This window comes from Intestinimonas butyriciproducens (assembly GCF_004154955.1).
Taxonomy (GTDB): Bacteria; Bacillota; Clostridia; order Oscillospirales; family Oscillospiraceae; genus Intestinimonas; species Intestinimonas butyriciproducens.
The window spans coordinates 56,722-113,064 of sequence record NZ_CP011524.1 but is presented as its reverse complement, the minus strand read 5'-3'; the positions used below and the strand labels follow the sequence as shown (position 1 = coordinate 113,064).

55 protein-coding genes and 1 other annotated feature (2 of these 56 cut by a window edge) are annotated in these 56,343 nt (G+C 63.5%); of the genes, 23 read left to right on the top strand and 32 right to left on the bottom strand.

The annotated features are described in order from the left end of the window. Positions 1-927, bottom strand: partial view of an ABC-F family ATP-binding cassette domain-containing protein gene (locus tag SRB521_RS00525; RefSeq protein WP_116721580.1) — the 5' portion only. Its footprint begins 678 nt before the window's first position; the window shows 927 of its 1,605 coding nt (coding positions 1-927); it begins with the start codon at positions 925-927; its stop codon lies off the left edge, out of view. A gap of 214 nt (positions 928-1,141) precedes the next feature. Between SRB521_RS00525 and SRB521_RS00520 the strand changes: the two genes are divergently transcribed. The 4 genes from SRB521_RS00520 to SRB521_RS00505 all read left to right on the top strand — a co-directional run bounded on the left by SRB521_RS00520 (position 1,142) and on the right by SRB521_RS00505 (position 5,316). After that, entirely contained in the window at positions 1,142-1,504 is a 363-nt protein-coding gene (locus tag SRB521_RS00520) for an ArsR/SmtB family transcription factor (protein ID WP_033118783.1), read from the top strand. 69 nt (positions 1,505-1,573) lie between these two features. Continuing rightward, complete coding sequence (locus tag SRB521_RS00515; RefSeq protein ID WP_033118782.1) at positions 1,574-1,792, top strand: cation transporter; 219 nt, start codon at positions 1,574-1,576, stop codon at positions 1,790-1,792. 53 nt (positions 1,793-1,845) lie between these two features. Next, on the top strand, positions 1,846-3,696 hold the full coding sequence (locus SRB521_RS00510) for a heavy metal translocating P-type ATPase (RefSeq protein ID WP_033118781.1): 1,851 nt from the start codon (positions 1,846-1,848) through the stop codon (positions 3,694-3,696). Between the two features lie 192 nt (positions 3,697-3,888). After that, positions 3,889-5,316, top strand: coding sequence for an aspartate ammonia-lyase (locus tag SRB521_RS00505; protein WP_033118780.1), 1,428 nt, complete (start codon positions 3,889-3,891; stop codon positions 5,314-5,316). A gap of 114 nt (positions 5,317-5,430) precedes the next feature. Here SRB521_RS00505 and ileS read toward each other — a convergent pair whose 3' ends face one another. From ileS to SRB521_RS00465, 8 genes are all read right to left on the bottom strand, one after another. After that, entirely contained in the window at positions 5,431-8,235 is a 2,805-nt protein-coding gene (gene ileS, locus SRB521_RS00500) for an isoleucine--tRNA ligase (RefSeq protein WP_116721581.1), read from the bottom strand. A 77-nt stretch (positions 8,236-8,312) separates the two neighbouring features. Beyond that, positions 8,313-8,537 (bottom strand) — a binding site (T-box leader). A gap of 49 nt (positions 8,538-8,586) precedes the next feature. After that, positions 8,587-9,384, bottom strand: a complete 798-nt coding sequence (locus SRB521_RS00495) for a DivIVA domain-containing protein (RefSeq protein WP_033118778.1) — start codon at positions 9,382-9,384, stop codon at positions 8,587-8,589. 362 nt (positions 9,385-9,746) lie between these two features. Next, positions 9,747-10,226 (bottom strand): cell division protein SepF, encoded by a 480-nt coding sequence (locus tag SRB521_RS00490; RefSeq protein WP_058116819.1) that lies wholly within the window; start codon positions 10,224-10,226, stop codon positions 9,747-9,749. Positions 10,227-10,256: 30 nt separating this feature from the next. After that, on the bottom strand, positions 10,257-10,970 hold the full coding sequence (locus SRB521_RS00485) for a YggS family pyridoxal phosphate-dependent enzyme (protein WP_033118776.1): 714 nt from the start codon (positions 10,968-10,970) through the stop codon (positions 10,257-10,259). A gap of 17 nt (positions 10,971-10,987) precedes the next feature. Next, positions 10,988-12,283, bottom strand: a complete 1,296-nt coding sequence (locus SRB521_RS00480) for a biotin/lipoyl attachment domain-containing protein (RefSeq protein ID WP_116721582.1) — start codon at positions 12,281-12,283, stop codon at positions 10,988-10,990. Between the two features lie 35 nt (positions 12,284-12,318). Next, a complete protein-coding gene (gene hfq, locus SRB521_RS00475; protein WP_033118774.1) occupies positions 12,319-12,549 on the bottom strand; it encodes an RNA chaperone Hfq in 231 nt (76 codons plus the stop codon). Between the two features lie 35 nt (positions 12,550-12,584). Further along, positions 12,585-13,529, bottom strand: coding sequence for a tRNA (adenosine(37)-N6)-dimethylallyltransferase MiaA (miaA, locus tag SRB521_RS00470; protein WP_075704956.1), 945 nt, complete (start codon positions 13,527-13,529; stop codon positions 12,585-12,587). Between the two features lie 6 nt (positions 13,530-13,535). After that, on the bottom strand, positions 13,536-13,763 hold the full coding sequence (locus SRB521_RS00465; protein ID WP_075704955.1) for a helix-turn-helix domain-containing protein: 228 nt from the start codon (positions 13,761-13,763) through the stop codon (positions 13,536-13,538). A gap of 12 nt (positions 13,764-13,775) precedes the next feature. Between SRB521_RS00465 and SRB521_RS16595 the strand changes: the two genes are divergently transcribed. Continuing rightward, positions 13,776-13,907, top strand: a complete 132-nt coding sequence (locus SRB521_RS16595) for a hypothetical protein (protein WP_272052127.1) — start codon at positions 13,776-13,778, stop codon at positions 13,905-13,907. Here SRB521_RS16595 and mutL read toward each other — a convergent pair. From mutL to miaB, 4 genes are all read right to left on the bottom strand, one after another. After that, complete coding sequence (gene mutL / locus SRB521_RS00460) at positions 13,894-15,843, bottom strand: DNA mismatch repair endonuclease MutL (RefSeq protein ID WP_116721583.1); 1,950 nt, start codon at positions 15,841-15,843, stop codon at positions 13,894-13,896. The genes SRB521_RS16595 and mutL overlap by 14 nt on opposite strands. 70 nt (positions 15,844-15,913) lie before the next feature. Continuing rightward, complete coding sequence (locus tag SRB521_RS00455) at positions 15,914-16,621, bottom strand: CPBP family intramembrane glutamic endopeptidase (protein WP_075704953.1); 708 nt, start codon at positions 16,619-16,621, stop codon at positions 15,914-15,916. A 27-nt stretch (positions 16,622-16,648) separates the two neighbouring features. Further along, positions 16,649-19,246 (bottom strand): DNA mismatch repair protein MutS, encoded by a 2,598-nt coding sequence (gene mutS / locus SRB521_RS00450; RefSeq protein ID WP_116721584.1) that lies wholly within the window; start codon positions 19,244-19,246, stop codon positions 16,649-16,651. 50 nt (positions 19,247-19,296) lie between these two features. Continuing rightward, positions 19,297-20,712 carry a tRNA (N6-isopentenyl adenosine(37)-C2)-methylthiotransferase MiaB gene (gene miaB / locus SRB521_RS00445; RefSeq protein WP_075704951.1) on the bottom strand — a complete coding sequence of 472 codons (1,416 nt, stop codon included), beginning with the start codon at positions 20,710-20,712 and terminating at the stop codon, positions 19,297-19,299. 202 nt (positions 20,713-20,914) lie between these two features. On the opposite strand from miaB, the gene SRB521_RS00440 reads away from it, so the two are divergent. From SRB521_RS00440 to SRB521_RS00430, 3 genes are all read left to right on the top strand, one after another. After that, complete coding sequence (locus SRB521_RS00440) at positions 20,915-21,757, top strand: carbon-nitrogen hydrolase family protein (protein WP_207215985.1); 843 nt, start codon at positions 20,915-20,917, stop codon at positions 21,755-21,757. Between the two features lie 160 nt (positions 21,758-21,917). Further along, positions 21,918-22,331, top strand: a complete 414-nt coding sequence (locus SRB521_RS00435; protein WP_058116810.1) for a DUF3795 domain-containing protein — start codon at positions 21,918-21,920, stop codon at positions 22,329-22,331. A gap of 145 nt (positions 22,332-22,476) precedes the next feature. Next, positions 22,477-23,094 carry a hypothetical protein gene (locus SRB521_RS00430; RefSeq protein WP_116721585.1) on the top strand — a complete coding sequence of 206 codons (618 nt, stop codon included), beginning with the start codon at positions 22,477-22,479 and terminating at the stop codon, positions 23,092-23,094. A gap of 75 nt (positions 23,095-23,169) precedes the next feature. Here the strand turns inward: SRB521_RS00430 and SRB521_RS00425 are convergent, their stop codons facing one another. Genes SRB521_RS00425 through SRB521_RS00415 form a run of 3 tightly spaced genes read right to left on the bottom strand, consistent with a single transcriptional unit; the run spans position 23,170 to position 24,499 of the window. Then, positions 23,170-23,685: a EutP/PduV family microcompartment system protein gene (locus SRB521_RS00425; protein ID WP_058116808.1), complete on the bottom strand. Its 516-nt coding sequence runs from the start codon at positions 23,683-23,685 to the stop codon at positions 23,170-23,172. An 8-nt stretch (positions 23,686-23,693) separates the two neighbouring features. Next, positions 23,694-24,125, bottom strand: a complete 432-nt coding sequence (locus tag SRB521_RS00420; protein ID WP_075704947.1) for a BMC domain-containing protein — start codon at positions 24,123-24,125, stop codon at positions 23,694-23,696. An 11-nt stretch (positions 24,126-24,136) separates the two neighbouring features. Further along, a complete protein-coding gene (locus tag SRB521_RS00415; protein ID WP_033119177.1) occupies positions 24,137-24,499 on the bottom strand; it encodes a BMC domain-containing protein in 363 nt (120 codons plus the stop codon). Between the two features lie 201 nt (positions 24,500-24,700). Between SRB521_RS00415 and SRB521_RS00410 the strand changes: the two genes are divergently transcribed. The 6 genes from SRB521_RS00410 to SRB521_RS00385 all read left to right on the top strand — a co-directional run bounded on the left by SRB521_RS00410 (position 24,701) and on the right by SRB521_RS00385 (position 30,407). Then, positions 24,701-25,768 carry an alanine racemase gene (locus SRB521_RS00410; RefSeq protein ID WP_116721586.1) on the top strand — a complete coding sequence of 356 codons (1,068 nt, stop codon included), beginning with the start codon at positions 24,701-24,703 and terminating at the stop codon, positions 25,766-25,768. 45 nt (positions 25,769-25,813) lie between these two features. Then, positions 25,814-26,257, top strand: coding sequence for a D-aminoacyl-tRNA deacylase (gene dtd, locus SRB521_RS00405; RefSeq protein WP_116721587.1), 444 nt, complete (start codon positions 25,814-25,816; stop codon positions 26,255-26,257). A 13-nt stretch (positions 26,258-26,270) separates the two neighbouring features. Beyond that, positions 26,271-26,888 (top strand): MBL fold metallo-hydrolase, encoded by a 618-nt coding sequence (locus SRB521_RS00400; RefSeq protein ID WP_058116804.1) that lies wholly within the window; start codon positions 26,271-26,273, stop codon positions 26,886-26,888. A 207-nt stretch (positions 26,889-27,095) separates the two neighbouring features. Further along, complete coding sequence (gene hemZ, locus SRB521_RS00395; RefSeq protein ID WP_075704945.1) at positions 27,096-28,571, top strand: coproporphyrinogen dehydrogenase HemZ; 1,476 nt, start codon at positions 27,096-27,098, stop codon at positions 28,569-28,571. Then, positions 28,556-29,500 (top strand): uridine kinase family protein, encoded by a 945-nt coding sequence (locus SRB521_RS00390; RefSeq protein ID WP_116721588.1) that lies wholly within the window; start codon positions 28,556-28,558, stop codon positions 29,498-29,500. Before hemZ ends, SRB521_RS00390 begins: the two co-directional genes overlap by 16 nt. Positions 29,501-29,582: 82 nt before the next feature. Next, on the top strand, positions 29,583-30,407 hold the full coding sequence (locus tag SRB521_RS00385) for an Mrp/NBP35 family ATP-binding protein (RefSeq protein WP_075704943.1): 825 nt from the start codon (positions 29,583-29,585) through the stop codon (positions 30,405-30,407). 56 nt (positions 30,408-30,463) lie between these two features. Here SRB521_RS00385 and SRB521_RS00380 read toward each other — a convergent pair whose 3' ends face one another. The 3 genes from SRB521_RS00380 to SRB521_RS00370 form a co-directional block, all read right to left on the bottom strand. Further along, positions 30,464-31,723, bottom strand: coding sequence for a M16 family metallopeptidase (locus SRB521_RS00380; protein WP_075704942.1), 1,260 nt, complete (start codon positions 31,721-31,723; stop codon positions 30,464-30,466). A gap of 110 nt (positions 31,724-31,833) precedes the next feature. After that, positions 31,834-34,224, bottom strand: coding sequence for an acetylglutamate kinase (gene argB / locus SRB521_RS00375; RefSeq protein ID WP_083631006.1), 2,391 nt, complete (start codon positions 34,222-34,224; stop codon positions 31,834-31,836). 595 nt (positions 34,225-34,819) lie between these two features. Then, the gene (locus SRB521_RS00370; RefSeq protein ID WP_257534808.1) at positions 34,820-35,011 is read right to left on the bottom strand and encodes a helix-turn-helix domain-containing protein; all 192 of its coding nucleotides are present in this window, start codon (positions 35,009-35,011) and stop codon (positions 34,820-34,822) included. 84 nt (positions 35,012-35,095) lie between these two features. Here SRB521_RS00370 and SRB521_RS00365 point away from each other — a divergent pair, with 84 nt between their 5' ends. Continuing rightward, on the top strand, positions 35,096-35,299 hold the full coding sequence (locus tag SRB521_RS00365) for a hypothetical protein (protein ID WP_075704939.1): 204 nt from the start codon (positions 35,096-35,098) through the stop codon (positions 35,297-35,299). Here the strand turns inward: SRB521_RS00365 and cuyB are convergent. The 10 genes from cuyB to SRB521_RS00320 all read right to left on the bottom strand — a co-directional run bounded on the left by cuyB (position 35,285) and on the right by SRB521_RS00320 (position 47,384). Then, positions 35,285-35,992, bottom strand: coding sequence for a cysteate racemase (cuyB, locus tag SRB521_RS00360; protein WP_075704938.1), 708 nt, complete (start codon positions 35,990-35,992; stop codon positions 35,285-35,287). The genes SRB521_RS00365 and cuyB overlap by 15 nt on opposite strands. 34 nt (positions 35,993-36,026) lie before the next feature. Further along, positions 36,027-37,235: a carboxylate--amine ligase gene (locus tag SRB521_RS00355; protein ID WP_075704937.1), complete on the bottom strand. Its 1,209-nt coding sequence runs from the start codon at positions 37,233-37,235 to the stop codon at positions 36,027-36,029. After that, positions 37,235-37,426 carry a hypothetical protein gene (locus tag SRB521_RS00350; protein WP_033119185.1) on the bottom strand — a complete coding sequence of 64 codons (192 nt, stop codon included), beginning with the start codon at positions 37,424-37,426 and terminating at the stop codon, positions 37,235-37,237. Before SRB521_RS00350 ends, SRB521_RS00355 begins: the two co-directional genes overlap by 1 nt. A 404-nt stretch (positions 37,427-37,830) precedes the next feature. Next, complete coding sequence (locus tag SRB521_RS00345; RefSeq protein ID WP_033119184.1) at positions 37,831-40,053, bottom strand: RelA/SpoT family protein; 2,223 nt, start codon at positions 40,051-40,053, stop codon at positions 37,831-37,833. A gap of 13 nt (positions 40,054-40,066) precedes the next feature. Next, the gene (gene recJ, locus SRB521_RS00340) at positions 40,067-42,184 is read right to left on the bottom strand and encodes a single-stranded-DNA-specific exonuclease RecJ (protein ID WP_116721590.1); all 2,118 of its coding nucleotides are present in this window, start codon (positions 42,182-42,184) and stop codon (positions 40,067-40,069) included. 324 nt (positions 42,185-42,508) lie between these two features. Continuing rightward, entirely contained in the window at positions 42,509-42,673 is a 165-nt protein-coding gene (locus tag SRB521_RS15900; protein WP_165366516.1) for a M42 family metallopeptidase, read from the bottom strand. Positions 42,674-42,715: 42 nt separating this feature from the next. Next, entirely contained in the window at positions 42,716-43,756 is a 1,041-nt protein-coding gene (locus SRB521_RS00335; protein WP_116721592.1) for a M42 family metallopeptidase, read from the bottom strand. A gap of 190 nt (positions 43,757-43,946) precedes the next feature. Then, positions 43,947-44,831 (bottom strand): RluA family pseudouridine synthase, encoded by an 885-nt coding sequence (locus SRB521_RS00330; protein WP_058116790.1) that lies wholly within the window; start codon positions 44,829-44,831, stop codon positions 43,947-43,949. Between the two features lie 14 nt (positions 44,832-44,845). After that, positions 44,846-45,370 carry a manganese efflux pump MntP gene (locus SRB521_RS00325; protein ID WP_075705632.1) on the bottom strand — a complete coding sequence of 175 codons (525 nt, stop codon included), beginning with the start codon at positions 45,368-45,370 and terminating at the stop codon, positions 44,846-44,848. 259 nt (positions 45,371-45,629) lie between these two features. Further along, the gene (locus tag SRB521_RS00320; protein ID WP_075704931.1) at positions 45,630-47,384 is read right to left on the bottom strand and encodes an ABC transporter ATP-binding protein; all 1,755 of its coding nucleotides are present in this window, start codon (positions 47,382-47,384) and stop codon (positions 45,630-45,632) included. A 178-nt stretch (positions 47,385-47,562) separates the two neighbouring features. On the opposite strand from SRB521_RS00320, the gene SRB521_RS00315 reads away from it, so the two are divergent. From SRB521_RS00315 to SRB521_RS00305, 3 genes are read left to right on the top strand one after another with little or no spacing between them, the layout of a single operon-like run. Beyond that, entirely contained in the window at positions 47,563-48,495 is a 933-nt protein-coding gene (locus SRB521_RS00315; protein ID WP_075704930.1) for an AEC family transporter, read from the top strand. Positions 48,496-48,521: 26 nt separating this feature from the next. Beyond that, on the top strand, positions 48,522-49,127 hold the full coding sequence (locus tag SRB521_RS00310; RefSeq protein ID WP_075704929.1) for an HD domain-containing protein: 606 nt from the start codon (positions 48,522-48,524) through the stop codon (positions 49,125-49,127). Between the two features lie 24 nt (positions 49,128-49,151). Then, on the top strand, positions 49,152-50,537 hold the full coding sequence (locus SRB521_RS00305) for an MATE family efflux transporter (RefSeq protein WP_075704928.1): 1,386 nt from the start codon (positions 49,152-49,154) through the stop codon (positions 50,535-50,537). 104 nt (positions 50,538-50,641) lie between these two features. Here SRB521_RS00305 and SRB521_RS00300 read toward each other — a convergent pair whose 3' ends face one another. Then, positions 50,642-50,884: a cupin domain-containing protein gene (locus SRB521_RS00300; protein ID WP_075704927.1), complete on the bottom strand. Its 243-nt coding sequence runs from the start codon at positions 50,882-50,884 to the stop codon at positions 50,642-50,644. Positions 50,885-50,944: 60 nt separating this feature from the next. Continuing rightward, entirely contained in the window at positions 50,945-52,282 is a 1,338-nt protein-coding gene (locus SRB521_RS00295) for an MATE family efflux transporter (RefSeq protein WP_278904245.1), read from the bottom strand. A 97-nt stretch (positions 52,283-52,379) separates the two neighbouring features. Between SRB521_RS00295 and SRB521_RS00290 the strand changes: the two genes are divergently transcribed. Continuing rightward, positions 52,380-53,216 (top strand): MerR family transcriptional regulator, encoded by an 837-nt coding sequence (locus SRB521_RS00290; protein ID WP_058116783.1) that lies wholly within the window; start codon positions 52,380-52,382, stop codon positions 53,214-53,216. Here SRB521_RS00290 and SRB521_RS15895 read toward each other — a convergent pair. Continuing rightward, positions 53,159-53,320 (bottom strand): hypothetical protein, encoded by a 162-nt coding sequence (locus tag SRB521_RS15895; protein WP_165366515.1) that lies wholly within the window; start codon positions 53,318-53,320, stop codon positions 53,159-53,161. The two genes, SRB521_RS00290 and SRB521_RS15895, sit on opposite strands and share 58 nt — an antisense overlap. 101 nt (positions 53,321-53,421) lie before the next feature. Between SRB521_RS15895 and SRB521_RS00285 the strand changes: the two genes are divergently transcribed. From SRB521_RS00285 to SRB521_RS00270, 4 genes are all read left to right on the top strand, one after another. Then, on the top strand, positions 53,422-53,658 hold the full coding sequence (locus SRB521_RS00285; protein WP_058116782.1) for a helix-turn-helix domain-containing protein: 237 nt from the start codon (positions 53,422-53,424) through the stop codon (positions 53,656-53,658). 87 nt (positions 53,659-53,745) lie between these two features. Continuing rightward, positions 53,746-54,519: a putative ABC transporter permease gene (locus SRB521_RS00280; protein WP_075704926.1), complete on the top strand. Its 774-nt coding sequence runs from the start codon at positions 53,746-53,748 to the stop codon at positions 54,517-54,519. Positions 54,520-54,715: 196 nt separating this feature from the next. Further along, positions 54,716-55,210 (top strand): shikimate kinase, encoded by a 495-nt coding sequence (locus tag SRB521_RS00275; protein ID WP_058116781.1) that lies wholly within the window; start codon positions 54,716-54,718, stop codon positions 55,208-55,210. Between the two features lie 94 nt (positions 55,211-55,304). After that, a protein-coding gene (locus SRB521_RS00270) for a DEAD/DEAH box helicase (protein WP_116721595.1) crosses the window boundary here: on the top strand, positions 55,305-56,343 show its 5' portion. It continues 767 nt past the right edge of the window; 1,039 of the gene's 1,806 nt are visible here — the first part of the coding sequence; it begins with the start codon at positions 55,305-55,307; the stop codon falls past the right edge of the window.

Genomic DNA, 56,343 nt, shown 5'->3' with positions numbered 1-56,343 from the left:
GAAGGCCACCCAAGGATAGCGGCGGGAGGAGGCGGGGATCTCCTCCAGCGTGATCTTCTCCAGCAGCTTCCGGCGGGCGGTGGCCTGCTTGCTCTTGGACTTGTTGGCGGAGAAGCGGGAGATGAACTCCTTGAGCTCCTGGGCCTTCTCCTCGTTCTTTTTGTTCTGGTTCTTCATCAGATTCTGCATGAGCTGGGAGGCGTCGTACCAGAAGTCGTAGTTGCCCACATACATCTTGATCTTGTTGTAGTCGATGTCCACGATATGGGTGCAGATGGTATTGAGGAAGTGCCGGTCATGGCTCACCACGATAACGGTGCCCTCAAAGTCCAGCAGGAAGTCCTCCAGCCAGTTGATGGCGTTGATGTCCAGGTTGTTGGTGGGCTCGTCCAGCAGGAGGATGTCGGGGTTCCCGAACAGGGCCTGGGCCAGCAGGACCTTCACCTTCAGGCGGCCGTCCACGTTCTCCATGACATCGTAGTGCATGGACACGGGCAGCCCCAGGCCCTGGAGGATGCGTGAGGCGTCGGACTCAGACTCCCAGCCGCCCAGCTCGGCGTACTCCTCCTCCAGCTCGCAGGCGCGGATGCCATCCTCCTCCGTCATCTCCTCCTTGGCGTAGAGGGCCTCCTTCTCCCTGCCGATGTCATAAAGGCGCTGGTTGCCCATGATGACCGTATCCATGACGGTATAGGCGTTGTAGGCGTTCTGATCCTGCCGAAGGACGGACATACGGGTCTTGGGCAGGATGGTCACCTCGCCGGAGGAAGGCTCCAGCTCACCGGAGAGGATCTTCAAAAAGGTGGACTTGCCTGCGCCGTTGGCGCCGATGATGCCGTAGCAGTTCCCCTTGATGAACTGCAGATCCACGTGGGAGAAAAGGGGCTGACCGCTGTACTGAAGGCTCAGGTCGGAAACTGTGATCATGTCGTGCTCCTTTATATCAAAGTAATCATGTATGACAAACAAATGCCCAAATAGTATATCACAAAATTTGGACAAAACAAGGCTTAATGTATGCCGCACACGGCTTTTGGGGCAAAGAAAAAATTTTTTCTCCGCCCCTATTGACATTTGACGCGGCCTGTATATAATAATACATATGAACAATAACTCATATGTTTGTTTTTGAGGTGAGCTTATGGCGGAACAGAAGGAGCTGGAGCAGTGCGCGGACTTCCACATCCATGAGGAGATCGTGGAAAAGGTGGACGCGGATATGCCCGACGAGGAGATCCTCTACGATCTGGCGGAGCTCTTCAAGATCTTTGGAGATTCCACCCGCATCAAGATCCTGTACGTCCTCTTTGAGTCCGAGATGTGCGTGTGCGACATCGCCCAGCTCCTGGGCATGACGCAGTCGGCCATCTCCCATCAGCTCCGGGCGCTGAAGCAGTCGAAACTGGTGAAGTACCGCCGGGAGGGCAAGCAGGTCTATTACGCCCTGGCCGACGGCCACGTGCGGACCATTCTGGACCAGGGTATCGAGCACATCAGCGAGTAAGACACATGAAGCGTCCCCTAAGGATACTACCCCATGTAATTGGTTATTGATAAGGAGGAGAAGTTTGTCATGAAAAAGAAATTCAAGCTGGTCGATCTGGACTGTGCCAACTGTGCCGCCAAGATGGAGGGCGCCATCAAGAAGATCGACGGCGTCAACGACGCCACTGTGAGTTTTTTGACGCAGAAGCTCACGCTGGATGCGGAGGACGCACGGTTCGAGGCCGTGCTGGATGAAGTGGTCCGGGTGTGCAAAAAGGTGGAGCCCGACTGTCAGATCGTCCGGTAAACCCGCAGGACCTGGACACGGACGCCCAGGTCCCGCTTTTGGAGGCTGTTATCATGAGCAAGAAGCAGAAGCAAACCCTCTGGCGCATTCTGGCCAGCGCCGTGCTGCTGGCAGCGGCGGTCCTCCTTCCGTTGGAGGGCTGGTTCCGGCTGTGCGCCTTTTTGGTCCCCTATGCCGTCATCGGCTGGGACGTCTTGTGGCGGGCGGCGCGGAACATCTCCCATGGTCAGGTCTTTGATGAAAACTTTCTGATGGCGCTGGCCACTCTGGGTGCGTTCTGCATCGGCGAGTACCCCGAGGCCGTGTTCGTCATGCTCTTCTATCAGGTGGGCGAGCTCTTCCAGTCCTACGCCGTGGGCAAGTCCCGGCAGTCCATCACCGCCCTGATGGATATCCGGCCCGACTATGCCAATATAGAGCGGGGCGGCGAGCTGGTGCAGGTGGACCCTGACGAGGTGTCGGTGGGGGACACCATCGTCATCAAGGCAGGGGAGCGGGTGCCCCTGGACGGCGTGGTGCTGGAGGGCAAGTCCACACTGGACACCGCCGCCCTCACCGGTGAATCCCTCCCCCGGGAGGCCGAGCCGGGGGACGACGTGATCTCCGGCTGCGTCAATCTCTCCGGCCTCCTGAAGGTCCGTGTGACCAAAGCCTTTGAGGAGTCCACCGTGGCCAAGATCCTGGACCTAGTGGAAAACTCCAGCAGCAAAAAAGCCCGGGCCGAGAACTTCATCACCAAGTTCGCCCGCTACTATACCCCTGTGGTGGTCATTGCCGCCGTCCTGCTGGCCGTGGTCCCGCCCCTTCTGGGACTGATGCACTGGACGGAGAGCCTCAACCGAGCCCTTATCTTCCTGGTCATCTCCTGCCCCTGCGCCCTGGTCATCTCGGTGCCGCTCTCCTTCTTCGGCGGCATCGGCGGCGCCTCCCGGGCGGGCATTCTGGTCAAGGGCGGCAACTATCTGGAGGTGCTCGCCGACACGGAGATCGTGGTCTTTGACAAGACGGGCACGCTTACCAAGGGCGTATTCAATGTCACCGCCATCCACCCCGGTGAATGCTCGGAGGAACGGCTGCTGGAGCTGGCCGCCCTAGCGGAGAGCTATTCCGACCACCCCATCTCCAGATCCCTGCGGGAGGCCTACGGCAGGGAAATCGACGCGGGCCGGGTCACGGACGTGGAGGAGATCGCGGGCCATGGCGTGAGGGCCGAGGTGGACGGGATCCCGGTGGCCGTGGGCAATGACAAGCTCATGGAGCGCGTGGGCGTGGAATGGCACCCCTGCCACCGGGTCGGCACCACGGTCCACGTGGCGTCGGAGGGCCGGTATCTGGGACACATCGTCATCTCCGACGAGGTGAAGGAAGACGCCGTCCAGGCCATCTCCGCCCTCAAGGCCATGGGTGTCCGCAAGACTGTCATGCTCACCGGAGACACCAGGGCGGTGGGCGAGGATGTGGCCGCCCGGCTGGGCCTGGATGAGGTCCACACCCAGCTTCTGCCCGCCGGCAAGGTAGAGCGTGTGGAGGCCCTGCTGAAGGAAAAGACCGGCAGGGGAAAGCTGGCCTTCGTAGGCGACGGCATTAACGACGCTCCCGTGCTCAGCAGGGCGGACCTGGGCATCGCCATGGGCGGCCTGGGCTCCGACGCCGCCATCGAGGCCGCCGATATCGTGCTCATGGACGACAAGCCCTCCAAAATCGCCGCCGCCATCCGCATCTCCAAGCAGACGCTGCGCATTGTCCGTCAAAACATCGTGTTCGCCCTGGGGGTGAAGCTGCTGGTGCTGGCCCTGGGCGCCCTGGGCATGGCCAACATGTGGGAGGCCGTCTTTGCCGACGTGGGGGTGTCCGTCATCGCCATTCTCAACGCCATGCGCGCCCTTCGGGCAGGCGACCGCTAGGGTCTGTTTACACAGTTCCGTTCCGCCCCGCCCGCCCCTCGTCTTTTGCAGCAGCCCCGCCGGAATCCGGCGGGGCTATTTTTACAAGTTATCCGTCATTTGAAATATTTATTGCAAATATGCTTGCAAATGTTGGAACACATGCTATAATAAATCTCGAAAATGAAACTATAATTTCATGGAGGGATTTTTATGGCGGCGGTCAAGACGGTCTATCGTTCCGAGCACGACTCCATTGGAGAGCGGTCTGTGCCCAAGGACGTGTATTACGGCGTACAGTCCCTGCGGGCGGCGGAAAACTTTCACATCACGGGGCTGACCATGCACCCGGAGATCATCAACTCCATTGCCGAGATCAAAAAGGCATCGGCTATCACCAACTATGAGATCGGCCTGCTGGACAAACGGGTGGCGGACGCCATCGTCCGCGCCTGTGACGAGATTGCGGCGGGCAAGCTCCACGAGGCCTTCATCGTGGATCCCATCCAGGGGGGCGCGGGCACCAGTCTCAACATGAACGCCAACGAGGTCATCGCCAACCGGGCCATCGAGCTGCTGGGAGGGGAAAAGGGGGACTACGCCCTGGTGAATCCCAATGATCATGTGAACTATGGGCAGTCCACCAACGATGTTTTTCCCTCTGCGGGAAAGATGGCAGTGCTCAAGCTCCTCATCCGTGCTCAGATCCAGTTGGAGCGGCTGTATGCCGCCCTCACCCAGAAGGCGGAGGAGTTCGACGGGGTGATCAAGATGGGACGCACCCAGATGCAGGACGCGGTCCCCATCCGTCTGGGGCAGGAATTCCGCGCCTACAGTGAGGCCATCCGCCGGGACATCGTCCGCCTGGAGCGGGCGCAGGATGAGATGCGCTGCCTCAATATGGGCGGCACCGCCATCGGCACCGGCATCAACGCCGACGAACAGTACCTCCGCCGCATCGTGCCCAATCTCTCCAAGGTCACGGGCCTGCGGCTCATCCAGGCCTTTGACCTCATTGACGCCACCCAGAATCTGGACGAATTTGTGGCTGTCTCCGGCGCGGTAAAGACCTGTGCGGTCAATCTCTCCAAGATGTGCAACGACCTCAGGCTGCTCTCCTCGGGCCCCCGCTGCGGCTTCAATGAGATCAACCTGCCGCCCCGCCAGAACGGCTCCTCCATCATGCCGGGCAAGGTAAACCCGGTGATCCCGGAGGTGGTCAATCAGGTGGCCTTCCATATCATTGGCGGAGACATGACCGTGACCATGGCGGCGGAGGCCGGACAGTTGGAGCTCAACGCCTTTGAGCCCATTATCTTTTATCATCTCATCCAGTCGGTGGAGACCCTGACCTACGCGGTACATACACTGGTGGACAACTGCATCGTGGGGATCACGGCCAACGCCGCGCGGTGCAAGGCCATGGTGGACAACAGCGTGGGCATCATCACGGCCCTGTGCCCCCATATCGGCTACGAGGCGGCGGCCGACCTGGCCAAACGGGCCATTGAGACCGGCGGCTCCGTGAAGGATCTCATCCTGGAGGAGGGCGTTCTGGATGAGGAGACCCTTGAAAAAATTTTGGACCCCTACTCCATGACCGAGCCGGGCATTTCCGCCAAAGAGCTGCTGGAGCGGTAGCAGCGATCCCACAGATCGCTCCCCTTGTACGAAGAAGCGGCCCGCCTCTTATCAGGCGGGCCGCTCTTATTCTCTTATTCTCCCCGCGGCGGTTTGGTCTATCCGGCCGGGAACTTACAGGGCTCTCACCACTGCGGCACAGCGGGGGCACAGCTCGGCGTGGTCGTGATCCTCGCCCACATGCCCGTTGTGGTTCCAGCAGCGGACGCACTTGGGGGCGTCGGACAGGGTCACAGCGATGGTGGCGGGCACTAGGCAGTCCTCCGCCGTCTCTCCCTCGCCGTCGCCGGTGAGGACCTCCATCTTCGAGACGATGCACAGCGTGGCCAGATCCACGTCCTTCAGGAAGGCGGCGTCCTCCTCCGAAACCCAGAGCCGGATCTCAGCGTCCTGGTTCTTCTTGAGTACGCCGGCCTTGCGGGCGTTTTCCAGGGCTTTGTTCACGGCGTCGCGGAGAGAGATGAGCTTGTCCCAGCGCCCGGCGGCGGACTCGTCCAGCGCCAGGGCCGGCGAAGCGTCGGGCATGTCGTTGAGCAGGACGCTCTCGCCGTTGTCGGAGGCGGCGTGGGGCATGGCGGCCCAGATCTCGTCGGAGGTAAAGGCCAGGATGGGGGCGATGAGCCGGGTCATGCCGTCCAGAATGACATACAGGGCGGTCTGGGCGGAGCGGCGCTCCGGGGAGGAGGCCCCCTCGCAGTAGAGACGGTCCTTGATGACATCCAGGTACAGGTTGGACAGATCGATGACGCAGAAATTGTAAACCGCGCGGTAGACGGCATGGAACTCATACCGGTCATAGGCGGCGCGGACGGTCTTTACCAGCTCGTTGTAGCGGGAGAGGGCGTACCGGTCCAGCGCCTGCATCTGGGCGTAGGGCACCTGATCCCTGTCCGGATCAAAGCCCGCCAGGTTGCCCAGCATATACCGGGCGGTATTGCGGATCTTGAGGTAGGCCTCGGAGAGCTGCTTCATGATGTCCTTGGAGATGCGCATATCCTGGGTGTAGTCGGCGGAGGCCACCCACAGCCGGAGCATGTCCGCGCCGTAGTCCTTGATGATCTCTTCGGGCGCCACGGCGTTGCCCAGGGACTTGTGCATGGCCCGGCCCTCGCCGTCCACGGTCCAGCCGTGGGTGATGATCTGCCGGTAGGGCGCCACGCCCTTGGCGGCGATGCTGGTGAGCATAGAGGATTGGAACCAGCCGCGGTACTGGTCGCCGCCCTCCAGATAGATGTCGGCGGGGAAGTGGAGATAGGGGCGCTCGTCCAGGACGGCGGCGTGGGTGGAGCCGGAGTCGAACCACACATCCATGATGTCGGTCTCCTTGGTAAAATGGGTGTGGCCGCACTTGGGACATTTGAATCCGTCGGGGAGCAGCTCTTCGGCCTCCCGGTCGAACCAGACGTTGGACCCGTGCGCCCGGAACAGCTCGGAGACGTGGTCGATGGTCTCAGGGGTGACGATATCCGCGCCGCAGGCGTCGCAGTAGAAGATGGGGATGGGCACGCCCCAGACCCGCTGGCGGCTGATGCACCAGTCGTTGCGCTCGGTGATCATGGAGGTCATGCGGTCTTTGCCCCAGTCGGGCTTCCACTGGATGGCGTCGCAGGCCTTCACCGCCGCGTCCTTGATGGCGTCCACGGAGCAGAACCACTGCTCTGTGGCGCGGTAGATGATGGGGTGCTTGCAGCGCCAGCAGTGGGGGTAGGAGTGGGTAATCTTCTCGCTGGCAAGCAGCGCCCCGCAGGCGCCCAGATCCTCCACCACCATGTCGTTGCCCACGGCGTAGAACTGTCCGTTGTACCGCTCGTCGGTCATAACGCCCTTGGCGTTCACCGGCACGGGCACGCCGATGTGGGTGAGGCCCGCCTTGTCGTACTGCTGGCAGATCTGGAAGTCCTCCGCGCCGAAGCCGGGGGCGGTGTGCACGCAGCCGGTGCCGGCGTCCAGGGTGACGTGCTCACCGTTGAGGATCACGGAGTCCCGGTCGAAAAGCGGGTGAGCGGCGGTCATGAGCTCGAACGCGGCGCCCTTGAGGGTGGCCAGCACCTTGCAGGCGCCGAAATCAATGCCCGCAGCCTTGCATACGCCCTCGGCCAGGGTCTGGGCCAGGACATAGACTTCTCCGGAGGGAACCTCCAGCAGCACATAGTCCAGCTCGGCGTTGAGGCAGATGGCCATATTGCCCGGGATGGTCCAGGGCGTGGTGGTCCAGATGACGAAGAAGAGCTTGGAGAGGTCGCAGTATTGGGCCAGCATTCCCTTGTCGTCGCGGACAGGGAACTTCACGAAGATGGTGGTGCAGGGGTCGTCGGCATACTCGATCTCGGCCTCGGCCAGGGCGGTCTGGTCATGGGGGCACCAGTACACCGGCTTCATCCCCTTATAGATAAAGCCCTTTTTGGCCATCTCGCCAAACACCTTCACCTGCTTGGCTTCAAAATGGGGCTTCAGCGTGAGGTAGGGATCGTCCCACTCTCCCAGCACGCCCAGGCGCTTGAACTGCTCCCGCTGCTTGTCCACAAAATCAAGGGCGTACTCCTTGCACTTCTCCCGAAACTCGGAGGTGGTGAGCGCATCCCGCTTCACCTTTTTGTTTTTCAGGATGGCGGATTCGATGGGCAGGCCGTGGGTGTCCCAGCCGGGGACATAGGGGGAGCAGTAGCCCGTCATGTTTTTCTCTTTGACGATGATATCCTTGAGGATCTTGTTCAGCGCGGTACCGATGTGGATGTTTCCGTTGGCGTAGGGAGGCCCGTCGTGGAGGACGAAGAGGGGTTTCCCGTCGTTACGGGCGACCATCTTGTGGTAGAGGTCCTTGTCATACATCGCCTGGAGCATCTCTGGCTCGCGCCTGGGGAGCCCCGCCCGCATGGGGAAATCGGTCTGGGGCAGGTTGACGGTCTTATTATAGTCCATGTCTTGCGTTCTCCTTTTCTCTTCTGTTCTGCTTCTCGGTATGGGGACGCGCACGAAAAAACGCCTTTGTCTCTCCAAAAAGAGACAAAGGCGTTGAAAGCCTCTGCGGTACCACTCTTCTTGCCGCGGACATGCCGCGGCCCCTCGCATGGCCGGTAACGGGGCCAACCGTAGCCGCCTACTCCTCCTTCAGCGGAACGCTCCAAGGTGATCTTCCCACCCCTTCTCCGTCCGCCTCTCACCCAAACGGCGGCTCTCTGTACGGTTACAGGGGCGCTACTCGTCCTTTTCCACGCGTTTTTCCTATTGCCAGTGCATTTTATCCGCTTCCGCCCTCTTTGTCAAGGGGGTTTACTTGATTTCGTAATCTTTCCCGAACTGAAGATGCTCCAAATCGATGTTCAGGCGCTTGGTGGGCTCCTCCGCGGAAGGCGCGCCCTCCGCCCGGTCGGCCGCCCGGCGCTCCGGGTTTACCTTCATCTTCCGCTCGGTCTCGCCATCCCGGTCCAGGAAGGTGGCGGTCAGTTCACCGTACAGACCGCCTGGCTTCTCCTCTGAGATCTCGGCGTCCAGCTCCTCCGTGGGCAACTCCTTGGTGTCCTCCAGGTCCTCCTGTTCTTCCTCCACGATGCGCTGCACCGAGGCCTCGATGTCCTGCACCGCGGTCACCACCGGATCGGGCGCCTTGGGCGCGGACGGCGTAAGCTGAGAGAGGCTGTTCATATAGTCCAACTCATGCTGGTAGAGCTCCTTGAGCTTGGCCACATAGGCCGCGGTGGCGTTCTGGGCGGCGGTGAGGCGGAGCTGCTCCGCCTCCACCTCCTGGCGGAGGCCGCTCACCCGTTTCCGGGCCTCCTCCTCCGCGTGAGACACCAGGGAGGCCCGCTTTTCCTCGGCCTCCTTCACCATGTCGTCCGCCATCTTCTGGGCGGTGAGCAGTGTCTTACGCATGGCGTCCTCGGTGGAGCGGTATTCCTCCACCTTGTCCACCAGCACCTTCATCTTGCTCTTAAGCGCCGCATTTTCCTTATACAGGGTGGTATAGTCCTCGGTCAACTGATCCAAGAACTCGTCCACCATGGCCATATTGTAGCCGCCGAAACCGGCTTTTGCAAAGGCGTGCTCAGAGACCTCCTGAGGCGTCAGCATGGTAATCCCTCATTTCTCTATCTGTAAAAGGTGATCGGACAAGTGTGGCGGAGCGCAAACCGCTCTTTGCGCCTCCGCGCTTCGTCGTCGGAAGAAACTCCGCTCTGCTCCGCCGGTCTTGCGTCCGGCATCCGCTGCGCTCCGTTCTTCCTCCTCTCCCCACAAAGCCTTGCGGCTTTACGGGGCCCCCTTGGGCGGCCCTCTGTGTGCCTGTTCCCGTGCGCTCCGCGCTTCTCTCACGCTGCGGCTCGCTCGCATTCGGGCAAATAAGCCTGCCGCTTCGCAAAAATGCCGTACGCTCCGCGCACCTGTTTTTTGCCTCCGCTCGGTCTTATTTGCCCTGCTCGCGGCCTCCGCCCTTCTCAGAAATACAATCCGTTGTTCTCCAGCTCGTCGATCAGGTCGCCCAGGATATCCACATTATAGGGCGTGATGATATAGGTGGAAATGGCAACCTTTTTGATCTTCCCCTCGTTGGCATAGGCCACGCCGGAGAGAAAGTCCAGCAGACGGCGGGCAATATCCTTGTTGGTCTGCTCCAGATTGAGCACCACCGTGCGCTTCTCCCGCAGGTGGTCGGCGATCTCCGCCGCGTTCTCAAAGCGGTCGGGCTTTACCAGCACCACCTGAAGCTGGGTGGTGGTGTGGATGTTGACCACCTTGTTGCTGCGGCGGGGCTCAGGGTCCGCGGAATAGAGCGTGCCGGTGGACTCCCGGGCATCCCGGGCCTTCTCCTTGCGCTCCACACGGGAGACGGGGGGCTCGAAGTCGTCGAACTCCTCCTCGTCTTCCTCATCCTCATAGGGGCGGGCCAGCCGCTTGATCTCGTCAATGAATCCCATATGATGTACATCCTTTCGTGTCGTAAGGGCTCACTCGGGACGGTGCAGAGGCGGGCGGGGCCCGAACAAGGCGGTGCCCACCCGCACCAGGGTGGCCCCCTCCCGGACCGCGTCCTCGTAGTCGCCGCTCATACCCATGGACAGGCAATTGATATCGGACTTATTATCCTCTATTTTGTTTCTTATGTCAACAAAAAGCTGGTGTGTCTCCTGAAAAAAGGGTCTGTTCCCGCCGGGACCCTCCGCGACAGGGGGGATGCACATCAGTCCCCGCAGCCGGACATGCTCCGCCTGGAGGGCCAGCCGGGCCAGGGCCGGGATATCCTCGGGCATACAGCCCCCCTTGCTCTCCTCTCGGCCGATGTTCACCTCCAGGAGGATATCCTGGACGATGCCCAGCTTCTCGGCCTGCCTGTCCACCGCCTCCAGCAGGCGCGGGGAGTCCACCGACTCGATGAGGTCCACCCGGCCCACCACATACTTTACCTTGTTGGTCTGGAGGTGCCCGATGAAATGGACCCGGGCCCCGTCGTAGGCGTAATCGTCCAGGTGCCCGGTGAGCTCCTGCACCCGGTTCTCCCCGCAGACCGTCACCCCGGCGGCAATGGCCGCCCGGATGGTGTCCGATGTCTGGACCTTGGTGGCTGCCACCAGCGTGACCTCCGCCGGATCGCGGCCCGCCTCCCGGGCCGCCCGGACGATCGCTTCCTTTACCTTCGCAATGTTTTCCGCCAACGGCGACATAAGGATCCCTCCATTCTCTATCTGGGGGCAAGGATGACCTTGCCGTCGTAGATCTCTTCCGAGGAGACGATCACCTCGTCCCCGGCCCGGAAGGCCTTTTTGATCTGAAGCTCGGTGGGGTTGTCCGGCAGAGAGGCCCGGACGAGATAAAAGTCCCCGTCGTCCGCCAGGATCTCCACCTGCTTGAATTCCGACTGGGCGCCGGTGAGGACATAGACTCCGATGACCCGGGTGGTGACCTCGGCCTGTGTCTCCGGGTCGGTGGAGGTCACCAGTCCGTCCCGCACCGCCTTTTTGGGCACGCGGATGCCGGTGGTGCTGCTGAATATGATGTCCACCGTCTGTTTCCGCAAAAGGCTGGTATCCGCCAGGCTCCGGCTGGACGAGAGCACCACCGGGCACTTTCCGTCCTCCTCCTCGCCCACCCGCTCTATGGTCATGCTCACCTCGCCGGACCAATCCCGGGAAAAGCGCACCTTCACGGAGCGCCCTTCCACCAGCCGCTCCGCCGTCTTTACGGGCAGGGCGGCGGTGAAGTACCAGGTGGAGCTGGTGATGAGCTTTCCCACCGCGCCCTCCGGCGCCTCCGGTTTCCGGACCAGCAGCGCGGTCAGATCGGAGACGGTGAGGGTGGAGAGCATATCCGGCGTGAGCAGGGCCTCGTACCCGTCCGCCACGGCGGAAAAGCTGCCGGACTTGTCCACCCGGATGGGGGTGGTGTCCTGTCCCGCCGCGGCCTGGAGCGCCGCGCGCTGGGCGTCGATCTCCTCCACCTTGGCCTGGATGTCCGCCGTGCCGCCGGCGGAGGAGGCCCCCCGCCGGATGACCAGGCTCTTGAAGGAGAGGACCTGGTCCTCCAGGCCGGTGAGATCCCCATAGGCGGCGGAGGTCTTGAGCCCTACCATCGCGTCCACGATGCTCTGGTCCAGCCGGGCGTTGTCCCAGCCCGTGTCCCCCCGCTGGAGGGAGTAGATGAGCTGTTCCCGCTCCAGCTCCAGGGTCCGCAGCTCCCGCTTGCGCTCCAAGGCCGCCTCGTCCCGATAGAGATAGGCGACCGTTCCCCCCGCGTTCACCTTTTCCCCCTGGTCGGGGATCACATTCACGATGGCCGCCGCCTGCCCGGAGAGAATGACCTCCTCCTGCCGCACCAGGAGCCCGGTGGCCTCCACGGCGTCGTCCACCGTGTAGGCGTAGGTGGCCATGGTGTACTCGCTCTGGTGAAAGCTCTGCCAGGCGGCCACCGCGAAATAAGCGCACACCACGGCAAAGAGCAGCAGCATGACGGCGCGGGTGAGAACGGTGCCTTGCTTCATACGTAGAAAACCCTCTTATCGATCTCCGCAGGTCCTCAGTCCACCGCCGCCTCCAGTTCCAGGGCCCGCTCGGGCACGATGGTGGAGATGGCGTGCTTGTAGATGACCTGCTGCTTGTTGTCGGTCATGAGCACCACCACAAAGGGGTCGAATCCGGCGATGACCCCCCGGAGCTGGTAGCCGTTCATCAAAAAGACCGTTACGTTCAGCTTGCCCCGGCGGGCGCGGGTGAGAAAGTTGTCCTGGAGATTGATTTTGTTCTGCATAGTCTATGTACACTCCTCTATCTATTGGAATGCACCTATGATAATCCAAAATCTTCCAGAAATGCTGTCGCTTTCTGTCGCGCCGCTGCAAGGTCGGGCGATTTTTCCCAAAAGATCCAGTTCGTATCCCGGTTCCGCCGGAACCAGGTGCGCTGCCGCTTGGCGTACTGCCGGGAGCGGAGCTTCACCGCCGCCACCGCGTCGGACAGGGGCTCCTCCCCCCGAAGGGCGGCGGCAAACTCCTTATAGCCGATGGCCTGCATGGCCGTACAGCCCTCCGGCACACCGGCGGAGAGCAGCCTGCGGACCTCCCCCTCCAGCCCCCGGTCCATCATCTCGTCCACCCGGGCGTCAATGCGCGCCCACAGGTCGGGGCGCTGGGCGAAGTCCAGGCCGATCCGCAGGGCGCGGTACCTGGGGGGAAGCTGGGCGGTCCGGCGGTCGTGGTCGGTGATGGTCTCCCCAGTCTCGTACCAGACCTCCAGAGCCCGGAGAATGCGCTTTTCATCGCTGAGGGGGAGCCGCTCCGCCCGCTGGGGGTCCACCCGCCGCAGCTCCTCATAGAGGACAGGCAGGCCCTCCTCCCGTGCCCTGGCCTGGAGACGCTCCCGCCACCGGCCCGTAAAGGAGGCAAATTCCCGTCCGGCCACCAGGTTGTCGATGTAGAGCCCGGTGCCCCCGGCCACAATGGGCAGCCGCCCCCGGGAGAGGATGTCGTCCACACAGGCAGAGGCCGCCCGGACATACCGGGCCACGGAATAGTCCTCCGCCGGGTCGGCCACGTCCAGCATGTGGTGGGGCACCCCCCGCATCTCCTCCGGGGTGGGCTTGGCGGTGCCGATGTCCATGCCGCGGTAGATCTGCATGGAGTCGGCGGAGACCACCTCGCCTCCCAGCAGCAGGGCCAGCTCCACCGCCAGGGCGGTCTTGCCCGAGGCGGTCGGGCCGCAGATGACAAGGATGTTCAGGGCCACTCCCATCTCCTCCTATGGTTCTTTTCTCCCGTGGGGCGCCGGATCGTCGGTCAGGCCCAGCAGATAGTCTGCCGAGACATGATAGTGCTGGCAAATGATTGTAAGCTTTTCCAGCGTCGTCATGGTCTTCCCATTTTCCATATCGCTGATTTGGGTCACAGTCACCCCCAAGACCTGCGCGATGGCCGTCTGCGCTTCTCCTTTTTCCTTCCGAAGCCGGCGAAATCGTTCCCCAAACATTTTTTTGTGAACATGCCAGCCCTCCTTGACATAGCGGAGAAGGTCCGGAACGCCGCCGAAGAGCTCTCCGAACTGCGCTGCCGCGCCGCCTTCCGGCAGGGCATGCAGACGGCGGGCCGGCTCTTCCGGATCATGCTCGCTTGAAGAGCTTCTCCAACTGGTTCCGGGTGAGCTCAACGGCCACGGGGCGGCCGTGGGGGCAGTACTTGACGGCACCGCTCATCACCGCCTCGGCCACCCGCCGCAGCTCCTCGGGGCCGTTTTTCTGCCCCCCTTTGATGGCCGCCTTGCAGGACATGGTGGCCATCAGGGCGTCCCGGGCCCCGTCGGGGTCGGCCCGCCCCCCCTCGGCCAGGGTACCGGCCAGCTCCAGGAGGGTGGCCTCCACGTCTCCGGCGTCCACATAGTCCGGGCACTGGCGGACCAGAACGGCGCCGCCGCCGAAATCCTCGCACTCAAACCCAAAGGCGGATAGGACATCCAGGTTTTGGAGGAGCGCCGCCCCCTCCTCGGGGGCGGGAGTGAACACCACAGGGGTGAGGAGCCGCTGGACCATGGGGGTATAGCCCGCCGCCTTCAGCCGATCAAAGTTCATCCGCTCATGGGCGGCGTGCTTGTCGATGAAGTAGGCCTTCTCCCCCTGTTCCACCAGGATATAGGTGTGAAAGAGTTCTCCCCGCACCGTCCAGGTGTCGGTCTCCGGCGCCGGCGCCCGCTGCGGCCCGGGGGCGGGCGCCGGTCTCTCCGGTGCGGGGGAGGGGCCGGCCGGCCGGGGTGCGGCCCCCGCCGGGGAGGACGGGGCAGGCGGCTTCCCGCACTCTGCCGGCGCGGCCGCGGCGCCCTTGTCCGCCGTCTCGGGGACCGGCCGGGACTCGAACCGGGGCCGGGCAAAATCGTGGAGGGGCAGCCCGCCGGTGGGCTCCAGAGGACCGGCGGCGTAAGCAGCGGGCCGGGCGGCGGGGGGCGGAGAGGCGGGCCGGACCGGGCGGACCGGGTCCGCGCGGACGGCGGAAAAGGCGGTCTGATTGGGGGTCACGGTATCATGGGCCCGGGGCCGGGCGGCGGGGATCACCGCCTGCGGGCGGCGGACCTCCCCCTCCAGGGCGCCCCTTACCGCGTGATACACCGCGTCAAAGGCCCGTTTTTCACTGACGAACTTCACCTCGGTCTTGGCGGGGTGGACGTTCACATCCACGCCGTTGAGCCGGGTGTGCATGTGGAGGACGCAGCCGGGAAACTTCCCTACCATGTGCTGGTTGCGGTAGGCCTCCTCCAGGGCGGCCATCAGCGTGCGGGATTTGATGAAGCGCCCGTTGACAAAGAAATACTGACAGCTCCGAGAGCCCCGGCAGCAGGCCGGGAGGGAGGCGAAGCCCTCCACAGTGACGCCATCCTCCCCGGAGCCCTTTACCTCCGTAAAGCCCAGCGCCAGGTCCCGTCCCAGGACCGCGTAAACGGCGGAGCGGAGCTGTCCGTCCCCGGGGGTGAGCAGCTCCTGTTTCCCGTCCCGGAGGAAACGCATGGACACCTCGGGGTGGGCCAGCGCCTCCCGCTGGACGGCGGCGAAAACGGCGGCCCCCTCGGCGGCGTCCTTTTTCATATACTTGAGGCGGGCTGGAGTATTGTAAAAGAGGTCCCGCACCACCATGGTGGTGCCCTTGGGACAGCCGGCCTCCTCCCGGCCCGTAACCGCACCCCCCTCCAGCGTGAGGGAGACGCCGAAATCCCGCTCCGCCGTCCGGGTGAGCACCTCCACCCGGGCCACGGCGGCGATGGCGGCCAGAGCCTCTCCCCGGAATCCCAGGGTGCCGATGGCCTCCAGGTCGTACTCCGTGCGGATCTTGCTGGTGGCGTGGCGGAGGAAAGCCGTCTCCACGTCGCCGGGTTCCATGCCGCAGCCGTCGTCGGTGATACGGATATAGGTCATGCCGCCGTGCTGGATCTCCACCGTGAGGGCGGACGCTCCTGCGTCGATGGCGTTTTCCACCAGCTCCTTTACCACGGAGGCGGGTCGTTCCACCACCTCGCCGGCGGCAATGAGGTCGGCAACGTGGGATTCCAATACCTGAATGCGGGGCACTGTGCCACCACCTTTCTTAGGGCTTTTCTGAAACAGGCGAGCCCGTCCTGCGCTGCATGTGCAGTGGACCTCAGCCCACCGCCAGGAAGAGGGAAGCGCCGTTGACGGCCATATGGAGGGCCACCGCCGACCAGATGGAGCCCCCGTGGTCGTAGCACCAGGCGAGGGCCAGACTCATGGGCAGGTACTGGACGGCCAGCAGCAGATACCGGAGGTCCGCCCCCTCCGGCTGAAACACGAAGGGGACCGCGCAGAAGAGAGCGTAGCCCAGGGTGGAGACCGCAAAGGCCATGGGGCGGCTGTAGCGCCGCAGGCCGCCGAAGAGGAGCCCCCGGAACAGCACCTCCTCGATGAGGGGCATCAGGACCACCAGGATCAGGACGGTGGCCTGGGGCGCCGCGGCAAACTGCTCGGGGTAGAGGAGCGCATTGGGGTTCTCCACCGGATAGGGAAGGCGCATCGCCAGGAAGTGGAGCGCCCCGGCCCCCACAAGCCCCGCCGCGAAGGCAACCAAGTTTTCCGGCAGCCAGTCCAGGAGGATATCGAAGCTGTGCCGGAGAAAGCCCCAAAAGAGGAGCACCGTGGCGCAGAGCAGAAGGAAATAATAGATGAGGCTGAACTCAGGGGCCTGGAGGAAAAACTCAAACCGCTGGCTGAGCATCCGCTGGATCTGCCCCATGAGCACGGGGAACACCACCAGATAAAGGGCGAAGAACACCCATCCCCGCCGAAATTCAGAGGGGGAGAACTGGGGCCGCCATTGGCGCCGGCTTGACATGGGCAGGGCTCCTTTCTCAGACAGGGTTTACAGCTTCTTTTTCAGCTCGTACAGCAGATTCATCGCCTCGATGGGGGTCAGCGTGTCGATATCCACCTGCCGCAGGCGGTCGGCCACCTCGGAGGCCCCCATATCCAGAAAGGACACCTGGCCGCTGTCCGCCGCCGGGGCCGCGGGCGCCGGCGCAGGGCAGCCCTCGGCCTCCAGCTCGGAGAGGATGTCCCGGGCCCGGTCAATGACCCGGCCCGGCACCCCCGCCAGGCCCGCAACCTCGATGCCGTAGCTCTGGTCGGCGGGGCCGGGGACGATCTTGCGCAGGAAAATCACATCGTCCTTCCGCTTCTTGGCGGCCACATTGTAGTTCTTCACCCCGGGAATCTGTCCCTCCAGGCAGGTGAGCTCATGGTAGTGGGTGGCAAAGAGGGTCTTGCACCCCAGGCGGCGTTTGTCGGCGCAGTATTCCAGCACCGCGCGGGCGATGGACATGCCGTCGTAGGTGCTGGTGCCCCGGCCGATCTCGTCCAGGATCAGCAGGCTCTTGGCCGTGGCGTTGCGCAGCAGCTCGGCCACCTCGGTCATCTCCACCATGAACGTGGACTGCCCGGCGGCCAGATCGTCCGAGGCGCCCACCCGGGTGAATACCCGGTCCACAATGCCCACATGGGCGCTCCTGGCGGGGACGAAGGCGCCCATCTGGGCCATGAGGACGATGAGGGCGGTCTGCCGCATGTAGGTGGATTTGCCCGCCATGTTGGGGCCCGTAATGATGGCCACCAGGTTTTCCCCCGCGTCCATATGTACGTCGTTGGGAACGAAGAGGGCGTCTTTGAGGACCTTCTCCACCACCGGATGGCGGCCCTCCGTGATGTCCAGCTTGTCGGAGAGGTCCACCGTGGGCTTGCAGTAGCCGCCGGCGGCAGCCACGGTGGCGAAGGAGGTCAGCACGTCCACCTGGGCCACGGCGGCGGCGGTCTGCTGGATGCGACTGACCTCTTTGGCCGCCGTCTCCCGAAGGGCGCAGAAGAGCTCGTACTCCAGCGCCACGATCCGGTCCTGGGCGGAGAGGATGGTGTGCTCCATGTCCTTGAGCTCCTGGGTGATGAACCGCTCGCAGTTCACCAAGGTCTGCTTGCGGATATAGGTATCGGGCACCAGGTCGTAATTGGCCTTGGAGACCTCGATGTAATACCCGAACACCTTGTTGTAGCCCACCTTCAGGTTCTTGATACCGGTCTTTTCCCGCTCCGACTGTTCGATGGAGGCCACCATGGACTTGCCGTTGGTCATGATGTCCCGGAGGTAGTCCACGTCGCTATTGTAGCCCGCTTTGATGAAGCCGCCCTCCCGGACGGAGAAGGGCGGCTCCTCCACCAGCGCCCGGGCAATGTGCTCCCGCAGGTCCTGGAGGTCGTCGATGGACTCCCGCAGGACCGTGAGCAGGGAGGAGCGGAACGGAGCGAGGAGCGCCCGGAGCCGGGGCAGCTTCCCCAGGCCGCCGGAGAGGGCCACCAGGTCCCGGGCCCCGGCGGTGCCGTAAACGATGCGCCCGATGAGCCGCTCCAGGTCCGTCACCTCCCGGAGGCACTCGGCGATCTCCTGCCGGGCGATGGCGTCCCCCACCAGATCCTCCACGGCGTCCAGGCGCTTGTTCACCTGCACCGGGGAGAGGAGGGGCCGCTCCATCCAGGAGCGGATGAGCCGGTGCCCCATAGCGGTGCGGGTCTTGTCCAGCACCCAGAGGAGGGAGCCCTTCTTCTCCTTGCCGCGCATGGTCTCGGTGAGCTCCAGATTTCGCCGGGCGGTAAGGTCCAGCTCCATAAACTCCCCCCCGGTGTAGTACCGGAAGGCGGTGAGATGGGACAGGTCGGTCTTCTGGGTCTCATAGAGATAGATGAGCAGTCCTCCGCAGGCCCGGACCGCGGCCTCCGCCTCGCCGGGAAGGTCCTCCAGGCCGGTGCGGAACTGCTTCCGGGCCGTCTCCATGGCCCGGTCGGGGGCGAAATCCTCCTCCCGGCCCAGCTCACAGCGGCAGTCCAGCCGGAGGCGCAGGAATTCCCGCAGCTCCACATCCTCCCAGGCGGCCGTGTCCAGCACCGCCTCCCGGGGGGCGAAGCGCCCCAGCTCGTTGAAGAGGTGCTCCTGCCAGTCCCGCCCCGAAAAGGCGGTGGCGGACACCTCGCCGGTGGAGATGTCGCAGAAGCATGCCCCCGCGCCGGACCCGGTCCGGCAGACGGCGGCGATGAAATTGTTCTTCCCCTCCTCCAGCATGGAGGCGTCGATCACGGTACCGGGGGTGACGATGCGGATGATATCCCGGTCCACCAGCCCCTTGGCCAGGGCAGGGTCCTCCATCTGCTCGCAGATGGCCACCTTGTACCCCTTGGCGATGAGCCGGGCCAGATAGGCCTCCACCGAGTGGTAGGGCACGCCGCACATGGGGGTGCGCTCCTCGGCGGGCTTGTTCCGGTCCCGGGTGGTGAGGGTGAGGTCCAGCTCCTTGGACACCAGCTTGGCGTCCTCGTTGAACATCTCATAAAAGTCGCCCAGCCGGAACATCAGGATGCAGTCGGGGTGCTCCGCCTTCATCTGATTGTACTGCTTCATCATGGGGGTCAGCTCAGCCATGCTCTTTTCTCCTTTTTCCGGATTTGCGCCGGGGCGGAGAGGCCGGCGGATCAGTCCGCCGGTTCCCCAAAGAGGGCCCAAGTAGAGGCCCCCGTGATCTTCAGCCGCACATAGCTGCCCAGCAGCGCGGGGTCGCCCGAGAAGTGGACCAGCCTGCCCCCCGCCGTCCGGGCATTGAGGTTGTGACGGGGGTCCTCGGACACCACGTCCACCAGGCAGCGCAGGGTCTTTCCCACATAGGCGGCCTGCTTTTCCGCCGAAATGGCGTTCTGGAGGTCCACCAGGCGCTGGAAATTGGCTGCCTTTTCCTCTCTGGAGAGCGGGTCGGGCAGCCGGGCGGCCGGTGTCCCCTCCCGGGGGGAGTAGATAAACGTAAAGAGGGCGTCGAAGCGCACCTCCTCCAGCACCTTCAGCGTGTCCTCAAACTCCTCCGTGGTCTCACCGGGGAAACCCACAATGATGTCAGAGGTGAGTACGATGTCCGGGATGCGCGCGCGCAGCGCCCGGATAAGGCCCAGATAGTGCTCCCGGGTGTAGCCCCGGTTCATGGCGCGGAGCACCCGGTCGTTTCCCGCCTGGAAGGGGAGGTGGAGATGGGGGGCCACCTTTTCGCATGCCGCCATGGCGTCGAAGAGCCGCTCCGAGGCGTCCTTTGGATGGCTGGTCATGAACCGGATGAGGAAATCGCCGGGAACGGCGTTCACTTCCCGCAGGAGCCAGGCGAAGTCCACATCCTCAGGCAGGTCCTTGCCGTAGGAGTTCACATTCTGCCCCAGCAGGGTGATGTCCTTGTATCCGGCCCGGGCCAGCTCCCTTACCTCGGACAGGATGTCCTCCGGGCGGCGGGAGCGCTCCCGGCCCCGGACATAGGGGACGATGCAGTAGGAACAGAAGTTATTGCACCCATACATGATGGAGACCCAGGCCTTGACCGTCCCCTCCCGCCGGACGGGAAGTCCCTCGGCGATGGAGCCGGGCTCGTCGGGGGTCTCGAAGATGCGCCCTCTCCTCGTCTGGATGCGCCAGAGGAGCTCAGGAAAGCGCCAAAGGGCGTGGGGCCCGAAGACCAGGTCCACATGGCGGAAGGACTGCCGGATCTTCTCCGCCACATGGGGCTCCTGCATCATGCAGCCGCACAGGCAGATGATCTGATTGGGATTCTTGCGCTTGGTGTGGGTGAGGGCCCCCACATTGCCCAGCACCCGCTGCTCGGCGTGCTCCCGGACGGCGCAGGTGTTGATGACGATTACGTCCGCCGCGGCCTCGTCCTGAGTAAAGCCGTACCCCATCTCGGTGAGGTAACCCCGGATGCGCTCGGAGTCGGCCTCGTTCTGCTGGCAGCCGTAGGTGTCCACAAAGGCCAGAGGCCGGGCCGGGAGGGGGGCGTTCATGGCCTTGATCTGGGCGCAGAAATCCTTCTGTCGGGCGATCTCCTCCCCGGAGATCCGTGTGGTGGTCTGATTCAAAGCGGCGCCTCCATTGGAAAACAATTTTTCAGATTATTTTATCATTTCCCCCGGGAAAACACAAGGGTGGAAAGCGCCTCCCCTTTTACCTTAAGTGTTGCTGGAATTAAACTCCGTCGATTTCACTAACCACAGTTTGAAAGTCAAATTTACCGTGTTATACTCAGAGAAACAAAGCAATCTTTGAGGAGATGTCCATAGTATGATAAAAATTGCATTTCTCCAACTGCTCCCATCTGAGTGCGTGGAAGAAAATATGGAAAAAGGGATTCATTATTGTAAAGAGGCTAGAAAACTGGGCGCCGATATTTCCTTGTTTCCAGAAATGTGGAGCTGCGGGTATCATATCCCTCACGATTTGGAAAAGCTGAACGAGCTGGCAATTCCGGCCGACGGTGAATTTGTCGCACGTTATGCGGAACTTGCAAAGGAGCTGGATATGGCGATTGGAATCACCTTTCTGGAAAGATGCAAGCCCAAGCCGCGAAATACAATTTGTCTTTATGACCGTCATGGAAAATCCGTTTACAAGTATTCCAAAGTACATATCTGCAATTTTGGAGAAGCGGATGATGAGAGTGTACTGTGTGCAGGGGATGAGTTTATTGTTGCCGAGTTGGATACGGCAAAGGGAAAACTCAAAGTGGGGTCCATGATCTGCTATGACCGTGAATTTCCGGAAAGTGCCAGAATACCAATGCTCAAAGGGGCGGGGCTGGTGCTTGTGCCGAACGCCTGCCCAATGGAGATCAACCGGCTGTCACAACTCCGGGGACGCGCATATGAAAATATGTTTGCGATTGCAACCTGCAATTATCCAGCCCCGTACCCGGATTGTAATGGTCATTCCACCTTGTTTGACGGCGTGGTATATCTGCCGGGACTGTCAGGATCAAGAGATACCTGCATCCTAGAGACGGATGCGTCAGAAGGACTGTTCCTTGCCGAGCTAGATATCGATATGTTAAGGGAATTTCAAAAACGGGAGCATCAGAATTTGGAAAACAGGCGTCCGGAATTATATGGGGCACTTGCAAAAAGATAGGTTGACTGCTTACACAAGGAGCGAAGTGCCCGTCCCGTTTTGCGTCAGGCGCCGTATCCTGTCCGGACCGCCTCCGGTAAAAATCCCGGTTGAGGAGGGTCCTGCGGCATGGTATAATAAACCCGACAAGCCGGGGGTCACAGGAGAGGAGACGCGCGTTATGAAAATGCCGGAAGAAAAGATCGATACCGCTATGTTCGCTCCCTGCGGAATGAATTGTATGGTTTGCTATCGGCGCTGTTCCCACCCCAAGCCATGCGCCGGCTGTCTGAACAGCGATATGGGGAAGCCCGGGCACTGCCGAAAATGCGGGATAAAGGACTGCGTTGGACAAAAAGGGCTACCGTACTGTTTTGCGTGTTCCGATTTTCCCTGTAAATTTATAAAAAATCTTGAAAAAAGCTACAACAAAAGATATCAGGCAAGCCTTATTGAAAACAGCAGGTTCGTACAACGGCACGGGTTAGATATGTTTATGCAGACACAGAAAGAGACCTATACCTGTTCCAAATGCGGCGGCATTATTTCTGTTCACGACGGCGCGTGCAGCGAGTGCCTGGAAAAAGCGACATGATGTGCGCTCCATTGGCGCTTCCTCGGGCGGACGGCCGGCTGCAGCGCAGACGACAAGAAGGGAGGCGGGTTTCCGGTTGCGCCTTCCCGTCCCCTGTGCTACGATAGCCCTGGACCCCAAACATGATTTTGGAGGAGGAGACAAAATGAACCGGAAACTTGCGGCCGGCCTGACGGCCCTGGCGCTGCTCCTGGGACTAACGGGCTGCGCGCCCTCTCGGGAGAGCGCCGAACAGGCGGCGGACAACGCCCTGACGGCGGTGCAGAAGTGGGATGAAAAGACGGCGGGCGCCTACTTCGGCTCCGAAATTCTGCAGGGCGGAGAGGAAGCGCCGGAAGAGACGGCTTCCGCCGCTGACGACGCGATGGAGCAGATGATGCCCCGCTTCACCGAGGGGTTGTCCTGGACCTTCACCGATGTCAAGGAGGAGGGCGACAGCGCCGCCATAACGGCGGAGATCACCAACCGGGACCTGGGCGCGCTGATCGCGGCCTTTCTCCAGGAGGCCTTCAGCCAGACGATGTCCACCATTTTCCTGCCCGAAGACCAGCAGCCCACCGAGGAGGAGCAGACCGCCGCCCTGGCGGATATCCTCTCCGGCCTTCTGGACAGCCAGGACATCCAGACGGTGACCAACACCGTGACTCTGGAGCTCACCTATGAGGAGGACCACTGGAAGATCGCCCCGTCGTTCGAGCTGGTAAACGCTATTTTCGGCGGCATGTACGGCTCTCTCCAGGACTTGGGGCAGGATCTGGGCTGAGCCCGTCCGGGCCGCGGTCCTGTGAAGCATCAGGGCCGGCCTTTTTCCCTGTTTGGGAAAAAGGCCGGCCCTTTCTCACGCCATACCGTATTGGGAGGCGTCCTCCCACTCTGTAAGACCCAGCCGCTGCCTGTCCTTCGCCTGCTGCAGGGTCAGCCTGACGGGGTCCTCCTTCAGATAGTCCAGCAGCTCCCCGATGCCCTCCCGGGTGATGTTGCTCACCTCAAAAATGCGCTCACAGCCGGAATTGACCATCCAGTTTTTCACCATGGGAACATTGGCGAAGGGGGAGTCGATCTTTGTAATGATACCGATGAGCGGCCGGTTGGTAAAGCACTGGCAGTTCGCCTCAAACACGCTGAAGGGCTCATCGGCCGCCATCAGCAGGGCCAGCACATCCGCCTCAAAGGAAAAACAGGCCAGCCCCAGTCCGCACCGCTTGGTCTCCGAGTACTCGCCGGGAGAGTCGATGATATCGGCCCCCGTGTTGGTGTACTGGGTTTTATGGTAGTGGAGCTCTTCGCCCTTGAGTACCTGGGTCAGGGAGGTCTTTCCCGCCTCGCTCCGCCCCATCAAAAATAATTTTTTCATGTTCGCCTTTAACTCTCCGTGATCTCACAGACGGTGAAGTGTAGCTCGTGCCGGAAGAACGCGAGGACATGCTCCATGGCGCTCCTGACCTCCGCCCGGGAGCCCAGAAGGATGACCGCCCCGCTGAACCGGTCCAAAAAGCCCAGCTCCACATCGCCGCTCTTCATGGCGATGTCCGCCGCCGCCACCGTGGCCTCCCACGGCGTGATGTGCAGCAGGCCGATGGATTCCCCGGTGTGGTCCTCGCCCTGGTGGGTCCCGATGTGGAGGCCCAGGTTCTGATAGATCCTCGTCTCGGACACGCCGATGAGCTGCGCCAGGGAAATCTCCCTTCCGATCACCTTTACCCGGACTAGGCGCAGGTCCTTCCCCTTCAGCTCTTCATATTTCCGGGAGAACACCCTCTCCAGGAGCTCCTCCCGTGTCATGCGGCTCCCCATAGCTGAACTTCCTATCTCTTTGTGATATTGCACACGACGTATCCCAGCACATCCCGGAAGTAATTCACGATCTCCGTCAGCGCCGTGGTGACGTCCGCCAGCTCCCCCGTGATGATCACGGTGCCGGTAAAGCGGTCGGCAAAGCCCAGATATACATCTCCGCTCTTGACCGCGATATCGGCCGCGATCACCGCGGACTCCGGCGGCGTCAGATTCATGATGCCGATGGCGGAGGTGCCGTAATCCACAGAGGGATTGAGGCCCAGCTTCTGATAGATGATGGGCGCGGGCCCGCCGATCACATGGGCAAAGGTGATCTCCTTCCCCGCCACCGTCTCCTGTACGATTCTGATCTGATCGTTCGCACCGCTCATAGGATCCCGTCCCCCTGCGTTTTGTAATGTGGATTGTACTCATTATACTCTCATTTTCTCAAAACTGTCAATCGGCAGTCCCCGCCGGTGAATCAGGTGACCTCTTTATTCGGCGCGCCCTTTCATTGACGTTGCCCACCGGCGGGTGATATAATAGGTATAATCGCCGTTTCGGCGCAAAATCGGGAGGGAGGCCCCGCCGTGAAAGCCCTGGTGCTAGAGAGAGAAGCCATCCGGCGCAATGCCGCCGTAATCAAGGAGAAGGCGGGCGCCGCCGCCATTTACGCCGTCCTCACCGGAGACGCCCACGGGGCCGGCCTGCTCGAAATGGCAAAGCTCCTGCGGGAGGAGGGGATCGGGCGCTTTGCCGTGTCCGAGCCCTCGGATGCCGCCGCCCTGCGGAAGGCTGGCTTTGTGGACGAGGAGATCCTGATGCTCCGCTCCACGACGGACCGGGAGGAGCTGGAGCAGCTCATCGACCTGAACGCCGTATGTACCATCGGCTCCTATGACACCGGCGTGGCGCTCAACGGCCTGGCGGAGGCCCGCTCCACCGTGGTGGAGGCCCACATTCAGGTGGACACCGGCATGGGCTACGGAGGGTTTCTCTCCGGGGAGCCGGACAAGATCCTGTCCATGTACCGCTACCTTCCCAACGTGGCCATCTCCGGCATCTATACCCAGATGCACGCCGCAGCGGGCGGAGAGCGGGGCGCGTCCGCCCAGTTGGAGGAGTTCCAGCGGGTGGTGGAGGCCGTCCACGCCGCCGGGTTCGAGACCGGGGTGATCCATGCCGCCGGCTCCAGCGCACTGATGAACTACGAATTCGCCCGGCTGGATGCGGTGCGGGTGGCCTCCGCCTTTCTGGGGCGGTGCCGACGCACAAGGGGCGACGGCCTCCAGAAGGTGGGCTATGGCGAGGCTACGCTGGAGGAGATCCGCTGGCTCCCCAAGGGCCATACTGTGGGCAACAGCCGCCTCATCACGATGAAAAAGCCCACCCGGGTGGCCGTACTGCCCGTGGGCTATCAGAACGGCTTCGGCGCGCAGCGGCCCCGGGAGAGCGGCCTGGCCGCCCTGCTGCGCTACTGGTGGGGGAGCCGGAGACAGTCCGTCCACATCGGAGACCAGCGGGCCAGGGTCATCGGCCAGATCGGGGCGCTGGAGACGCTGGTGGATGTGACCGAGCTCAAGTGCAAGCCCGGCGACATCGCCGTCTTCGACCTCGACCCCCTGTATGCCAGGGGGATGAAGCGGGAATACCGATAACAAAAAGATACAGGGCGGCTCCGCCGCCCGGAACGGAGCGTAAGCATGAGAGCAGTTGTGACAAGGGTGGCCTCCGCATCGGTGACCATCGCGGGAGAGGTCGTGGGCGAGATCGGCCGCGGCTTTCTGGTGCTGCTGGGCGTGGGGCCCGACGACACAGAGGCCCAGGCCGACAAGCTGGCCGACAAGATCGTGGGCCTGCGGGTCTTTGAGGATGAAAACGAGAAGATGAATCTGAATCTCTCCGCCGTAGGCGGTCGCCTCCTGGTGGTCTCCCAGTTCACCCTGTATGCCGATACCAAGAGCCGCCGCCCCGGCTTTACCGGCGCGGCCAAGCCGGATGTGGCCGTCCCCCTTTACGAGCGTTTTCTCTCCGCCTGCGGCCGGCTGGGTTTTCCGCCGGAGCACGGGAGCTTTGGCGCGGACATGCAGGTCGCCTCCGTCAACGACGGACCGGTGACCATTCTGTTTGATACCGACAACATGTGAGGAGCGTGTGCTTATGATCGTCAAAACCATGCCCGTAGGGCCCATCGGCACCAACTGCTATCTGCTGGGGGACGAGACCTCCAAGGCCTGCGCCATGATTGACCCCGGCGGGGACCCCAATGAGATCCTGTCCATGATCCGGGAGGCCGGGCTCGCCCTGAAGGCCATCCTGCTCACCCACGGCCACTATGACCACACCGGCGGCGTGGCCGGGCTGGAAGCGGCCTTCCCCGGCACGCCGGTCTATCTCCACCGCGCCGACGCCGAAGGGGTCAACCCGACCATGTTCCCGCCGCTCCCCCGGGAAGTCCTCCGCTTTTACGACGAGGGCGACACTGTGGCGGTGGGCGGCCTGACTGTGGAGGTCCTCCACACCCCCGGCCACTCCAAAGGCTCCGTGGTGCTGAAGACCGGCGACATCCTGTTCACCGGCGACACGCTGTTCCGGGGCTCCTGCGGGCGCACCGATCTGCCCGGAGGCAGCTATCAGGAGATCATGACCTCCCTGGCCCGCCTGGGCAGGCTTGCCGGCGACTATCGGGTCTGCCCCGGCCACGAAGGACTCTCCACCCTGGACGCGGAGCGGAGAAGCAATTACTATCTGATGGAGGCCCTGGCGGAGCAGCCGTGATGCTCTACCTGAACGGCCACAATTACAAATATGCCGCCGAACAGATGCTGCTGTCCCCACGGGATGTCCCATCCCGCGGGGCTCCTGTTCTTTTTCTTCCTCGGGGCAAATGAATTGCCCCTGCGGCAAGGTTTTGGCTCCGGGCCAAAACGCTTGGTCCGCGCCAAACGGCGCGGGCGTCAGCAGCATCTGTGTCTGGAGGAGTCTATGAAGCTCTACCTGAACGGTCACAACTACAAATATGCCGCCGAGCAGATGCTGCTGACGCTGTTCCCCGGCGAACGTCCGGAGTATCCGGATGCGCCGCCCCTTTCCGGGGAGGACGCGCTGCTTCTCCGCCTCTCCGTGGGTCCGCGGCAGGTCACCGCTCACGCGGTGCTCACATACGGCGGCGCAGTCTACAGCCGCTATGCCCGGGCTCCGGCGCCGGGGCCCGAAGCCGGCCGGCTGGAACAGGACCGTGTGCTTCAGCGCGTTCTGAAAAACGCCTTTTACCGGGCGGGCACCGACGCGCTGGGCCGTGAGCCCCCCTGGGGGGCCCTGACCGGCGTGCGCCCGGTCAAGCTGCCCACCCGTGATCTGGAGCGGGGCCTTACGGTGCGGGAGGCGGAGCGTCGCCTGCGGGAACTCTACCACGTCTCCGCCCCCCGGCGGCGGCTGGCTCTGGACTGCGCCCAAGCCTCCCTGGCGGCGAAGGGCTCCCTGGCCCCCGGGGACGTCTCCCTCTATGTGGGCATCCCCTTCTGTCCCACCCGCTGTGCTTACTGCTCCTTTATCTCCGCCGACGCGGGGAGGTCCCTGCACATGCTCGAGCCCTATCTGGATGCCCTGTGCCGGGAGGTCCGGGCCGCCGGTGCCGCGCTGCGCCGCGGGGGGCGGCGGGTGCGCTCGGTCTACTTCGGCGGCGGCACCCCCACCACCCTTTCCGCCCCTCAGCTTGACCGGCTGATGGGGGAGTTGGAGGAGGCCGTGGATCTCTCCGCGTGTGTGGAGTATACCGTGGAGGCGGGACGGCCGGACACCATCACGGCTGAAAAGCTGGCCGTCCTCCGGACAAGGGGCTGCACCCGGGTATCGGTAAACCCCCAGACCATGGAGGACCACGTCCTCCGGGCCATCGGCAGGGCCCATGCCGCAGACGATATCCGCCGGGCCTGGGCCCTGGTGCGGGAAGCGGGCTTCCCCTATGCCAACATGGACCTCATCGCCGGCCTCCCCCTGGACACGGCGGAGGGCTTCCGCCGCTCCCTGGACCAGGTGGTGGCGATGGCCCCGGAAAACGTCACCGTCCACACCCTGGCCCTCAAAAAGGGTTCCCGCCTCATGGCGGAAGGCGGCGGCCTCCCCAGTCCGGGGGAGGTGTCGGCCATGCTGGACTACGCCTGGGAAACGCTGCGTGGGTCTGGCTATACGCCCTATTATCTCTACCGCCAGAAGTATATGTCCGGCGGCTTTGAAAATGTGGGCTGGTGCCGTCCCGGCGGCGAGAGCCTCTACAACATCTGCATGATGGAGGAGCTCCACACCATCCTTTCCCTAGGGGCCGGCGGCGTGACCAAGCTCATCGATCACGGCGCAGGAAGTCTGGTGCGCCTCTCCAACCCCAAGTATCCCAAGGAATATATCGACCATATCGACGCCATCGTCGCCCAAAAGGAGGATATCACATGGCCTATCAGCTAGAGGAGATCAACCGCAAGCTGCGCACCGCCCCGGCGGCCTTCGTGGCCGAGTGCGACGGCGTGTACCAGACGCGGCTGGAATCTGCCGCCGACCGCATCCTGGAGCGGATGAAGCAGAGTCCCATCGTGCTTCTCTCCGGCCCATCCGGCTCTGGGAAGACCACCACGGCCCTGAAGCTGGAGCAGGAGCTGGAGCGCCGGGGCGTGAACACCCACACCATCTCCATGGACAACTACTTCAAGACTCTGGACCGGCGTACCGCGCCCCGGAACGCCGAGGGGGACATCGACTACGAGTCTCCCAGGCTCCTGGACATGGACCTGCTGGACGACACCTTCACCAAGCTCTCCCACGGGGAGTGGGTTGTGGTCCCCAAATTTGAGTTTGCCCGCCAGATGCGCAACGACAGCCGGGGCACCCCCCTGAAGCTGGGCAAAAACGAGATCGCCATCTTCGAGGGCATCCACGCCCTCAACGACGACATCGCCGGCCGCCACCCTGAGGCCACCACGCTCTATATTTCCGCCCGCTCCAACATTCTGGAGGGGGAGGCGCTGCGGTTCAAGGGCACCTGGATGCGCATCTCCCGCCGGGCCGTCCGGGACTACAATTTCCGGGGCACGGACCTGGTGGAGACCCTCTCCATGTGGTACAATGTCCGCCGGGGCGAAAAGCTCCACATCTCCCCCTTCAAGGACCGGGCCAATGTAGTCATTGACTCCTCCCTCCGGTACGAGGTTCCGGTCTTCGCCAACTACGCCGCGCCCCTGCGGGCGGCGGTGGACCAGGTATCCCCGGACAACGAGCGGTATGCGGAGCTCCAGGCGCTGGTGAAGTCCTTCGACTATTTTGAGCCCCTGGACCCGGCCCTGGTGCCTCAGGACTCCCTGATCCGGGAATTCATCGGCGGCGGCAGCTATTCCTATTGACGCGGCCGCGGGCGGAACGATCCCGCCCGCAGCTGATCCTGTAATTCCCCAAACTTCGATACGAAAAGGAGACATCACGATCATGTCCGAATGTACCCATGACTGCTCCTCCTGCGGCGAGAGCTGCGGGGAGCGCACCACCCCCATGGACCTGCACGCCCCCTGCAATGAGCTCTCCAGCGTTGGCAAGGTCATCGCCGTGGTAAGCGGCAAGGGGGGCGTGGGCAAGTCCACCGTCACCTGCTCCCTGGCCGCCGCCATGGCCCGGCTGGGCAAAAAGACGGCCGTGCTGGACGCCGACATCACCGGCCCCTCCGTCCCCACCGCCTTCGGCATCCATGAGCACGCCGTAGGCAGCGAGCTGGGCATCTATCCCGCGGTCAGCAAGGGCGGTGTGGCGCTCATGAGCCTCAACCTCCTCACGGAGAACGAGACCGACCCGGTGATCTGGCGGGGGCCCGTCATCGCCGGCACGGTGAAGCAGTTCTGGACCGATGTGATCTGGGGCGATGTGGACTATATGTTCGTGGATATGCCCCCCGGGACCGGCGACGTGCCCCTCACCGTGTTCCAGTCCCTGCCCGTGGACGGCGTGATCGTGGTCACCTCTCCCCAGGACCTGGTGTCCATGATCGTCACCAAGGCGGTGAAAATGGCGGAGATGATGAACATCCCCATTCTGGGGCTGGTGGAAAACTACAGCTACTTCAAGTGTCCCGACTGCGGCGGGGAGCACGCCCTCTTCGGCGAAAGCAAGGTGGAGCAGGTGGCCGCCGGGCTGGGCCTGAAGGTCCTGGCCAAGCTCCCCATCGACCCGGCGCTGGCCGCCGCCTGCGACGAGGGCAGGGTGGAGGAATACCAGCCCAATCCCATGGCCGGCGTGGCCGAGGCGCTGGAGCGCCTCTGATCCGACCCGACAGAAAAGGGCGTACCGCTTATACATGCGGTACGCCCTTTTTTATCTCATCCCTCTATGAGTCCCCGGTAGTAATCCTCGTCCCCCACCCGGCCCACGGCGGAGAGAGAGACCCGGCTGAAATCAAACAGCTCCCGGGCCAGCGCCCGCACGTCCTCCGCCGTGACGGCGTTATAGGCCTCGATGACCTCATCGGTGGTGAGAGGGCGGTCCTGGAGGAGGGTCCCGCGGCCCAGGGCGCTCATGCGGGACTGGGTGGACTCCAGTCCCATGAGCACATTGGCCTTGGAGAGCTCCCGGGCCCGGTCCAGCTCCTCGGCGGTGGGGCCGTGCTCGGCAAAGTCCCGGATGGTACGGCAGATGGTCTCCAGGGCCTGGGCCTCGGTCTCCTTGCCCAGGGCGGTATAGATGGCGAAAACGCCGGTCTCGGCGTGGCCCGCCCCGTAGGTATACACCGAGTAGCAAAGCCCCCGCCGCTCCCGCACCTCCTGAAAGAGCCGGGAGGACATGCCGCCGCCCAGCATGGAGGAGAGGAGCTGGAGCACAAAGCGCTTTTTATGCCCGTATGGGAGGCCGGGAAAGGCCAAGGTCAGGTGGTTCTGCTCGATGGACTTTTTTTTCAGAGTAAAGGCAGGGGTGTAGCCCGCGGGCCGGGGGGCGGGGGACTTTCCCCCCTCCAGCGCCAGAAAGCGCGCCTTCAGCTCCTCCACCACCAGCTCCGGAAAGCTGCCCGCCAAGGACACCACAATGTCCCCCGGCAGGTAGTGGGCGCGCATATACTCCCTGAGCCACGCCCCCGTCATCTTCTCCAGGCTGGCGCGCTTCCCCAGGATGGGCCGGGCCAGGGGCGTCCCCTTGTACACCGCCCCCATCAGCCGCTCGGAGCACAGGTCCTCCGGGTTGTCCCGGTACATCCCGATCTCCTCCAGGATGACCCCCCGCTCGGTCTGCACGTCCTGCTCGTCGAACCGGGAGCAGAACACCATGTCGCAGAGCATATCCATGGCCCGGCTGAGATGCTCGTCCAGGCTGCGGGCGTAAAAACAGGTGCACTCCTTGGTGGTGTAGGCGTTCACCTGGCCGCCGATGGCGTCCATCTCCTGGGCGAGCTGCCGGGCGGTGCGCCGCTCGGTGCCCTTGAACACCATGTGCTCGATGAAGTGGGCGGCCCCGCCCTCGCCCGGCTTCTCGCTACGGGAACCGGTCCCCACCCAGATGCCCAGGGAGGCGGAGCGGACGGAGGGGACGTGCTCGGTGACGATGCGCACCCCGTTGGGGAGGACCTGCGTATTATATGCTTCTTCCATGTATACCTCGTCTTACAAGTCGATTTTGCGGGCCGGGTCGGCCCACATGCGCGAAAGCCTCATGCGCCGCTGATCTGCCTGTTGTCCTGGCGCGCCGCAGCGCAGGAAATTCATGCCTCGTCCCGGCGAAGCGTGGTGCCCATGGTCTGGCCGGACACGGCGTCCAGCAGCATCACATGGTCGATGCGTCCGTCCAGCACAGCCACCTTGGACACGCCGTTCTCCAGGGCCCGGACGCAGCTTCTCAGCTTGGGCACCATGCCGCCCTGGATGAGGCCACTGTCCAGCAGCTCCCTGGCCTCCGAGGCGGTGAGGGAGGAGATGGCCGTCTTGGCGTTGCGGCTGTCCATCAGAATGCCGTCCACGTCGGTGAGGAAAACCAGCTTGTCCGCCTTCAGCGCCTCGGCCACGGCGCAGGCCGCGTCGTCGGCGTTGCAGTTATAGCTTTCCCAGCTTTCCCCCGCGGCAACCGGGGAGATCACGGGCACATAGCCCCCGGTGAGCAGCGTCCGGATGAGGGCGGCGTCGGCGGAGACGATCTCCCCCACGTGGCCCAGGGCCGGGTCCTTGCATCTGGCCTTCAGGATGCCGCCGTCCTTTCCGGAGACGCCGGCCGCCTTCACCCCCAGCTTCCGCAGAGCCAATACCACCTGCTTGTTGACCTGGCCGGAGAGGACCATCTCCGCCACGTCCATGGCGGTGTCGTCCGTGACCCGGTAGCCGTCCCGAAACACGCTCTCCTCCCCCATGCGGGAGAGCCAGCCGGTGATGCTCCTGCCGCCGCCGTGGACCAGGACCACGTGGACTCCCGCCATCTGGAGGGCGGCCACGTCCCGGAGGATGGAGTCCACCGCGCCGTTCTCGCCCAGGGCGGAGCCGCCGTATTTGAGCACCACCGTCCTGCCGGCGCTCTCGGCCAGACGGGGCAGGGTGTCCAAAAGGCCCAGTACCTTTTCCATGCCGTCCAGATGGTGGCTCACGTCGTATTCGTGGAGGTACCGCTTGGTGTACTCCACATCGGAAACGCAGTCGATATAGGCGGTGCCCCGCTTCTGGCGGGTCTCCGCCCCCTTGCCGGTGATGAGAATGACGGTGGGCGTCTCGCTGCCCATGACGGCCATGCGGATGGCCTCGCCCCGGTCGGGCTCGATGGAGTAGTCGCAGCCCACGTTCTCCACATGGGCGGCCATCTCCCGGGAAATATCCAGCACGTCCTCCTCGCCGGGGTCCTCCTCGGTGATGACCACCAGATCGGCGTACCGGGCGGCGATCTCGCTGAGGTCCTTCCGGCGGTCCAGAGCCTTTTTGCCCGGACAGCCGAAGACGATGACTACCCGCCGGCCAGGGTACTCCTCCTTCACGGAGAGGAAGAGCTTCTCAAAGGAGAGGCGGTTGTGGGCGTAATCCACAATGGCGGTGATGCGCCCGTTGGCATTCTGATAGACCTCCATGCGGCCGGGCACCCGGGCCTTCATGAGGCCCACGTAGATGCACTGCTCCGGGATGCCCAGGCCCTCGCACACCGCGATGGCGGCCAGGGCGTTCTGCACGTTGAAGAGCCCCGGCATGGTCAGCCGGAACTCCCGGCTGAAGCGGGGGGTCTTGACCCGGAAGAGGATGTCGTGGCCCTGCTTGCGGACCTGGGAGCCGAACACGGCGGCCGCCGGGTCCTGCTCGGAGAAGGTGAGGACCCTGGAGCAGTGCTCCCGGGCGGCGTTGAGGACCCGGGGCACCTCGTCGGCGTCCAGGTTCACCACCGCCAGGTCGGAGTGGGCGAAGATCTTCAGCTTGGAGGCGAAGTAGTCCTCAAAATCCGGGTGCTCAATGGGGGAGATGTGGTCATAGCCGATATTGAGAAAGACGGCGGCGGAGAGATCCACGCCGTCCATGCGGTCGTACTTCAGGGCCTGGCTGGAGACCTCCATGGTGAGGTACTCCAGGCCGGAGGACACGGCGTTGGCAAAATGGCGCTCCAGGTCCAGGGGCTCCGGCGTGGTGAGGTGGGATTCGAACCGCTCCACGCCGTCAAAAGTGTCGATGGAGGAGATGACGCCGCTGGGCCGCTTTTTCCTGGCGGAGAGGTACTCGTCAAAGATATATTTGAGGTAGTACGTGGTGGAGGACTTGCCCTTGGTGCCGGTGATCCCCACCACGCTGAGCTTGCCGCTGGGGTGGTCGTAGTAGAAGTCGGCCAGCAGCGCCATAGCCCTGCGCACGTCCCGCACCAGCAGGCAGGGGGCCGCGCCCGCCTCCTCCCACACATGGTCGGAGAGGTAGACGAAGGCCCCTTTTTCCAGCGCGTCCGCCAGGTACCGCCCCCGGAAGTGGGCCCCCTTGACGATGAAGAGGGTCCCCGGCTCCACGGCCTGGGAGTCGCAGGAGACCAGGTGCACCGGGCGGGAGAGCAGCTCCGCCGGGAGGGGCTTGTCCGAGGAGAGGAGGCCGTGTTTCTGTAAAAGCTGCCAGTAATCGCCCAGCGGGCGGATGGGGAGGACCATCATTGTCACCTCATTTTGGTTTTTTGGGGGCTGCCCCCCGGCTGGGAGGGGTGCCCCTCCGGGGGACGGGGGAAGGTCCGCCAGCGGGCGGGATGAGAATATCCCCCCTGAGGGGGGGACGGGGACGGAGGGTTCCGCCCTCCGGGGGCGCCGCTTTCTTCCCAAAGAAAGCGGCGGGAAAGAAGGGCCAAAGAGGGGGATTTCGATCTTCCCCCTCTTTGGAATCTCCCCTTTTAAAAACGACCAATCAGGGGGGCTCCGGCCCCCCTATTGGAGACACCCCCCAGGGGCCGGACTCCCGCGTCGGCACGCACCCATCAAGCTCGTCGTAAAACCAGGCGTTCCCAAGATAGGACGCCAACGCGTCAGTGTTCCATCCACGGAGGCCGTAACGGCCGGGGCTGGTGCTCGCAGGGAGCGTAAAGACGATGGACGCCGTTGATCTTGCCTGGTAGGTCCGTGCCATGGCCCCCGTAAAAGCCCATTTTTCTTTGGTATCCAAAACCGTTTCTTTTTCAAAGGGAAAAAGAAATGGGTTTGGCCCCCGGAGGGGGGGCCTCCAATCCCCGTCCGCCCGCAGGCGGACAACTTGGGGGCCCTACAACCGTTCGTCCCTGCGGCCCAGCAGGTAGTCCGTTGAAACGCCAAAGTAGTCGGCAAAGTCCACAAGGAAGGGAGCTGCGGGTTCCCGCTCATTGAGCTCATACCGGCGGTAGGCGCTGATAGAGACGCCAAGGGCCTCTGCCATGACTTCCTGGCGTATATGCCGTTCTTTCCGCAAGCTCCGCATACGTTGCGCCAAAATTTCCATGCCTACCCCCTTGACTATATCCGTATGGAGATATTATAATATCTCCGAAAGGAGATACTTCCAGTGAATGATATTCTATCTGAAATCTTCGATCTTGTCGAGGCCCATGCCCCGGAGGCCCCCCGGGACCGCGCCCTGGAGCAGGCCCTGCGGGGCACTATGTCTCCGGAGCAGCTCCGTCTCTTCGAGGCCTATCAGGAGGCGGAGTTCCACCGGGAGGAGACGGACCGCGAGGCCCTCTTCCGCTTCCTGCTACACGCTCCGTAGGGGATATCCGCAGGCCCGGATGCTCTCCTCGGCCAGCACGTCCATCGCGTCCAGGTACAGCTCCGACACACCGTGATACTCCTTGTACACCGACAGCTCCGTACAGGCCAGGATGGCGCCGTCGCACCCCTGGGACCGGAGGTCCCGGTCGATGGCGGCGAACTTCTCCCGGGAGCCGCTCTCTCCCCGCTTGATCTCGTCGTAAATGATGCTCATGGTGAGGGCCTGGGCCTGGGGCCCCGGGACCACGGCCTCCACGCCCTGCCCGGCGCACTCCCGCTGGTAGATGCCGGTGCGCACCGTGCCGTCGGTGGCCAGGATGCCCACCCGCCGACATCCCCGGGCCGCCATGGCCGCCGCCGAGAGGCGCACCATGTTCAAAAGGCGGATCCGCAGCCCGGCCTGGAGACGGTCGGCAAAAAAATGGGAGGTGTTGCAGGGGATGGCCAGCACGGTGCAGCCCTCCCGCTCCAGCAGGCGGGCGCCGGAGAGCAGCCGGGCAAAAACCGGCTCCGTCTCCCCGGAGAGGATGGCCCGGGTGCGGTCGGGCATCCCGGTGTCGCTCCAGATCAGGGTGGGCACGTGCTCCTGGTCCCGGGATGCATCGGTCTTGTCCAGGATCCGCTGGTAAAAGACCTGGGTGGCCTGGGGGCCCATCCCCCCCAAAATGCCCAGGCGCTGCTCTTGTTCCATTCCTGTGCCTCCTGCATCCCCGCCGGGCGCCGCCCTATTCCGGCCGGTGGTAGTACTTTTTGAATTTGACGAAGTGCCCCAGTTGGTTCTTCTCCAGCTTCAGCTTCCGCTTCAGGGCGGAATCCGGGCCGTACCGCAAGGGATTGGTGACCGCTCCCGCCTGGATGAGGGCGCGCATCTCCTGGTGATAGCGCCTGGGGGTGTACTCGTAGGCCACCCTGCGGGGGACCACCATCCACAGGGAGCGGTTGTGGGTGACGGTGAGCGGCTGGGGCCTGTGCTCCACCCGGTCCTCCACCAGAATCCGTGCCAGGTTGTATCCCGCGCCGGTGACGTAGTAGTTGCTGCGCCCCTGGCGGGTGTTGATCTCAAAGGCCTTGAATTTCCCGTCCCGCTGGTCGTACTTGATGTCGAAGTTGGAAAAGCCGGTAAAGTGCAGGGCCTCCAGAAAGAGCCGGAATTTTTCGCACAGCTCGTCGTTGGGCTCGGTGATGATGACGGCGTGATTGCCGACGCCGTGGGGGGTGTGCTCCTCCAGAAGCACGTGGCCCAGGCACATGAGCCTGACCTTGGCGTCGGCGCCGGAGTAGCAGGTGAGCACCCGCATGAAGCTGTCGTCCCCGGGGATGAACTCCTGAATGATCATGGAGTCGGGGTACCCGGCGGCGTAGACTTTGTCCAGGGTGGTCTCCAGCGCCTCCCGGGTGGGGAGGCAGAACACCTTCTCGCTGCCGGGGAAATCGTGCTCCCAGTAGGCCACGCCGTTGGAGGGCTTACAGATGTAAGGGGCGCCGAAGGGGAGCTGGAAGTCATAGCCCATCTCCCGGCGGTAGACGAAGGTGCCGGGGTGGTCGATGCCGAACTGGTCGCACAGCTCATAGAATTTCTCCTTGTTGGTGAGCCGGTCCATCAGATCGTAGTCGATGTAGGGGGCGATCACGTTGGCGGGGAACTGATCCCGGTAGCGGGCCGCCAGCTTCACATAGCTGTCGCCGCAGCCGATGACCAGCACCGTCTTGTCCGGGTGCTCCCCGGCATAGCCGCACACGTTTTGGAAGAACGTGGGCCCGTCCTCATTTTGGGCGCAGACCCGGTAGTCCAAAATGGCGCTCTCATAGCACACGCCGGTGGCAAACTTGCCGTAGGCGGTGGACCGGATGCCGTAGGCCTCATGAAAGGCCCGGGCCATGCTGTACACGTTGATATCCCCGCCGAACAGGAGGGGCAGGAAGGATGTCTCCATCAGTTTTCAGCTCCCCGAAAGGTGATTTCATACCAGCTCTTGCCCTCTTCCGGCTCCATGGGGAGGACCACGGCGGCGAAATGCGCACGGATATACGCGGCCTCCTCGCCGGTGAGCCGCAGCTCCCGGCGGCGGATCTCCCCGCCCCGGAAGGCGTCGGCTATCTTGCTCTCTATCTCTATTGTAGGCATTTCCATTGCTCCCTAATCGTTTTGTGGAAGGATGGCCGGGTCGATAAGCCGGCTCCTCTCCCCACAAAGCCCTGCGGCTTTGCGGGGCCCCCTTGCGGCTTGCTGTGCGCCTGCTCCCGGGCGCTCCGCGCTTCGGGTCTGTCACGCTCCGCGCCCTCCGCGACGGATAACTGCTCAACACTCCGCGAAAAATGCCGCCGGGCCTCGGCCCGCCCTGTTTTTTCGTCTGCGTGTTTCGCTGTTGTCCTGCTCCCGGCGCTCCGCGCTTCTCTCCTGTCACGCTGCGGCGGCTGCGCGACGCGCGGCTTCCCTCCGACTCGGGCTGGTCTTTGGGCCGCTTTGCGGCCCGCCGCTCGCCCTCGCTCCGGTCCATCCGCGCTGCTCCGGGCGCTCCGCGCTTCGTTTTACCCCGTGGCCCGTTTCACCTGGTACACGCCGGAGATCTGGCCGAGCTTGTTGATGAGGCTGGTGAGCTCGTTCCGGTCCCGCACTTCCAGCACGATGGACACCATGGCGTACCCGTCGGGGAGGCTGCGGGCGGAGAAGCTCTGCACCTTGACCTTCGCGGCGGTGAGCGCCATGGTCACATCCAGGGCCAGGGCGTCCCGGTCCTTGGCGGAGATCTCCAGAGAGGTCTGGTAGGAGGCCAGCTCGCTCTCCCCCCAGGAGACCTTCACCCACCGGCCCTCCTCCTCCGGCTTGCGCCGGGCCGGGTCGGCGTTGGGGCAGTCCTGCCGGTGGACGGACACGCCGAAGCCCCGGGTGATGAATCCCACCACCGGATCCCCGGGCACGGGCGTACAGCACTTGGCGAACTTCACCAGGCAGTTGTCCAGCCCCTCCACGATGATGCCCGATTCACTGCGCCGGGCACCGGGGATCAGCTTGGCGGGGGCGGCCAGTTGGGGAGAGGTCCCCTCGGAGGCCAGGCGTTCGGCGGCGGCCTTCTCATTTTTATCCCGGGTCAGGCGGCCCAGCTCGTCCCGGATTCGGTTCACCGCCTTCTGGGCGGTCATGCCGCCGTAGCCGATGGCGGCGTACAGATCGTCCAGGGAGCCGGAGCCCACCTTTTTGAGGAGGTGGGGCAGCACCTCCTCGCTGGTGATGGCGGCCAGGGAGATCCCGGTGCGCTTGAGCTCGGACTCGAACATGGACCGCCCGGTGACGATGTTCTCCTCCCGGCGCTCCTTCTTGAACCACTGCTTGATCTTGTTCCGCGCCTCGTTGGACTTGCAGATCTTCATCCAGTCCCGGCTGGGGCCGTGGGCGGATTTGGAGGTGATAACCTCCACAATGTCCCCGGACTGGAGCTGGTAATCAAAGGTGACGATGCGCCCGTTCACCTTGGCCCCCGTCATGGCGTTGCCCACGGCGGAGTGAATGGAGTAGGCGAAGTCGATGGGGGTGGCCCCGGCGGGCAGGTTCACCACGTCGCCCCGGGGGGTGAAGACGAACACCTCGTCGGCGAACATGTCCACCTTGAGGGTGCGGACGTACTCCTCCGCGTCGGTGTCCTGCTGATTTTCCAGCAGCTTGCGGACCCACTCGAAGGCCTCCTCGGTGCCCAGTTTGTCGTTGGCAAGGCCCTGCTTGTACTTCCAGTGGGCGGCGATGCCGTACTCCGCGGTGTGGTGCATCTCCCAGGTGCGGATCTGCACCTCGAAGGGGATGCCCTCCCGGCCGATGACCGTGGTGTGCAGGGACTGGTAGCCGTTGGGCTTGGGGGTGCCGATATAGTCCTTGAACCGGCCCAGCACCGGCTTGAAGAGGTCGTGGATGCAGCCCAGGACGTTGTAGCACTCTGGGATGTCGTCCACGATGACCCGGAAGGCGTAGAGATCGAAGATCTCGTCCAGGGTCTTGTTCTGGGCGAACATCTTCCGGTAGATGGAGTAGATGTGCTTCACCCGGCCATAGACGGTAGCCTTGATGCCCTCCTCCGCCAGGCGGTCCTTGATCTTCTTCTGGATCCCCGCCATGAACTCCTCATGGGCGGAGGAGCGGCGGAGCAGCTCGTCGCTGATCTCCTGATAGCCCACCGGGTCCAGGTACTGGAGGGACAGGTCCTCCAGCTCCCATTTGATCTTCTGCATGCCCAGCCGGTGGGCGATGGGCGCGTAGATCTCCATGGTCTCCAGGGCCTTTTCCCGCTGCTTGCGGGCGGACTGGTAGTTCATGGTGCGCATATTGTGGAGCCGGTCGCAGATCTTGATGAGGATCACCCGGATGTCCTTAGCCATGGCCATGAGCATTTTCCGGAGGTTCTCCATCTGCTCCTCTTCCTTGGAGGTATACTGCACCCGGGTCAGCTTGGTGACCCCCTCCACCAGGTCGGCCACCGCCGGGCCAAAGAGCTTGGCGATCTCCTCGTGGGTGGAGCCGGTGTCCTCAATGCAGTCGTGCAGAAGGGCGGCGATGATGGAGTCGGTATCCAGCTCCAGCTCGGCCACGATCTCCGCCACCGCCAGAGGGTGGGTGACGAAGGGGGACCCATCCTTCCGAAGCTGCCCGGAGTGGGCGTTGTCCGCATACTGGAAGGCGGCAAAAAGCCGCTTGGTGTCCAGATTCGGATTGTATTGTTTTACTTTTTCCTCCAGAGCATAATAGCTCTCCAGGACAGGGTCCATAAAATCACCTTCTTCAGATCGGGCGGCGCGCCGAAGCGCCCGCCGGGCCGGTGCCGGGCGTTCCGCCCTCCGCCAGGCGCCGCAGGCGCTTCATCAGGTCGGAGGACTCCAGGTCCACCTTGCCCTCCACCCGGCACAGGTCGATGCGCAGATGGTCGGTGGTCTGCTCCACCTGGATGAGGCCGTGCTCGTCCAGCACCTCCAGGCATACCATGGTCCGCATCACGGTCTCCTTGATGCCATAGGTCCTGGAGACGCCCCGGGCCAGGCGGCGCGCGGTGTCCTCCACCCGGCCCAGGCGGGCGTGGCCGCTGAGATACCGCCACACCGCCGCAAATTCGGCCCGGCTGGGGATGAGTGCCGCCGCCTCCTGGGCAGAAAGGGCCTCCCCCCGGCGCAGCCGCTCATAGAGGGCCTGCTCCGCCGCCATCCGGGTGGGCGCGGGGCGCAGGTCGCACAGTTGGAGCTGTACGCTCCGGTTCCCCCGGAATTCGTTGATCTGGGGGGTAAACGTGACGTCGATCCGGTCGCCGGGGGCAACGCCCGTCTCCGCGGCGCCCACGGAAAAGAAAATGGCGTCCAGCAGATGGCCGCCCCGGCTCAGGCGCAGCTTCAGATGCCGCCCGCCGCCCACCTCGGCGAGGGAGGAGACCGTACAGCCCGGGAGGGAGAACACCGGCTTGGGGTTCCCGGCCCCATAGGGCTCCAGGAGGTCCAGTCCGGCCACCTCCTCCACGGTGAGGAGATTCTCGTCGGGCAGCTCGGCGTCCACCTCCAGAGCGGACGCCAGCTCGTGCTCGCCGGTCCACTCCTCCACGCAGCGGTCGATCCGCTGCCGGAAGGCGCCGATGTGCTCCTCCAGGATCGTAAAGCCGGCGGCCAGGGCATGGCCGCCGAAGCCATCCAGCAGATCGGCGCAGGATTCCAGCGCCCGGAAGAGGTTGAAGCCCCCGAAGGAGCGGCAGGAGCCCTTGCCCCGGCCGTCCTGGACGCAAATCATGAATGTGGGGCAGGCGTATTTCTCCGCCAGACGGGAGGCCACGATGCCAACCACGCCCTGGTGCCAGCCCTCGCCGGCGAGTACGATGGAGCGCCGCTGTCCGGCGCTCTCCCGCTCCAGCCGGGCCAGGCACTCCTCATAGATATGCCCCTCGATGGACTGGCGCTCCCGGTTGAGGGCGCACAGCGCATGGGAGAGCGCCTCCGCCCGCCCGGGGTCCTCCGTGAGGAGCAGCTCCGCCGCCACGGGAGCGCAGCCCATGCGGCCCGCCGCGTTGATGCGGGGCGCCAGGGTGAAGCCGATGCAGGAGGCGGTCAGGGCCTTGCCCTCCGCCCCGGCCTCCCGGATGAGGGCCCTCAGCCCCGGCCGGCGGGTTTGTGCCAGCGCCTGGAGGCCCCGGCGCACGATGGCGCGGTTCTCTCCGGAAAGCTGCATGACGTCGGCCACCGTACCGATGGCCGCAAGATCGGCATATTCGCTCAGGACCCGCTCCCGCTCCGGCCCGGGCGTGAGCGCCAGCGCCAGCTTCAGCGCCACGCCCACCCCCGCAAGGCACGGGAAGGGATAGCCGCAGTCCCGCCGGTGGGGGTCCACCACGGCCACCGCCTGGGGCAGTTCGTCCTTGCACTCGTGATGGTCGGTGATGATCACGTCCAGACCCAGAGACGCGGCGTACCGCGCCTCCTCCACAGCGGTGATGCCGCAGTCCACCGTAACGATGAGGGTGACCCCTTTGTCCGCCAGCAGCTCCACGGCCTCCCGGTTCAGGCCGTAGCCCTCCTCCAGGCGGTCGGGGATATAGGGGAGCACCCGGGCGCCCCGAGCGCTGAGGAACCGGGTGAGCAGGCAGGTGGAGGTGATGCCGTCCACGTCGTAATCGCCGTACACCGCTATGTATTCATTTCCAGCCAGCGCCCGTTCCATCCGCTCCACGGCCCGGTCCATATCCCGCAGGAGCATGGGGTCGTGGAGGGGGGCGTCCGCCGCGGCCAGAAAGGCCGCAGCGGCCTCCGGCGTATCCACCCCACGGGCGCAGAGCACCGTGGCGGCAAGGGCCGGCAGCCCTGCCTCCACCAGCGCCAGGACGGCGCTCCGGTCCGGGGCGGCCTGGTTCCACTTTTTATATTTCATCGGCAAGCCCTCAAAATCTCAAAAAATCACCCTTTATTATATCAAATCACCGCGCTTCTTACAAGCAAAAAGGAGCTGTATTTCGCACTGTCCCCGGCGCGGCCATTCCGCCGCTTGTTGCTCGCACTCCAGATACGCCGCCGCCAGCGCGATGGTGTTCCGCATTCCGTCCCAGTGCGTCCGCGCCCCGTGAGAGGCTCCGCCTCCCACGGGGGCCCCGCTGTCCAGACCCGCCGGGGCGGAATGAATCCGCCCGGCGGCAAGGCTTTGCCCTTCGGGCAAACCGCTTGTACGCGCCTTCCGGCGCGGTCATTCCGCCGTTTGTTACTCGCACTCCAGATACGCCGCCGCCAGCGCGATGGTGTTCCGCATTCCGTCCCAGTGCGTCCGCGCCCCGTGAGAGGCTCCGCCTCCCACGGGGGCCCCGCTGTCCAGACCCGCCGGGGCGGAATGAATCCGCCCGGCGGCAAGGCTTTGCCCTTCGGGCAAACCGCTTGTACGCGCCTTCCGGCGCGGTCATTCCGCCGTTTGTTACTCGCACTCCAGATACGCCGCCGCCAGCGCGATGGTGTTCCGCATTCCGTCCCAGTGCGTCCGCTCCATGCCGTGGGAGGCGTGCACGCCGGGGCCGATGAGGGCCGCCTTGGCGTCGCTGCCCGCCCGCCATGTGACGGACACGTCGGAGGAATAGTGGGGATAGACGTCCACCGCGTAGTCCAGCCCCCGCTCCTTCGCCAGCGCCACCAGGCGGGAGACCATGTCGTAGTCATAAGGGCCGGAGGAGTCCTTGGCGCAGATGGAGACCTGATACTCCGTGCAGGTGAGGTCGCTGCCCACACAGCCCATATCCACCGCCAACAGCTCGTCCAGATCACCGGGGATGGCGGCGCCGCCGTGCCCCACCTCTTCATAGACGGTGAAATGGATCTCCGTGTCATACCGGGGCGCCGTTCCGGCGTCCCGCATCAGCTTCAGGAGGGCCAGCAGGCAGGCGGCGGAGCCCTTGTCGTCGATGAACCTGGACTTGAGGAAGCCGCTCTGCGTCACCGTCGTCTTGGGGTCAAAGCAGATATAGTCTCCCACCTCGATGCCCAGGGCCCGCACCTCTTCGGCGTTTTGCACCTTCTCGTCGATGCGCACGGCCATGTTCTGCTCGTCCCTGGGCCGGGTGAGCACATCGTCGAAAACATGGGCGGCAGGGGAGAGGGAGAGGACGGTGCCGGTATAAACCCGTCCGTCCCGGGTGTAGATCTTACAGTACTCCCCATCCAGAGTAGGCAGGATGGGGCCGCCGATCCTGGTGATCATCAGCTCCCCCTTATCCGTAATGGCCCGGCACATAAGCCCCAGCGTGTCCACATGGGCGCACAGGCCGATCCGCTTGGTGTGTTCCCGGCCGGGCACCTCGATGACCAGGCCGCCCTTATTGGTGCGGCGCGTGGCGTAGCCCAGGGCGCCCGCGATCCGCTCCGCCGCCGCCACCGCGTTCTGTGTGAATCCGCTGGGGGAATCGGCGGCGAGCAGGGTCTTCGCCGTCTCCATCAAAAAATCCTTGCAGCCATTGAAATCCATATCCGCGCTTCCCTTCCAAATATTTTTCCACAGCTTACTTATGATACCCGTTTTCCCTTGGAAAGGCAAGAAAAAGGGGCCGCACTGCGGCCCCTTTGCATATCAAAAAAATCTGCCGGCCCCTTTCGTCCCCCGGAACCCGGCAAGCGCCGTGACCGCCCGCCCATCCGCCGCCCGGGAACGGCCTGTGTCACTGCTCCGCGCCGGGGAAGAGCTTCTGGAACCCAAGCGGCAGAGACGCCTTCAGCTCCAGGGTCTTTTTGCTCCTGGGGTCGGTAAACCGAAGCACATGGGCGTGAAGGGCCAGGCGCCCCATAGGATCGCTCTGGGCACCGTACTGCCGGTCCCCTGCCACAGGGCATCCTAGGTCCTGCATATGGACCCGAATCTGGTTTTTGCGCCCCGTATCGATGGTCACCTCCACCAGCGAGAAGCCTTTGCCCCGGGCCAGGACCCGGTAGTGGGTGACCGCCTCCCGGCCCTCTTTTCCTCTGGGTCCGGAGTAGACCAGATGGGTGGCCGTCTCCCGCAGGTAGGAGCGGACTGTGCCCTCCGGCTCCGGGAGGTCTCCTTCCACGGCGGCCACGTAGCCCCGCTTCTGCACCAGCGCCTCCCAGTGGTCCTGAAGGGCCCGCTTCATCCGTTCATTTTTGGCAAAGACCAGCACTCCGGAGGTATCCCGGTCCAGCCGGTGGACAATAAAGATGCGCCCGCCCGGCTCCCTGGCCTTCACATAGTCAGAGACCATACGGTAGGCGGTACGGGTGCGCTCCTTCTCGTTTCCCATGGACAAAAGCCCGGCGGGCTTGTCCACCGCGATCAGATCCCGGTCCTGGTAGAGCACCGGGAAGGGGAGCTCCGCCGCCCCGGCTGCCTCCGGCGGGAGAAGCGTGACCTGCTGCCCCGGCAGCAGAGGGGCGTCGAACCGGGTGACCACCGTCCCGTCCACCATGACCTGCCGCCGGGTGAGCAGTCCTTTCACCGTATTCCGGGATTTGCCCGTTACCTCCCGGAGCAGGAAGGGGAGGAGGGTGGTCTCCTCCGTCACGGCCAGCACTTTTCTCATCTGCGTCATGTCCCGTTCTCCTCTCATCCGAGCACGCCCAGGTGCTCCAGCAAAATCTTGATCCCCATCCCGATCAGTACCCCGCCTCCGAAAAGCTCGGCCTTGGACTGATACCGGGCCCCAAAAACGCTTCCCATTTTGACGCCCGCAAAGGAAAATACAAAGGTGACCGCCCCAATGAAGCATACCGCGGGCAGAATGTCCACCCGAAGGAATGCAAAGGTGACTCCAACGGCCAGGGCGTCGATGCTGGTGGCCACGGCCAGGGGAAGCATGACCTTGGGTGCAAAGGAGGCGTCCATCTCCCCGCATGCGCCGCATGTCCGGGATTCCCGGACCATGTTTCCGCCGATGGCACACAGCAGCACGAAGGCAATCCAGTGGTCCACACTGGTGATCAGTCCCTGAAAGCGGCTGCCCAGCAGCCAGCCCAGAAAGGGCATCAGCGCCTGGAAGCCGCCGAACCAAAGTCCTGCGGTCAGGGCGTGGCGGGCCCGGACCGCCCCCACCGACAGGCCCTTGCAGATGGACACGGCAAAGGCGTCCATAGACAGGCCCACCGCAATGAGAAACCATTCCCAAAAGCTCACAGGTATCCACTCCTCCCACGTTCTCTCCAGTTGGGGCAAAAAATGACGAGACTTATCTCTTTGCACAGATAAGTCTCGTCATTGAAAACAAAGCCAGGAGCTGCCGCTCCAGTATGTTGGCTCCGCTACGCAGAATGCGCCGACTACTCCCTTATGGAAACGTATGTTATCATTAACTTTTCCATAAGTCAACCCATTCCCCGCATTTCCCGGCGGTTTACACCGCCGCCGACTTCTGGGCATTGTAGAGGCCGGCGTACTCTCCGCCCCGGGCCATCAGCTCTTCGTGGGTGCCCTCCTCGGCGATGCGGTTGTTGTCGATGACCAAGATGCGCTCCGCCGAACGGATGGTGGACAGGCGGTGGGCGATGATGAGGGTGGTACGGCCCTTGGCCAGCTCGTCAAAGGCGCCCTGGATCCTGGCTTCGGTCACGCTGTCCAGAGCGGAGGTGGCCTCGTCCAGGACGAGGATGGAGGGATTCTTCAGAAAGATGCGGGCGATGGATACCCGCTGCTTCTGCCCGCCGGAGAGCATGACGCCCCGTTCGCCCACATAGGTCTGGAACCCGTCGGGCATTTCCAGGATATCGTCGTAGATCTCGGCCTTCTTGGCGGCCGCAACGATCTCCGCCTCGGTGGCGTCGGGCCGTCCGTAGCGGATATTGTCATAGATGGTGCCTGCAAAGAGGAACACGTCCTGCTGGACGATGCCGATGTGCTCCCGAAGGGAGTGCTGGGTGAGGGTGCGCACATCTTGGCCGTCGATGCGGATGGCCCCCTCGGTGACATCATAAAACCTGGGAATGAGCTGGCAGAGGGTGGATTTGCCGCCCCCGGAGGGGCCCACCACGGCCACGGTCTCCCCGGGGCGCACGTGAAGGGACACATGGGAGAGCACCGGCTCGGCGTCCGGGCTGTAACGGAAGCTGACGTCATCCACCTGGATGTCCCCCTTCACCGCTCCGATATCCCTGGCGTCGGGGGCGTCGGTGACCTCCGGCTCCACCCGCATGAGCTCCACGAACCGTTTGAAGCCCGCCATGCCCTGCATGAACTGCTCCACGAAGGCGGAGAGCTTGCGGATGGGGGTGACGAAGGTGGTGACATAGAGGGTGAAGGTGACCAGGTCGATGTAGTCCATCCCGCCCCGCATGATGAAGAAGCCGCCGGCCGCGATGACCAGGACCGGCATCAGGCCCATGGCCAGCTCCATCCCGGAGTGGTAGACCGCCATGGCCCGGTAGTAGCCCCGCTTGGCCCCCCGGAACTGGTCGTTGGACCGCTCGAACTTGTCGATCTCGGCGTCTTCGTTGGCAAAGGCCTTGGCGGTGCGCATACCCGAGATGGAGGACTCAAGGTCCCCGTTGATGCCCGCCAGCTTCCGTTTTACCTCGGAGGATGCCTCCATCATCCGTTTGCGCTGCCGCACCGTGAAGAGGATGAAGAGCGGCACCACGGCAAAGACGATGAGAGCCAGCTCCCAACGAATGGTAAGCATGACGCAGAAGGCCCCCGTCAGGGTGACGACGGAGATGAACAGGTCCTCCGGGCCGTGATGGGCCAGCTCCGTGATCTCGAACAGGTCGCCGGTGACCCGGCTCATAAGCTGGCCGGTGCGGTTCTTGTCATAAAAGGAAAAGGACAGGTCCTGCATATGGGAAAAGAGGTCGGAGCGGATATCCGCCTCGATGCGCACACCCAGCAGGTGTCCCCAATAGGTGACGATGAAGGTGAACACACCCTTGAGCACATAGGCCAGCAGCAGCACGGTCATGAGGGCGAAGAAGGCGCCGTACAGGCTCCGGGGCAGCAGCTCGTTGAGTGCGTGACGGGAAACCATGGGGAACAGCAGGTCCACCAGGCAGATGCCCAGCGCACAGACCATGTCCAGCAGGAAGATGGCCAGATGGGGTCTGTAATAAGACACGAAGATGCGCAGATGGCCGCTGCGCCTCATTTGTTCCGGGGTCATAGAGCCCCTCCTTTCCAGTATTGGGATCAATAGATGTTAAGTATAGCCCCCTTTTGGTCATCTTGTCAATTGATCCGCCCTTTACAGAGTGGTGCGGGACGGGATATAATGTCTCTTTAGTTGAGAGTGCAACCAGTACTCCCATTCTCCATTTTTTGCAGAGAGTGTCGTGGAAGCTATGCTGTCGAATTTTGCTCTGGTGGCCGGACAGGTGGTCACGCTGTTTCTTCTCATGGGGGCAGGCTTTGTCCTGGCCCAGTTGGGAAAGCTGTATCCCGACGGGGTCTCCCAGATGTCCACCCTGGTCCTCTACGTGGTCACCCCCTGCGTCATCATCCACGCCTTCGCCATTGAGCGCACCGACGGCATGGTCCGGCTCCTGCTGGAATTCGCGGCGGTTTATGCCCTGTCCACCCTGTTCTGTGCGGCCGTGGCCCTGTTCTGCTTTCGCGGGGAGAGCCCATGCCGCCGGGGACCCATGCGCTTTGCCATGGTCTATGGAAACAACGGCTTTATGGGCCTTCCCCTCCTTCTGTCCATCCTGGGGGAACGGGCGGTCATCTACGGCGTGGTGTCCGTGGTGGTGTTCAATCTGCTGCTGTGGACCCACGGCGTCAGGACCATGGGAGGCCGTGTCACGCTCCGGCAGGCCCTTGTCAGCCCCGCCACCGTGGGGCTCGTGGTAGGGCTGCCTCTGTTTCTGACCGGCGGGCGTCTCCCCTCCATGGTGGACAGCGCGGTGGGCTTTCTGGCCGACCTCAACACGCCCCTGGCCATGATCGTCATCGGGGCCCAGATGGCGGGCGCCGACCTGAAGCGCAGCTTTACCAGCCCCAGGCTTTACGGCGTGGCCGCCTTCCGGCTGCTGGCCGCCCCTCTGGTCCCCATGCTGTGTCTGCTCCCCCTCCGTCTGGACCCCATGCTCTACTGCGCCAACATCATCCTGTGCGCCGTCCCCGTGGCAGGGGCTACCGGGATGCTGGCCCAGCGCTTCGAGCAGGACACCGCCGTGGCCGCCCAGATGGTCACCCTCACCACCCTGCTCTCGGTGCTGACCCTGCCTCTGATGGCGGTGGCCGCCCAGAGTCTGTCCGGAATCTTGCCGCTGTGAACCATATGATTCAAGGAGGTCCCCCCATGTCCGCAAAAGAGGAATTCATCGAGATCTACCGTGCCAACATCCACCGGGAGGGGGCCGACGCCCTGCTGGACTATCTGGAGAACAAGTCGGATTTCTTCACCTCTCCGGCCTCGGCCCGCTATCACGGGGCCTATGTGGGAGGGCTGTGCGAGCACAGCGTCAACGTCTACCACTGTCTCCGTGAATATCTGGCCCGGGAGCGGGTCCAGGAGCTCTATGGGGTGGAGGCCCCCGACGAATCGGTGGCCGTCTCCGCCCTGCTCCACGACCTGTGCAAGACCGGCTGCTACAAGGCGGGCTCCCGCAATGTGAAGGGCCCCGACGGGAAGTGGACGGCGGTTCCCACCTTTTTTTATGAGGACAAGCTCCCCTATGGCCACGGAGAGAAGTCCGTGTACATCATCTCCGGCTTTATGAAGCTCACCCGCCCGGAGGCCATGGCCATCCGGTGGCACATGGGCTTTTCCGGCGGGGAGGACAGCCGCCTGGTGGGCCAGGCCCTGCAGCAGTATCCCCTGGCCTTCGCCCTCTCGGTGGCCGACATGGAGGCCACCTATTTTCTGGAGAGCGAGGACGGGGAGCCCTCCGCCGGCAAGCACTGAAACCAGAAAGAAGGAGACGATACTTTGAAATCCAAGCGCCAGAATGATCTTGGAAACGACCCCATAGGGTCGCTGCTGATACGGCTGGCCATCCCGGCCATCACCGCTCAACTGGTGAACGCCCTCTACAACATCGTGGACCGGATGTACATCGGCCATATCGAGGGGACCGGCGATCTGGCCCTCACGGGCCTGGGCGTGGCCTTTCCCGTCATCATGTTCATCTCCGCCCTCTCCGCCCTGGCGGGCATGGGCGGCGGCTCCAAGGCCGCCATCCGCATGGGGGCGGGGGACCAAGAGGGGGCCAACGCCATTCTGGGCGGCTGCACCGCTCTGCTGGTGGTCATCTCCCTCGTGGTCACCGTGCTCTTCCAGGTCTTCAAGGACCCTATGCTGCTCCTCTTCGGCGCCAGCGAGAACACCTTGGGCTACGCCTCGGACTATCTTGGGATCTATCTCTGGGGCACCATCGCGGTGCAGTTCTCTCTGGGGCTCAACAACTTCATCACCACCCAGGGCTTTTCCACCGTCTCCATGCTGACGGTCATCATCGGCGCGGTGTGCAACATCGTGCTGGACCCCGTCTTGATCTTCGGCTTTGATATGGGCGTGCAGGGCGCGGCCCTGGCCACCATCCTCTCCCAGGCCGTATCCGCCCTGTGGGTCCTCAAGTTCCTCACGGGAAAGCGGTCCAGGCTCACCATCCAGGCCAGGCACCTGCGCCTGGATCCCAAGGTGCTCCTTCCCGTCATGGCCATCGGCGTGTCCCCCTTCATCATGCAGTCCACCGAAAGCCTGGTGAACATCGCCCTTAACTCCTCTCTCAAGCTCTACGGCGGCGACACCTACGTGGGGGCCATGACCATCGCCTCCTCCATCATGCAAGTGCTGGTGATGCCCCTCCAGGGCCTCACCCAGGGCGCCCAGCCGATCCTGGGTTTCAACTTCGGCGCAGGCAAGACGGACCGGGTCCGACGGACCTTCAAGCTGCTCTTCCTCTCCTGTATCGCGCTGAGCACCGTCTTCTTCCTGTCCGTACAGCTCTTCCCCTGCGTCTTTATCTCCATCTTCAACGACAAGGAGGAGCTGGTCCGGGCCGCCGAGTGGGCCCTGCACGTCTATTTCGGGGGCATGTTCATGCTGGGGATGCAGTTCTCCTGCCAGCAGACCTTCGTGGCCCTGGGGCAGGCCAAGGTCTCCCTCTTCCTCGCCCTGCTGCGGAAGATCGCCCTTCTCATCCCTCTGATCTATATCCTGCCCCACTTTCTCTCCAACCAGGTCTTTGCCGTCTATCTGGCCGAGCCTGTGGCGGACGTCTGCGCCGCCACCTGCACGGGCCTGGTGTTCCTGTGGAAGTTCCCCCGTATCCTGCGGGAGCGGGACGCCTCGGCGGACCGGGAGGCGGCCTGACCGCCCCGTCCATCTGCGCCCATAAAATGGGGGTGACGCTTCAGAAAGCGTCACCCCCATACGCATTTATTTTTGAGAAACGCAGGAACATCTGCGTTATTTTCTTATTTGTTATAGTAAATCAGCATGCTCAATTCTGCCGTCTCTGCCCCCGGATTCAAGCAGGCGTGAGGAACATCCGCGCAAAACCGGATCGAATCGCCTTTTTCAAGTCTGTAGCGATCATTTGAAACCACAATTTCAACCGCGCCCACAAAGACCGTGATAAACTCCTCCGCGCCTTTCAGATGCGGCTGTGCGGACAGCTTTCCACCGGGCTGCACAATAATTCTATACGTTTCAAACAACGTTGTTTCACTAAGAGGGGGAGTTTTCCTTCACTAAATCACGCCGTGTCCTTTTTCTGTTCATACATAGTGATATTTGTTTCGCTTGGCCGCCAGGAAGCCGATAGAGAGGGCCCAGCAGGCCAGCTCCGCGAAGGGAACGGCGATCCACACTCCGTCTACCCCCAGCACGCCGGGCAGCAGCAGCAGGGCCAGCAGCAGAAAACCGAAGGTCCGGGCGAAGGAGATGACGGCGGATACCAGCCCATCGGAGAGGGCGGTAAAGAGGGCGGAGGCGAACAGATTGAGCCCGGCGAAGAGGAAGGCGGGCGCAAACTTGTAAAATCCATCCAGGGCGATGGCGTGCACGGCGGTCCCCGCCGGGGAGAACACCGCCACCACCAGCTCCGCCAGGCCCAGGGAGGCGCCGAACACCAGGGCGGAAGAGAGGGCGATGAACCCCAGGCAGCAGCGGAAGACCCGCTGGAGCCGGGCGTGGTTGGCCGCCCCATAGTTGAAGCTGATCACCGGCGCCACCCCCATGGAGAAACCCATATAGAGGGCGGTGAGCAGGAACTGGGCGTAAAGGACGATGGTGATGGCGGCCACGCCGTCCTCCCCCAGGAGGGAGAGCATGAGCTGGTTGAAGAGGAAGGTAATCACGGCGTTGGAGAGGTTGGTCACCATCTCGGAGGAGCCGTTCCCGCAGGCGTACAGAAGCATCCTGCTCTCCCAGCGCGGCCGCCGGAACCGGAGCCCCTTCCCGCGCAGGGCGAAAAAGCCCATCCCCGCCAGGGCGGTGACGCAGTAGCCCGCCGCAGTGGCCAGGGCGGCCCCGGTGATGCCCATATCCAGGGGGACGATGAACGCATAGTCCAACACCGCGTTGGTAAGGCCCGAGCACACCGTCAGCCCCAGGCCCAGGCCGGGCCGTCCCGCCGTGACGAAAAAGCTCTGGAACAGGAGCTGGAGGATGCTGGCCGGGGCGAAGAGGAGCAGGATGCGCAGGTAGTCGGCGCAGTAGTTCAACAGGGCGTCGCTGGCGCCCAGCAGCCGGGACATGGGGGCGGAGAACGCCAGTCCCAGCAGGGAGAAGAGCGTCCCCAGCGCCGCCCCGGTGAGGACCAGGAGGGTGAGATCACGGCAGGCCGTCTCCTCATCCCCCTCGCCCAGCTTCCGGGCCACCACGGCGCTGCCGCCGGTGGCCAGCATGACCCCCAGACCGATGACCACGCTGACAAGGGGGTAGACGATATTTACCGCCGACAGGGCGGAGGAGCCCACGAACCGGGAGACGAAGATGCCGTCCACGATGGTGTAGAGCGACATGAAAATCATCATGATGATGGTCGGCAGAGCAAACCGAAAAAGGGACCAGAAGCCATACTCCCGGTCCAGCGCGCTGTTCAAAGCATTCACCCGCTTGCATAAAAAGATGGCAAGGGGTATACTAAACCATCGGGTAACCCGATAGTCAAGCAAAATTTTCTACATTTCCTGTAAGGGGGGCGGCGCCGTGAACGGGGCCTTTACCACAGGGGAATTCGCAGCGCTCTGCGGCGTCACCAAGCACACCCTGTTTCACTACGACGCGCTGGGCATCCTCTCACCGGCCAGGGTGGGTCAGAACGGCTACCGCTATTACGCGCCCCAGCAGTTGGAGGTCTTTCATGTCATCGAGACCCTGCGGGAGCTGGACATGCCCCTCTCCGAGATCAGGGCCTATCTGGACCGGCGGAGTCCCGGGGAGCTGGTGGAGCTGCTGGAGCGGGAGGGCGCTCTGCTGGATCGGAAGCTGCGCCGCCTGCGGCAGATGCGGGACCTGGCCCGGCAGAAGGCCGCCCTCACCCGCTCGGCCCTGGCGCGGACGCCGGGCGTGGTGGCGGAGGAGGTGCAGCCGGAGGCCCTTCTGGTGTGTACGCCCTCCCACCCCATGACCAGCGATGCAGATTCCGCCCGCTCGCTGGCCGAGCATGTGCGCTACTGCCAGGCCCACGGCGTCCGCAGTCCCCACCCCGTGGGCTGTATGCTCCCGCTGGAGGGGGCGCGGAGCTGGGACCTGTCCGCGTATACCCACTTCTATACGCAGGTCTCCCGTCGGCCGGGCCGGGACGCCACTCTCTATGTCAGGCAGGCCGGGCGGTACCTCACGCTGTTCCACACCGGCGGCTACGGCACGGTGGCGGAGGGCTACCGCCGGGTGCTGGACCACGCCGCCGCCCGGGGCCTCGCCCTGCGCGGCCCCTTCTTTGAGGACCCTCTGCTGGACGAGCTGTCCGTGCGCGGGTATGAGAATTACGCATTGCTGCTCTCGGTGGGCATTTCCGGCGCAGAGCGGGCCTCCTCCGCCTGAGCCAGATACCGCTCTTCCGCCTCCTGCTGGGCCCGCCGCAGCGACTCGATGCAGTCGGTGACGGCGTTGAACAGACCCAGATAGGCCTCCTTATAAGAATCCATGTTTTCCCTTCTTTCTATCTTTTTTCCATATATTAGAACAAAACGTTCATTTTGTCAATAGCTCAATTTGTTCTTGGTTAAAATTTTCCGGGGTGATCGATATGACGTTCCGGAGAATTCGAGATTTGCGGGAAGACAGCGACTGGTCTCAGGCATTTGTGGGGACATCCATCGGCCTTCCGCAGAGGACCTATGCCTACTATGAAAGCGGGGGTCGGTCTATTCCGCCGGAGATTTGGGGCCGTCTGGCCGACCTCTACGGCACCAGCGTGGATTATCTGATGGGGCGCACGGATGTGAGGGACCCCTATCCACCGGCCAAAAAGCGCCGGGACTGATGCAAGGAAAATTTAAGAATTTCTTTGGGGTGTTCTTAAGAATACTGTGGTACAGTGGATCTCTATCGAAACATGGGAGGTCCGCGTATGACCGATGCGAAGCTTCTGCCGGGCGGGAAGGCCGGGCAGGTCCCCAAGCCCTCCTCCGAGACCATTCCCGGCTTTTTTGCCCGGGGCGTGAGCTATTACAAGCTCTTTTGGGTGTTTTTTATCGCCTCCTTCCTGGGGGCGATCACCGAAACCCTGTTCATGCTCCTCACCCGTGGGGAGCTCCAGAACCGCAGCGGACTCATCTACGGGCAGTTCTCTCTGGTGTGGGGCCTGGGCGCGGTGCTGTTTACCGTGTGCTTCCACCGCCTCACCGGGCGGCGGGATCTGGTGATCTTTCTGGCGGGCACGGTGCTGGGAGGGGCCTACGAATACCTGTGCTCCTGGGTCCAGGAGGTGCTGTTCGGGGCCTGCTTCTGGGATTACAGCCACATCCCTCTCAACATCAACGGCCGGGTGAGCCTTCTCTACTCCATGTTCTGGGGGGTGGCCGCCGTGCTCTGGGTAAAGGACCTCTATCCCCGCATGTGCCGCTGGATCGGTCGCATCCCCGGCCCGATCGGCAAGCCCCTCACCTGGGCGCTGACGGGGTTCATGGCGGTCAACATCCTGCTCTCCGCCGCGGCGCTGGCCCGCTGGGACGCCCGGCAGATGGGCCGCCCGCCCCAAAACCCGGTGGACGTCTTTCTGGACGTCCACTTTCCCGACCGGCGGATGTATCAAAACTACTCCACGCTCACCTTTGTCGGCACTGAGGAGGCCAAGGAGGCCGCGGGGGTGGGGACTGCGAAGAGCAAGGGGAGCGCACCCTGAGCTGCGCGCTCCTGCACGAGGCTTTTGAGAAACCGGCGCGCTCCGGCAAAAGGATTTGCCAGAGCGCGCTTTTTTTGTTATAATGATTCGATACCCTTGATGGACAGGGGACGATCCGTGCCCGAAACACCGGATTGCCCCTTGTCCATCGCGGGTATGATGCTGCAGGATTTCAGAGAAACTAAGGGGCACGGCCATGGATAACATTATACTCATCGGCATGCCGGGGGCGGGCAAGAGTACGGTCGGCGTACTCCTGGCAAAGACCCTGGGCTATGCGTTTTTAGATACCGATCTGGTCATTCAGCAGCGGGAGGGCGCCCTCCTGCAGTCTCTGGTGGACTCGCTGGGCGTGGAGGCCTTTCTGGATGTGGAGGCCGACGCCATCTGCTCCGTGGAGTGCCGCGGCACCGTCATCGCGCCCGGGGGGAGCGCGGTGTGCCGGGAGCGGGCCATGTCCCACCTGAAGGCGCTGGGCCGGATCGTCTATCTGCATCTGCCGCTTGAGGAGCTGGAGCGCCGGCTCAATAATATCAGCACCCGGGGCATTGCAATGGCTCCGGGCGAAACTCTGGCCGACCTCTTCGCCTACCGCGCGCCGCTCTATCGGAATTATGCCGATCTCACTGTGGACGTGGGGCGGCAGTCCCTGGAGGAGACCGTGGCTCTGGTGCTCCGGGCGCTGCGGTGAGCGCCCGGAGGGCGGACCTCCGCCTGTCATAGGGCGCGCACAGGCGCGCCCCGTTCGCCGCGCCAAAAATTGATTGAGAAGGATCGAACGTCGAATGAATTTTAAGGATCTGGGGCTTATCGCCCCCATTCTCCGGGCGCTGGACGCCCAGGGCTATGCCGAGCCCACCCCCATTCAGGCGGGGGCCATCCCCCCGGCGCTGCTGGGCCGGGACGTGCTGGGCTGCGCCCAGACGGGCACCGGCAAGACCTGCGCCTTTGCCACCCCCATCCTCCAGCGTCTCAACGCCGATGTGGTGGTGGGCCCGCGGTATATCCGCTCCCTGATCCTCACCCCCACCCGGGAGCTGGCCCTCCAGATCCAGGAGAGCTTTGAGGCCTACGGGAGGAATCTGCCCCTTCGCTCCGCCGTCATCTTCGGCGGCGTTGGCCAGCAGCCCCAGGTGGACAAGATCAAGCGGGGCCTGGACATTCTGGTGGCCACGCCCGGCCGTCTGCTGGACCTCCAGGGTCAGGGCCTGCTGGACCTGAGCCGGGTGGAGATCTTCGTCCTGGACGAGGCCGACCGCATGCTGGACATGGGGTTTATCCACGATGTCCGCCGGGTACTCAAGCTCCTCCCGCCGAAAAAGCAGACCCTCTTTTTCTCCGCCACCATGCCCCCCGAGGTCATGGACCTGGTGAACGGCCTTCTGCATGACCCTGCCCGGGTGGCGGTGGACCCGGTGTCCTCCCCGGTGGAGGTCATCGACCAGAAGCTCTGCTTTGTGGACAAGAGCAACAAGTCCAAGCTTCTCTCCCACCTCATCCGGGAAATGCGGGTCAAAAATGCTCTGGTGTTCACCCGCACCAAGCACGGGGCCAATAAGGTGGCGGGAGACCTGATGAAGGCGGGCATCTCCGCCGCCGCTATCCACGGGAACAAATCCCAGACCGCCCGGCAGCAGGCACTCAGCGACTTCAAGGCCGGTCGGACCCAGGTCCTGGTGGCCACCGACATCGCCGCACGGGGCATCGACATCGAGGAGCTCTCCCACGTATTCAATTACAATCTTTCCGAGGTCCCCGAGACCTACGTCCACCGCATCGGCCGCACCGGGCGGGCCGGCCACGGGGGCTGCGCCGTCTCCTTCT

Coding starts and splice junctions, on each gene's coding strand:
- SRB521_RS00520 (WP_033118783.1), top strand. CDS start 1,142: ATGGCGGAACAGAAGGAGCTGGAGCAGTGCGCGGACTTCCACATCCAT.
- SRB521_RS00515 (WP_033118782.1), top strand. CDS start 1,574: ATGAAAAAGAAATTCAAGCTGGTCGATCTGGACTGTGCCAACTGTGCC.
- SRB521_RS00510 (WP_033118781.1), top strand. CDS start 1,846: ATGAGCAAGAAGCAGAAGCAAACCCTCTGGCGCATTCTGGCCAGCGCC.
- SRB521_RS00505 (WP_033118780.1), top strand. CDS start 3,889: ATGGCGGCGGTCAAGACGGTCTATCGTTCCGAGCACGACTCCATTGGA.
- ileS (WP_116721581.1), bottom strand. CDS start 8,235: ATGGACTATAATAAGACCGTCAACCTGCCCCAGACCGATTTCCCCATG.
- SRB521_RS00495 (WP_033118778.1), bottom strand. CDS start 9,384: ATGCTGACGCCTCAGGAGGTCTCTGAGCACGCCTTTGCAAAAGCCGGT.
- SRB521_RS00490 (WP_058116819.1), bottom strand. CDS start 10,226: ATGGGATTCATTGACGAGATCAAGCGGCTGGCCCGCCCCTATGAGGAT.
- SRB521_RS00485 (WP_033118776.1), bottom strand. CDS start 10,970: ATGTCGCCGTTGGCGGAAAACATTGCGAAGGTAAAGGAAGCGATCGTC.
- SRB521_RS00480 (WP_116721582.1), bottom strand. CDS start 12,283: ATGAAGCAAGGCACCGTTCTCACCCGCGCCGTCATGCTGCTGCTCTTT.
- hfq (WP_033118774.1), bottom strand. CDS start 12,549: ATGCAGAACAAAATCAATCTCCAGGACAACTTTCTCACCCGCGCCCGC.
- miaA (WP_075704956.1), bottom strand. CDS start 13,529: ATGGGAGTGGCCCTGAACATCCTTGTCATCTGCGGCCCGACCGCCTCG.
- SRB521_RS00465 (WP_075704955.1), bottom strand. CDS start 13,763: ATGTTTGGGGAACGATTTCGCCGGCTTCGGAAGGAAAAAGGAGAAGCG.
- SRB521_RS16595 (WP_272052127.1), top strand. CDS start 13,776: ATGCCAGCCCTCCTTGACATAGCGGAGAAGGTCCGGAACGCCGCCGAA.
- SRB521_RS00455 (WP_075704953.1), bottom strand. CDS start 16,621: ATGTCAAGCCGGCGCCAATGGCGGCCCCAGTTCTCCCCCTCTGAATTT.
- mutS (WP_116721584.1), bottom strand. CDS start 19,246: ATGGCTGAGCTGACCCCCATGATGAAGCAGTACAATCAGATGAAGGCG.
- SRB521_RS00440 (WP_207215985.1), top strand. CDS start 20,915: ATGATAAAAATTGCATTTCTCCAACTGCTCCCATCTGAGTGCGTGGAA.
- SRB521_RS00435 (WP_058116810.1), top strand. CDS start 21,918: ATGAAAATGCCGGAAGAAAAGATCGATACCGCTATGTTCGCTCCCTGC.
- SRB521_RS00430 (WP_116721585.1), top strand. CDS start 22,477: ATGAACCGGAAACTTGCGGCCGGCCTGACGGCCCTGGCGCTGCTCCTG.
- SRB521_RS00425 (WP_058116808.1), bottom strand. CDS start 23,685: ATGAAAAAATTATTTTTGATGGGGCGGAGCGAGGCGGGAAAGACCTCC.
- SRB521_RS00420 (WP_075704947.1), bottom strand. CDS start 24,125: ATGGGGAGCCGCATGACACGGGAGGAGCTCCTGGAGAGGGTGTTCTCC.
- SRB521_RS00415 (WP_033119177.1), bottom strand. CDS start 24,499: ATGAGCGGTGCGAACGATCAGATCAGAATCGTACAGGAGACGGTGGCG.
- dtd (WP_116721587.1), top strand. CDS start 25,814: ATGAGAGCAGTTGTGACAAGGGTGGCCTCCGCATCGGTGACCATCGCG.
- SRB521_RS00400 (WP_058116804.1), top strand. CDS start 26,271: ATGATCGTCAAAACCATGCCCGTAGGGCCCATCGGCACCAACTGCTAT.
- hemZ (WP_075704945.1), top strand. CDS start 27,096: ATGAAGCTCTACCTGAACGGTCACAACTACAAATATGCCGCCGAGCAG.
- SRB521_RS00390 (WP_116721588.1), top strand. CDS start 28,556: ATGGCCTATCAGCTAGAGGAGATCAACCGCAAGCTGCGCACCGCCCCG.
- SRB521_RS00385 (WP_075704943.1), top strand. CDS start 29,583: ATGTCCGAATGTACCCATGACTGCTCCTCCTGCGGCGAGAGCTGCGGG.
- SRB521_RS00380 (WP_075704942.1), bottom strand. CDS start 31,723: ATGGAAGAAGCATATAATACGCAGGTCCTCCCCAACGGGGTGCGCATC.
- argB (WP_083631006.1), bottom strand. CDS start 34,224: ATGATGGTCCTCCCCATCCGCCCGCTGGGCGATTACTGGCAGCTTTTA.
- SRB521_RS00370 (WP_257534808.1), bottom strand. CDS start 35,011: ATGCGGAGCTTGCGGAAAGAACGGCATATACGCCAGGAAGTCATGGCA.
- cuyB (WP_075704938.1), bottom strand. CDS start 35,992: ATGGAACAAGAGCAGCGCCTGGGCATTTTGGGGGGGATGGGCCCCCAG.
- SRB521_RS00355 (WP_075704937.1), bottom strand. CDS start 37,235: ATGGAGACATCCTTCCTGCCCCTCCTGTTCGGCGGGGATATCAACGTG.
- SRB521_RS00350 (WP_033119185.1), bottom strand. CDS start 37,426: ATGCCTACAATAGAGATAGAGAGCAAGATAGCCGACGCCTTCCGGGGC.
- SRB521_RS00345 (WP_033119184.1), bottom strand. CDS start 40,053: ATGGACCCTGTCCTGGAGAGCTATTATGCTCTGGAGGAAAAAGTAAAA.
- recJ (WP_116721590.1), bottom strand. CDS start 42,184: ATGAAATATAAAAAGTGGAACCAGGCCGCCCCGGACCGGAGCGCCGTC.
- SRB521_RS00335 (WP_116721592.1), bottom strand. CDS start 43,756: ATGGATTTCAATGGCTGCAAGGATTTTTTGATGGAGACGGCGAAGACC.
- SRB521_RS00330 (WP_058116790.1), bottom strand. CDS start 44,831: ATGACGCAGATGAGAAAAGTGCTGGCCGTGACGGAGGAGACCACCCTC.
- SRB521_RS00325 (WP_075705632.1), bottom strand. CDS start 45,370: ATGGACGCCTTTGCCGTGTCCATCTGCAAGGGCCTGTCGGTGGGGGCG.
- SRB521_RS00320 (WP_075704931.1), bottom strand. CDS start 47,384: ATGACCCCGGAACAAATGAGGCGCAGCGGCCATCTGCGCATCTTCGTG.
- SRB521_RS00315 (WP_075704930.1), top strand. CDS start 47,563: ATGCTGTCGAATTTTGCTCTGGTGGCCGGACAGGTGGTCACGCTGTTT.
- SRB521_RS00310 (WP_075704929.1), top strand. CDS start 48,522: ATGTCCGCAAAAGAGGAATTCATCGAGATCTACCGTGCCAACATCCAC.
- SRB521_RS15895 (WP_165366515.1), bottom strand. CDS start 53,320: ATGGATTCTTATAAGGAGGCCTATCTGGGTCTGTTCAACGCCGTCACC.
- SRB521_RS00285 (WP_058116782.1), top strand. CDS start 53,422: ATGACGTTCCGGAGAATTCGAGATTTGCGGGAAGACAGCGACTGGTCT.
- SRB521_RS00280 (WP_075704926.1), top strand. CDS start 53,746: ATGACCGATGCGAAGCTTCTGCCGGGCGGGAAGGCCGGGCAGGTCCCC.
- SRB521_RS00275 (WP_058116781.1), top strand. CDS start 54,716: ATGGATAACATTATACTCATCGGCATGCCGGGGGCGGGCAAGAGTACG.